This window comes from Streptomyces sp. NPDC048211 (assembly GCF_043202315.1).
In the GTDB taxonomy this organism is placed as follows: domain Bacteria; phylum Actinomycetota; class Actinomycetes; order Streptomycetales; family Streptomycetaceae; genus Streptomyces.
Genome location: NZ_JBIDAD010000018.1, coordinates 1 through 56,399, shown reverse-complemented (window position 1 = coordinate 56,399; position 56,399 = coordinate 1). Strand labels below are relative to the sequence as shown.

The 56,399-nt window shown below is 72.7% G+C and carries 52 protein-coding genes, 1 pseudogene and 1 riboswitch (1 of these 54 running past the window's edge); of the genes and pseudogenes, 30 read left to right on the top strand and 23 right to left on the bottom strand.

What is annotated here, in order from left to right:
* Positions 1 to 1,321, top strand: partial view of a S8 family serine peptidase gene (locus ACGFZA_RS38250; protein ID WP_385280692.1) — the 3' portion only. The gene continues 215 nt to the left of window position 1, outside the view; the window shows 1,321 of its 1,536 coding nt (coding positions 216-1,536); its start codon lies off the left edge, out of view; the stop codon is at positions 1,319 to 1,321.
* Between the two features lie 176 nt (positions 1,322 to 1,497).
* On the top strand, positions 1,498 to 2,919 hold the full coding sequence (locus ACGFZA_RS38245; RefSeq protein WP_393685310.1) for a CoA transferase: 1,422 nt from the start codon (positions 1,498 to 1,500) through the stop codon (positions 2,917 to 2,919).
* On the opposite strand, the gene ACGFZA_RS38240 is transcribed toward ACGFZA_RS38245, so the two are convergent.
* The 8 genes from ACGFZA_RS38240 to ACGFZA_RS38205 form a co-directional block, all read right to left on the bottom strand.
* Positions 2,909 to 3,952, bottom strand: a complete 1,044-nt coding sequence (locus tag ACGFZA_RS38240) for a zinc-dependent alcohol dehydrogenase family protein (protein ID WP_393685308.1) — start codon at positions 3,950 to 3,952, stop codon at positions 2,909 to 2,911. The genes ACGFZA_RS38245 and ACGFZA_RS38240 overlap by 11 nt on opposite strands.
* A 21-nt stretch (positions 3,953 to 3,973) precedes the next feature.
* Positions 3,974 to 4,651 carry a lysoplasmalogenase gene (locus ACGFZA_RS38235; protein WP_393685306.1) on the bottom strand — a complete coding sequence of 226 codons (678 nt, stop codon included), beginning with the start codon at positions 4,649 to 4,651 and terminating at the stop codon, positions 3,974 to 3,976.
* Positions 4,648 to 5,529, bottom strand: a complete 882-nt coding sequence (locus ACGFZA_RS38230; RefSeq protein WP_393685304.1) for a sterol desaturase family protein — start codon at positions 5,527 to 5,529, stop codon at positions 4,648 to 4,650. Before ACGFZA_RS38230 ends, ACGFZA_RS38235 begins: the two co-directional genes overlap by 4 nt.
* A gap of 121 nt (positions 5,530 to 5,650) precedes the next feature.
* Positions 5,651 to 6,364 carry a VIT family protein gene (locus tag ACGFZA_RS38225; protein ID WP_385280703.1) on the bottom strand — a complete coding sequence of 238 codons (714 nt, stop codon included), beginning with the start codon at positions 6,362 to 6,364 and terminating at the stop codon, positions 5,651 to 5,653.
* A 50-nt stretch (positions 6,365 to 6,414) separates the two neighbouring features.
* Entirely contained in the window at positions 6,415 to 7,641 is a 1,227-nt protein-coding gene (locus tag ACGFZA_RS38220) for an amidohydrolase family protein (protein ID WP_393685302.1), read from the bottom strand.
* On the bottom strand, positions 7,638 to 8,915 hold the full coding sequence (locus ACGFZA_RS38215; RefSeq protein ID WP_385280709.1) for an amidohydrolase family protein: 1,278 nt from the start codon (positions 8,913 to 8,915) through the stop codon (positions 7,638 to 7,640). Before ACGFZA_RS38215 ends, ACGFZA_RS38220 begins: the two co-directional genes overlap by 4 nt.
* Before the next feature lie 16 nt (positions 8,916 to 8,931).
* The gene (locus ACGFZA_RS38210; protein ID WP_385280712.1) at positions 8,932 to 9,816 is read right to left on the bottom strand and encodes an SDR family NAD(P)-dependent oxidoreductase; all 885 of its coding nucleotides are present in this window, start codon (positions 9,814 to 9,816) and stop codon (positions 8,932 to 8,934) included.
* A complete protein-coding gene (locus tag ACGFZA_RS38205) occupies positions 9,813 to 10,613 on the bottom strand; it encodes an acetoacetate decarboxylase family protein (RefSeq protein ID WP_385280715.1) in 801 nt (266 codons plus the stop codon). The genes ACGFZA_RS38210 and ACGFZA_RS38205 overlap by 4 nt, the downstream gene beginning before the upstream one ends.
* A gap of 112 nt (positions 10,614 to 10,725) precedes the next feature.
* On the opposite strand from ACGFZA_RS38205, the gene ACGFZA_RS38200 reads away from it, so the two are divergent.
* The 6 genes from ACGFZA_RS38200 (at position 10,726) to ACGFZA_RS38175 (ending at position 16,263) form a co-directional block, all read left to right on the top strand.
* A complete protein-coding gene (locus ACGFZA_RS38200) occupies positions 10,726 to 11,382 on the top strand; it encodes a TetR/AcrR family transcriptional regulator (RefSeq protein WP_393685299.1) in 657 nt (218 codons plus the stop codon).
* A 40-nt stretch (positions 11,383 to 11,422) separates the two neighbouring features.
* A complete protein-coding gene (locus ACGFZA_RS38195) occupies positions 11,423 to 12,427 on the top strand; it encodes a DEDDh family exonuclease (RefSeq protein ID WP_393685297.1) in 1,005 nt (334 codons plus the stop codon).
* A gap of 64 nt (positions 12,428 to 12,491) precedes the next feature.
* A complete protein-coding gene (locus ACGFZA_RS38190) occupies positions 12,492 to 12,725 on the top strand; it encodes a hypothetical protein (protein WP_073735263.1) in 234 nt (77 codons plus the stop codon).
* Positions 12,726 to 12,793: 68 nt separating this feature from the next.
* A complete protein-coding gene (locus ACGFZA_RS38185) occupies positions 12,794 to 13,597 on the top strand; it encodes an SURF1 family protein (RefSeq protein WP_393685337.1) in 804 nt (267 codons plus the stop codon).
* A 94-nt stretch (positions 13,598 to 13,691) separates the two neighbouring features.
* Positions 13,692 to 15,503, top strand: coding sequence for a glycoside hydrolase family 15 protein (locus tag ACGFZA_RS38180; protein WP_385280724.1), 1,812 nt, complete (start codon positions 13,692 to 13,694; stop codon positions 15,501 to 15,503).
* Between the two features lie 4 nt (positions 15,504 to 15,507).
* A complete protein-coding gene (locus tag ACGFZA_RS38175; protein ID WP_393685294.1) occupies positions 15,508 to 16,263 on the top strand; it encodes an SDR family oxidoreductase in 756 nt (251 codons plus the stop codon).
* A 66-nt stretch (positions 16,264 to 16,329) separates the two neighbouring features.
* Here the strand turns inward: ACGFZA_RS38175 and amaP are convergent, their stop codons facing one another.
* From amaP to ACGFZA_RS38150, 5 genes are read right to left on the bottom strand one after another with little or no spacing between them, the layout of a single operon-like run.
* Positions 16,330 to 16,917: an alkaline shock response membrane anchor protein AmaP gene (gene amaP / locus ACGFZA_RS38170; protein WP_393685292.1), complete on the bottom strand. Its 588-nt coding sequence runs from the start codon at positions 16,915 to 16,917 to the stop codon at positions 16,330 to 16,332.
* A complete protein-coding gene (locus tag ACGFZA_RS38165) occupies positions 16,914 to 17,585 on the bottom strand; it encodes a DUF6286 domain-containing protein (RefSeq protein WP_385280732.1) in 672 nt (223 codons plus the stop codon). The genes amaP and ACGFZA_RS38165 overlap by 4 nt, the downstream gene beginning before the upstream one ends.
* A complete protein-coding gene (locus ACGFZA_RS38160; protein WP_385280735.1) occupies positions 17,582 to 17,944 on the bottom strand; it encodes an Asp23/Gls24 family envelope stress response protein in 363 nt (120 codons plus the stop codon). The genes ACGFZA_RS38165 and ACGFZA_RS38160 overlap by 4 nt, the downstream gene beginning before the upstream one ends.
* Positions 17,941 to 18,132 (bottom strand): hypothetical protein, encoded by a 192-nt coding sequence (locus ACGFZA_RS38155; protein ID WP_136330255.1) that lies wholly within the window; start codon positions 18,130 to 18,132, stop codon positions 17,941 to 17,943. The genes ACGFZA_RS38160 and ACGFZA_RS38155 overlap by 4 nt, the downstream gene beginning before the upstream one ends.
* A gap of 30 nt (positions 18,133 to 18,162) precedes the next feature.
* On the bottom strand, positions 18,163 to 18,657 hold the full coding sequence (locus ACGFZA_RS38150; RefSeq protein WP_385280737.1) for an Asp23/Gls24 family envelope stress response protein: 495 nt from the start codon (positions 18,655 to 18,657) through the stop codon (positions 18,163 to 18,165).
* Between the two features lie 92 nt (positions 18,658 to 18,749).
* Here ACGFZA_RS38150 and ACGFZA_RS38145 point away from each other — a divergent pair, with 92 nt between their 5' ends.
* The gene (locus ACGFZA_RS38145; RefSeq protein WP_393685288.1) at positions 18,750 to 19,475 is read left to right on the top strand and encodes a hypothetical protein; all 726 of its coding nucleotides are present in this window, start codon (positions 18,750 to 18,752) and stop codon (positions 19,473 to 19,475) included.
* Positions 19,476 to 19,535: 60 nt separating this feature from the next.
* Here the strand turns inward: ACGFZA_RS38145 and ACGFZA_RS38140 are convergent, their stop codons facing one another.
* The 3 genes from ACGFZA_RS38140 to ACGFZA_RS38130 form a co-directional block, all read right to left on the bottom strand.
* Positions 19,536 to 20,327 (bottom strand): enoyl-CoA hydratase/isomerase family protein, encoded by a 792-nt coding sequence (locus tag ACGFZA_RS38140; RefSeq protein ID WP_385280742.1) that lies wholly within the window; start codon positions 20,325 to 20,327, stop codon positions 19,536 to 19,538.
* A gap of 157 nt (positions 20,328 to 20,484) precedes the next feature.
* Entirely contained in the window at positions 20,485 to 20,706 is a 222-nt protein-coding gene (locus tag ACGFZA_RS38135; protein WP_007263382.1) for a helix-turn-helix domain-containing protein, read from the bottom strand.
* A 399-nt stretch (positions 20,707 to 21,105) separates the two neighbouring features.
* Positions 21,106 to 22,704 carry an ABC-F family ATP-binding cassette domain-containing protein gene (locus tag ACGFZA_RS38130; protein WP_385280745.1) on the bottom strand — a complete coding sequence of 533 codons (1,599 nt, stop codon included), beginning with the start codon at positions 22,702 to 22,704 and terminating at the stop codon, positions 21,106 to 21,108.
* Positions 22,705 to 22,984: 280 nt separating this feature from the next.
* On the opposite strand from ACGFZA_RS38130, the gene ACGFZA_RS38125 reads away from it, so the two are divergent.
* Both ACGFZA_RS38125 and ACGFZA_RS38120 read left to right on the top strand, forming a co-directional pair.
* Positions 22,985 to 23,875, top strand: a complete 891-nt coding sequence (locus ACGFZA_RS38125) for a neutral zinc metallopeptidase (protein ID WP_393685285.1) — start codon at positions 22,985 to 22,987, stop codon at positions 23,873 to 23,875.
* Positions 23,876 to 23,998: 123 nt separating this feature from the next.
* Complete coding sequence (locus ACGFZA_RS38120; RefSeq protein ID WP_393685283.1) at positions 23,999 to 24,412, top strand: VOC family protein; 414 nt, start codon at positions 23,999 to 24,001, stop codon at positions 24,410 to 24,412.
* A gap of 171 nt (positions 24,413 to 24,583) precedes the next feature.
* Here ACGFZA_RS38120 and ACGFZA_RS38115 read toward each other — a convergent pair whose 3' ends face one another.
* The 3 genes from ACGFZA_RS38115 to ACGFZA_RS38105 all read right to left on the bottom strand — a co-directional run bounded on the left by ACGFZA_RS38115 (position 24,584) and on the right by ACGFZA_RS38105 (position 28,127).
* The gene (locus ACGFZA_RS38115; protein ID WP_385280926.1) at positions 24,584 to 25,894 is read right to left on the bottom strand and encodes a hypothetical protein; all 1,311 of its coding nucleotides are present in this window, start codon (positions 25,892 to 25,894) and stop codon (positions 24,584 to 24,586) included.
* Between the two features lie 185 nt (positions 25,895 to 26,079).
* Positions 26,080 to 27,207, bottom strand: a complete 1,128-nt coding sequence (locus ACGFZA_RS38110; protein ID WP_385280754.1) for an alpha/beta hydrolase — start codon at positions 27,205 to 27,207, stop codon at positions 26,080 to 26,082.
* Positions 27,208 to 27,464: 257 nt separating this feature from the next.
* Positions 27,465 to 28,127 carry a class II aldolase/adducin family protein gene (locus ACGFZA_RS38105; RefSeq protein ID WP_393685281.1) on the bottom strand — a complete coding sequence of 221 codons (663 nt, stop codon included), beginning with the start codon at positions 28,125 to 28,127 and terminating at the stop codon, positions 27,465 to 27,467.
* 236 nt (positions 28,128 to 28,363) lie between these two features.
* Between ACGFZA_RS38105 and ACGFZA_RS38100 the strand changes: the two genes are divergently transcribed.
* From ACGFZA_RS38100 to cobI, 9 genes are all read left to right on the top strand, one after another.
* Complete coding sequence (locus ACGFZA_RS38100; RefSeq protein ID WP_385280760.1) at positions 28,364 to 29,626, top strand: anion permease; 1,263 nt, start codon at positions 28,364 to 28,366, stop codon at positions 29,624 to 29,626.
* A gap of 24 nt (positions 29,627 to 29,650) precedes the next feature.
* Positions 29,651 to 29,884, top strand: a complete 234-nt coding sequence (locus ACGFZA_RS38095; protein WP_385280763.1) for a hypothetical protein — start codon at positions 29,651 to 29,653, stop codon at positions 29,882 to 29,884.
* Between the two features lie 161 nt (positions 29,885 to 30,045).
* A riboswitch (cobalamin riboswitch) is annotated at positions 30,046 to 30,178 on the top strand.
* A 134-nt stretch (positions 30,179 to 30,312) separates the two neighbouring features.
* Positions 30,313 to 31,305: a cobalamin biosynthesis protein gene (locus tag ACGFZA_RS38090; RefSeq protein WP_385280765.1), complete on the top strand. Its 993-nt coding sequence runs from the start codon at positions 30,313 to 30,315 to the stop codon at positions 31,303 to 31,305.
* Positions 31,302 to 32,843 carry a cobyric acid synthase gene (locus ACGFZA_RS38085; RefSeq protein WP_385280768.1) on the top strand — a complete coding sequence of 514 codons (1,542 nt, stop codon included), beginning with the start codon at positions 31,302 to 31,304 and terminating at the stop codon, positions 32,841 to 32,843. The genes ACGFZA_RS38090 and ACGFZA_RS38085 overlap by 4 nt, the downstream gene beginning before the upstream one ends.
* Positions 32,840 to 36,514: a cobaltochelatase subunit CobN gene (gene cobN, locus ACGFZA_RS38080; RefSeq protein WP_393685277.1), complete on the top strand. Its 3,675-nt coding sequence runs from the start codon at positions 32,840 to 32,842 to the stop codon at positions 36,512 to 36,514. The genes ACGFZA_RS38085 and cobN overlap by 4 nt, the downstream gene beginning before the upstream one ends.
* A gap of 127 nt (positions 36,515 to 36,641) precedes the next feature.
* Entirely contained in the window at positions 36,642 to 38,660 is a 2,019-nt protein-coding gene (locus tag ACGFZA_RS38075) for a putative cobaltochelatase (RefSeq protein WP_393685275.1), read from the top strand.
* Complete coding sequence (gene cobO, locus ACGFZA_RS38070; protein ID WP_385280777.1) at positions 38,660 to 39,259, top strand: cob(I)yrinic acid a,c-diamide adenosyltransferase; 600 nt, start codon at positions 38,660 to 38,662, stop codon at positions 39,257 to 39,259. The genes ACGFZA_RS38075 and cobO overlap by 1 nt, the downstream gene beginning before the upstream one ends.
* A complete protein-coding gene (locus ACGFZA_RS38065; protein WP_385280780.1) occupies positions 39,253 to 40,698 on the top strand; it encodes a cobyrinate a,c-diamide synthase in 1,446 nt (481 codons plus the stop codon). The genes cobO and ACGFZA_RS38065 overlap by 7 nt, the downstream gene beginning before the upstream one ends.
* Positions 40,695 to 41,423: a precorrin-2 C(20)-methyltransferase gene (cobI, locus tag ACGFZA_RS38060; RefSeq protein WP_385280783.1), complete on the top strand. Its 729-nt coding sequence runs from the start codon at positions 40,695 to 40,697 to the stop codon at positions 41,421 to 41,423. The genes ACGFZA_RS38065 and cobI overlap by 4 nt, the downstream gene beginning before the upstream one ends.
* A 5-nt stretch (positions 41,424 to 41,428) precedes the next feature.
* Here cobI and ACGFZA_RS38055 read toward each other — a convergent pair whose 3' ends face one another.
* Positions 41,429 to 42,151, bottom strand: a complete 723-nt coding sequence (locus tag ACGFZA_RS38055) for a ZIP family metal transporter (RefSeq protein WP_385280786.1) — start codon at positions 42,149 to 42,151, stop codon at positions 41,429 to 41,431.
* Positions 42,152 to 42,243: 92 nt separating this feature from the next.
* Here ACGFZA_RS38055 and cobM point away from each other — a divergent pair, with 92 nt between their 5' ends.
* From cobM to cobC, 5 genes and pseudogenes are all read left to right on the top strand, one after another.
* The gene (gene cobM / locus ACGFZA_RS38050; RefSeq protein ID WP_385280789.1) at positions 42,244 to 43,083 is read left to right on the top strand and encodes a precorrin-4 C(11)-methyltransferase; all 840 of its coding nucleotides are present in this window, start codon (positions 42,244 to 42,246) and stop codon (positions 43,081 to 43,083) included.
* On the top strand, positions 43,080 to 44,336 hold the full coding sequence (cbiE, locus tag ACGFZA_RS38045) for a precorrin-6y C5,15-methyltransferase (decarboxylating) subunit CbiE (protein ID WP_385280792.1): 1,257 nt from the start codon (positions 43,080 to 43,082) through the stop codon (positions 44,334 to 44,336). The genes cobM and cbiE overlap by 4 nt, the downstream gene beginning before the upstream one ends.
* Entirely contained in the window at positions 44,333 to 46,057 is a 1,725-nt protein-coding gene (cobJ, locus tag ACGFZA_RS38040) for a precorrin-3B C(17)-methyltransferase (protein ID WP_393685270.1), read from the top strand. Before cbiE ends, cobJ begins: the two co-directional genes overlap by 4 nt.
* Positions 46,058 to 46,107: 50 nt before the next feature.
* On the top strand, positions 46,108 to 47,019 hold the full coding sequence (locus ACGFZA_RS38035; protein ID WP_385280797.1) for a sirohydrochlorin chelatase: 912 nt from the start codon (positions 46,108 to 46,110) through the stop codon (positions 47,017 to 47,019).
* Positions 46,988 to 48,097, top strand: a pseudogene (gene cobC / locus ACGFZA_RS38030) (Rv2231c family pyridoxal phosphate-dependent protein CobC); the annotation flags it as partial. The gene ACGFZA_RS38035 and the pseudogene cobC, both read left to right, overlap by 32 nt.
* Here the strand turns inward: cobC and ACGFZA_RS38025 are convergent.
* The 3 genes from ACGFZA_RS38025 to ACGFZA_RS38015 form a co-directional block, all read right to left on the bottom strand.
* Positions 48,087 to 48,485, bottom strand: a complete 399-nt coding sequence (locus ACGFZA_RS38025; protein ID WP_393685267.1) for a group 1 truncated hemoglobin — start codon at positions 48,483 to 48,485, stop codon at positions 48,087 to 48,089. The pseudogene cobC and the gene ACGFZA_RS38025 sit on opposite strands and share 11 nt — an antisense overlap.
* Before the next feature lie 225 nt (positions 48,486 to 48,710).
* A complete protein-coding gene (locus ACGFZA_RS38020) occupies positions 48,711 to 49,889 on the bottom strand; it encodes an SCO1860 family LAETG-anchored protein (RefSeq protein ID WP_393685265.1) in 1,179 nt (392 codons plus the stop codon).
* A gap of 339 nt (positions 49,890 to 50,228) precedes the next feature.
* On the bottom strand, positions 50,229 to 51,329 hold the full coding sequence (locus ACGFZA_RS38015) for an amidohydrolase family protein (protein ID WP_385280806.1): 1,101 nt from the start codon (positions 51,327 to 51,329) through the stop codon (positions 50,229 to 50,231).
* A gap of 202 nt (positions 51,330 to 51,531) precedes the next feature.
* Here ACGFZA_RS38015 and ACGFZA_RS38010 point away from each other — a divergent pair, with 202 nt between their 5' ends.
* The 5 genes from ACGFZA_RS38010 (at position 51,532) to thpD (ending at position 56,265) form a co-directional block, all read left to right on the top strand.
* Positions 51,532 to 52,638, top strand: coding sequence for a pyridoxal-phosphate-dependent aminotransferase family protein (locus ACGFZA_RS38010; protein ID WP_393685263.1), 1,107 nt, complete (start codon positions 51,532 to 51,534; stop codon positions 52,636 to 52,638).
* 319 nt (positions 52,639 to 52,957) lie between these two features.
* Positions 52,958 to 53,488: a diaminobutyrate acetyltransferase gene (gene ectA, locus ACGFZA_RS38005; protein ID WP_385280812.1), complete on the top strand. Its 531-nt coding sequence runs from the start codon at positions 52,958 to 52,960 to the stop codon at positions 53,486 to 53,488.
* A gap of 84 nt (positions 53,489 to 53,572) precedes the next feature.
* Positions 53,573 to 54,835, top strand: coding sequence for a diaminobutyrate--2-oxoglutarate transaminase (gene ectB, locus ACGFZA_RS38000; protein WP_393685261.1), 1,263 nt, complete (start codon positions 53,573 to 53,575; stop codon positions 54,833 to 54,835).
* A gap of 131 nt (positions 54,836 to 54,966) precedes the next feature.
* Complete coding sequence (locus ACGFZA_RS37995) at positions 54,967 to 55,365, top strand: ectoine synthase (RefSeq protein WP_385280814.1); 399 nt, start codon at positions 54,967 to 54,969, stop codon at positions 55,363 to 55,365.
* Positions 55,366 to 55,371: 6 nt separating this feature from the next.
* Positions 55,372 to 56,265, top strand: a complete 894-nt coding sequence (gene thpD / locus ACGFZA_RS37990) for an ectoine hydroxylase (protein WP_385280817.1) — start codon at positions 55,372 to 55,374, stop codon at positions 56,263 to 56,265.
* Positions 56,266 to 56,399: the final 134 nt, after the last annotated feature.

Genomic DNA, 56,399 nt, shown 5'->3' with positions numbered 1-56,399 from the left:
CGAGCAGGCGGGCGGCACAGTGGTGATCGCCTACGACCGGATCGGGGTCATCGTCGCCCACTCGCAGAACCCGCAGTTCGCGCAGTCGATGCGCCGCGTCAGGGGCGTCGATTCGGCGGGCGCCACCCGCACGAACCCGATCGTGCCGCAGGCCACCAAGGACATCGGCGTCGAGCAGCCGCTGACGGCGCAGCAGGAGCGGACCGCGGCCGCGCAGGCGACGGAGGGCCAGGACCCGCTGGAGCCGCTGCAGTGGGACCTGCCCGCGATCAAGGCGGACAAGGCGCACGAGAAGTCGCTGGGCAGTTCGAAGGTCACGGTCGCGGTCATCGACACGGGTGTCGACGACACCCACCCGGACCTCGCGCCGAACTTCGACCGCGGCGGCTCGGCGAACTGTGTCTCCGGCGCGCCGGACACCACGGACGGCTCCTGGCGTCCGAAGACCGGTGAGAGCGATCACGGCACGCATGTCGCGGGCACCATCGCCGCCGCGAAGAACGGCATCGGGGTCACCGGTGTCGCGCCGGGCGTGAAGGTCTCCGGCATCAAGGTGGGCAACCCGGACGGCTTCTTCTACACCGAGGCGGTCGTCTGCGGCTTCATGTGGGCGGCGGACCACGGTGCCGACGTCACGAACAACAGCTATTACACCGACCCGTGGATGTACAACTGCAAGAACGACCCGGACCAGGGCGCGCTGGTCGAGGCCGTCGCGCGGGCGACCCGGTACGCCGAAAGCAAGGGCACGGTCAACGTCGCCGCGGCCGGCAACTCGGCCGAGGACCTGGCGGCCGACACGATCGAGGACGCGTCCAGCCCGAACGACACCACGCCGGTCCCCCGGACCATCGACCCGAAGGTGTGCCTCGACATCCCGACGATGCTGCCGGGTGTCGTGACGGTCTCGGCGACGGGCGCGAAGGGGCTGAAGGCCTCGTACTCGAACTACGGCAACGGCGTCATCGACGTGGCCGCGCCGGGCGGGGACTCGACGGTCTACCAGACGCCCGAGCCGCCGGCGACGAGCGGTCTGATCCTGTCCACGCTGCCCGGCGGGAAGTACGGCTACAAGGCCGGTACGTCGATGGCCTCGCCGCACGTCGCGGGCGTGGTGGCCCTGATCAAGTCGAAGCACCCGTACGCGTCGGCGGCCGCGGTCAAGGCCCTGCTGACGCTGGAGGCCGACGCCACGGCGTGCGGTGACCCGTACGACATCGACGGCGACGGTACGGTCGACGCGGTCTGCGAGGGCGGCAAGAACCGCAACGGCTTCTACGGGGCCGGAGTGGTGGACGCCCTGGACGCGGTGCGCTGGTAGGGAACGGCGCGAGGGGCCGGCACGGGCACGTTCCGTGCCGGCCCCGTCCGGCCGGCCGCGGTCTCCCTCCGGCACCGGGTCCGGCCTTCGGCCCGGTCCGCCACCTGGGTCCGCGGGACCGGCCTCTCCCCGCCCCACCCTGTTCCGTACCTGGCACTCAGCGCCATAGTGCGGGGATGACACACACCCCCGCCTCCGCCACCGAGCAGGCCTGGGCCGCTCTCGGCGGTGACCCCGCACTTCTCGCCCGGATCGAGGCCGCGGGCCCGGCCGGGCTGCTCCCCGCCCGGCTGCCCGTGAGGGAGCTGGCGCGCGCCGCGGTCGCGGTCTGCTCCCTGGCCGCCGCCGAACTGTCGGCCCGCCGCACCGGCGGGCCCGTGCCCCGCGTCCGGATCGACGACGGCGCGGTGGCCACCGCGTTCCACAGCGAGCGCCATCTGCGGATCGACGGCCGCGCCCCCGCCAACTTCGCCCCGTTGTCCCGGTTCTGGCGCACGGCCGACGGCTGGGTCCGTACGCACGCCAACTACCCGCACCACCGGGGCCGGTTGCTGGGCACGCTGGGACTGCCGGCGGACACCGCCGACGACCGGGCCGTGGAGGCCCTGACCGCTTCCTTCGCCGGGCGCCGTGCGGCCGAGATCGAGCAGACGGTGTACTCGGCGGGCGGGCTGGCGGTCGCCGCCGGGACGCCCGGGGAATGGGCGGCCGACCCCCGCCGCCTCGCCCTGACCGGCGTGCCGCTGGTGGAGCGTGCGCGGATCGACGCCGCCCCCGCGCGGCGGACGGCCGCGCTCGCCGGCGCGCCGCTGCGGCCCGCTGCCGGGCTGCGGGTCCTGGATCTCACCCGGGTCCTCGCGGGTCCCGTCGCCACCCGTACGCTCGCGCTGCTCGGCGCCGACGTCCTGCGGATCGACGCCCCTCAGCTCCCGGAGAGCCCCGACGCGCACAGCGACACGGGGTTCGGGAAGCGGTCGGTGAGCCTCGACCTGGCGAGCCGGACCGGACGGGCCTCCTTCGACGGACTGCTGGCCGGGGCGGACGTGGTCGTCACCGGTTACCGGCCCGGCGCGCTGGAGCGTTTCGGGCTGGCCCCGGAGTCCCTGGCCGCACGCAGGCCGGGCCTGGTGATCGCCCGGGTGTCGGCCTGGGGGCACGGTCCGTGGGCGGGGCGGCGGGGCTTCGACAGCCTGGTGCAGGTCGCCACCGGCATCGCGGCGGCCGAGGCGGACCCGCAGGCGCAGGACGGCCCGCCGGGCGCGCTGCCCGCCCAGGCACTCGACCACGGAACTGGCTATCTGCTGGCCGGGGCCGTGCTGCGGGCGCTGACCGAGCAGCACGACGAGGGCGGCTCACGGCTGCTCGCCCTGTCGCTGGCCCGCACCGCCGCCTGGCTGACCGACGAGATCCCGCCCTCGGCCGACCGGGGGACGCGGGACGGCACGTACGCCCCGAAGAAGTGGCTCACCGAGACCGACAGCCCCCTGGGGCGGCTGCGCTACGCACGGCCGCCGGTCGCCTTCGACGGCGCGCCCGCCGACTGGTCGCGTCCGCCCGGCCTCCTGGGAGCGGACGCGGCCGCCTGGCTCACGGCTTGATGAGGACCTTCAGCGCCGTGCGCTCGTCCATCGCCCGGTAACCGGCCGGAACCTCGTCGAGGCCGATGGCCAGGTCGAAGACGGGCGACGGGTCGAGGGTGCCGGACAGGATGTCGGGGAGCAGTTCCGGGATGTAGGTGCGCACGGGGGCGACCCCGCCGCGCAGGGCGATGTTCCGGTCGAACATGACGCCGAGGTCCAGTCCGGTGCCGCTGCCGTGCGGTACGCCGACGTAGCCGATCGAGCCGCCGTCGCGGGTGATGTCGACGGCGGTGCGCATCGACTGCTCGGTGCCGACGGCCTCGATCACGGCGTGGGCGCCCTCGCCGCCGAGCAGTTCCCGGACCGCCTCGACGGCCGCCTCGCCGCGCTCGGCGACGACGTCGGTGGCACCGAAGACGCGGGCGATGTCGGTCCGGGCCCGGTGGCGGCCCAGCGCGATGATGCGCTCGGCCCCGAGCCGCTTGGCGGCCATGACGCCGCACAGCCCGACGGCGCCGTCACCGACGACGGCGACCGTGGAGCCCGGCTTCACCCCGGCGCCGACGGCCGCGTGGTGGCCGGTGCCGAGGACGTCGGAGAGGGCCAGCAGCGCGGTGAGCAGGTGGTCGTCGGAGGCCGCGGCGGCGGGGAGCTTGACCAGCGTGCCGTCGGCGAACGGGACGCGCACGGCCTCGCCCTGCCCGCCGTCGGAGCCGACCGAGCCCCAGAAGCCGCCCTGCGGGCAGGAGGTCGTCAGCCCCTCGGCGCAGTAGGCGCAGCTGCCGTCGGACCAGACGAAGGGGGCGACGACGAGGTCACCGACGGAGAAGCCGTTGACGTCGGAGCCGGCCTCCTCGATGATCCCCAGGAACTCGTGGCCGATGCGCTGGCCGGGCTGCCGGGCGGACTCGCCGCGGTAGGCCCACAGGTCGCTGCCGCAGATACAGGCCCGCAGGACCCGCAGCACCACGTCGGTGGGCTGCTGGATCACCGGGTCCGGGACCTCCTGCACGCGGATGTCGTGGGGGGCGTGGATGACGGTGGCGCGCATGGGTGGGGGTCCTTGCTGATCTCAGATGCTGATACTCCGCTCACGGTACGCCCCGTTGGCCGTGCGGGCCCCGAGCGCCCCCAGGGTCAGCAGGAACTGCGCCGCCACGTAGGTGAGCATGACCCAGAAGCCGGGGGCGGGCAGCTGCGGCCAGTCGGCGATGCCGGTGGCGATCAGCGCGTCGGAGAGCAGGAAGAGCGCGCCTCCGGCGGCGGCGTACCGGCCGAGGACGCCGGACCGGTAGGCCATGGCGGTCAGCAGCAGGCTGTAGCCGGCCATCGGGACCCGTAGCCCGGCCGGCAACCCGTCCCAGATCAGGACGACAAAGAGGGTGAGGACCACGGCGTACCCGATGCCGGGCAGCAGGGCCCCTCGGGCACGACCGAAGAGCCGCAGGTAGCAGACGTGTCCCGCGGCGAAGCCGCCCATGCCGATGAGGAAGGCGAGATCGGCGTCGGCCAGCAGGAACACGTCCCCGGCCCAGCCGCAGAGCAGCGCGGCGATCAGCAGCCGGGGCCCGCGCCGGGCGGCGGCGTACCCGGCCAGCAGCGGCATCAGCAGCGGCTTGGCGACGAGGTGGAGCGGACCGGCGTCGGCGAGGACCCCGACGAGATCGACGGCGCAGGCGACGAGGAAGGCGATGAGCAGGAGACGTGCGCAGCGCTCCCGCCGGCCGTCCGGGAGCGGGTCGGCGCTCATCCGGTGCGCTCCCGCACGGGGGCGGCGGGCGCGGCGTTGGCCGCCCCGGCCGGCTGCCAGCCGGGCCCGCGGAAGACGCGCCCGGCCCGCTCGCCCCAGCTGCCCGCCGCGCGCACGTCACGGGCGATGGCGGCGTACTCGTGGGTGGCGACCCGCAGCGGGTTGAACGTGTCGATGTTCTTGGTGAGCCCGAACACGGGCCGCTCCGTCTCCGCGGCGAAGGACCCGAACCACCGGTCCCACACGATCAGGATGCCGCCGAAGTTCCGGTCGAGGTAGCCGCCCTGGGAGGCGTGGTGCACCCGGTGGTGGGACGGCGTGTTGAGGACGTACTCGAACGGCCGGGGCAGCTTGTCGATCCGCTCGGTGTGCACCCAGAACTGGTAGACGAGGTTGGCCGACGAGCAGAAGGCGAGCGCCGCCGGGTGGACGCCGAGGGCGACGAGCGGGAGGTAGAAGGGCCAGGAAGTCAGCGAGGTCCAGGGCTGGCGCAGCGCGGTGGAGAGGTTGAACTTCCGGCTGGAGTGGTGCACCACGTGGCAGGCCCAGAGGATCCGGATGACGTGGTGGCCGCGGTGCGACCAGTAGTAGAAGAAGTCCTGCGCGAGCAGCATCAGCAGGACGGTCCACCACAGCACGGGCACCCGCAGCGGAGTCAGTTCGTACACCGCGGTGTAGACCGCCACGATGGGCAGTTTCCACAGCAGGTCGAAGACCAGGCTGCCCAGCCCCATGGTGATGCTGGTGGCGGCGTCCTTCGCCTCGTAACCGGCGGCGTCCTCGTCGGGGTGGAAGTGGTGGAGCGCCATTTCCAGGACGGTGAGCAGGACGAAGGCCGGTATGGACCAGAGCACTACATCGGGCAGGTTCGTCGGCATGCCTGCACCGTAGAGCGGCAGGTCGTCCGGGGACTAGACGTTGTTACCAACAAGTATGCGAGACGTGTTGTCAGCAGCCGTTGGCACTTTCTGCCAAGGGCGGGCGCCCGGAGCGCCGCCCTCACACCCCCACCGCCCCCAGCAACTCCCCCGCCACGTAGGTCACCGCCATCGCCACCGCGCCGCCGCCCATGTTCCGCAGCACCGCCGGGGCCACCGCCGCATCGCCCAGCCGGGCGCTCCACCAGCCCGTGAGGGCCAGGGCCGCGAGGACCGACAGCACGGTCACCAGGAGGCGGGCCGATGAGGGCGGCAGCACGATCGCCAGGAGCGGGAGCAGCGCGCCCACCGTGAACGCGAGGAAGCTGGCGCCCGCCGCGTGCCAGGGGTTCGTCAGGTCGTCCGGGTCGATGCCCAGCTCGACCTCGGCGTGGGCGCGCAGCGCGTCGCGTTCGGTGAGCTGCACTGCGGCCTCGCGGGCCACCTCCCGGCTGAGCCCCTTGCCCTCCAGCAGGCCGGTGAGCTCGACGAGTTCCGCCTCCGGTGCCTCCCGGAGCTCGCGCTTCTCCGTCGCCAGCGCGGCCTTCTCCGAGTCGCGCTGGGTGGAGACGGACACGTACTCGCCGGCCGCCATCGACATGGACCCGGCGAGCAGCCCCGCCAGGCCCGCGGTCAGGAGCGTGCCGCGGTCCCCGGTGGCCCCGGCGACACCGACGACGAGTCCGGCGGTGGAGACCACGCCGTCGTTGGCCCCGAGGACCGCGGCGCGCAGCCAGTTGAGCCGCGCGCCGAGTCCGTTGCCGTGCGGTTCGTCGTGTGCCGGGGTGTCCGTCATCCGGGGATGGTCTCACCTTCGGGTTCCGTCGCGGCGGAAGACCCCCGGCGTCACCAGACGCGGACCGATCCGCCCGGCGCGAAGGCGGGGCTGGTGGCGTCCTGCGGTACCTCCTTCAGGGGTTCGGCGATCTCGGCCACCGTGGGGCCCACCTCCGCCGCGATACGGTCCAGCGCCGCCAGGTCGAATCCGTAGACGCGGGCCGCGTTGCCGCCGGTCATCGCCGCGATCTCGGCCGGCGGCAGTCCGGCGTACGCGATCCGCAGGCCCTCCCGGGAGTAGGGGGCGGTGCCCTCGTCGTGCGGGTAGTCGCTGCCCCACATGATCTTGTCGAGGCCGATCCGGTCGCGCAGCGGCACCTCGTGGGGGCGCATGAAGCTGGCGCCGACGAAGCAGTTGTCGCGCCAGACCTCGCTGGGGCGTGCGCCCATCGACGCCGACAGACCCGCACCGAACTTGGACTCGGCGGTGGCCGCCCGGGTCGCCGCCGCGACGAGCCGGCCGTGGTAGTAGTCGAGCATCTCCACGATGCCGGGGATCCAGCCGGAGCCCTGTTCGGTGAGGACCAGCTTCAGCTCGGGGTGGCGGCGGAAGGCCCCGCCGAAGATCAGGTGCCACAGCGCCCGGTGCGAGAACCAGGTGGTCTCCACCATGAAGACGGCGCGGGCCGCCGGTTCGTCGCCGAGCGGCGGGGAGGCGGAGCCGCCGTGGTGGTTGACCGGTACGTCCAGCTCCGCGCAGACCGCCCACAACGGGTCGTACACCGCGGAGTACAGCTCCGGGACGCCGCTGCCCGGTGGGGTGCCGGGCAGCAGGATGCCGCCGGTCAGGCCCGCCTCCTTGGTGCGCCGGACCTCGCGCACCGCCTCGGCCGGGTCGTTGAGGAGGATCTGGGCGACGCCGGCCCGCCGGCCGGGGGCGGCGGCGCAGAAGTCGGCGAGCCAGCGGTTGTGGGCGCGCAGCCCCGCCCAGCGCTGTGCGTACTCCTGGCGGGAGGGCGCGGGGGCCATCAGCGAGGCGGAGGGGAAGAAGGGCGGGATGGTGTTGGGGAAGACGACTTCCGCGACGATGCCGTCCGCCTCCAGGTCGGCGAGGCGGCGGTCCGAGTTCCAGTTGCGGTCGGCGGTGTCGGCGACCAGGTCCTCGTACGGGTTGACGTAGGTCGCCGCCCAGGCGTCGAAGTCGTCGTGGTGCTCCGCCTCTAGGTACGGCTTGTAGTCGAGGAGGTCGGCGCCGGCGTGGCAGTCGGCGGAGATGACGGTGTAGCGGTCCGTCATGATGCCCCCAGGACCGGGAAGTCGTGGTCGGTGAGCCAGTGCCGGCCGACCTCGCGCGAACGGGCCCAGGACGCCTCGACCGCTGCCTGGTCGGGGCTCTGGCCCAGGTCGGCGGGGGTGGGGCCGATGCGCGCGGCCAGCGGGGCGAGCTTGTCGGTGTCGAAGCCGAAGACCTCCGCCGCGGCGAGGCCCAGCATCACGCGGGTCTCGGCGACGGGGATGTCGTGGAAGGTGTTGCGCAGCCAGTTCGCGGTGTCGGGCCAGGTGCCCTCGGGGTGCGGGAAGTCGCTGCCCCACAGGATGTTGCCGACGCCGATCTCGTACCGCTGGGCGAGCTCGCGGCGTTTGGTGTTGGTGGCGCAGACGAACACCTGCCGGTCGAGGTACTCGTGCGGCGGGCGCTTCAGTTCGGCGAACGGGGAGAGCTTCTTGCCGCCGTGGGCGCCGAGGTAGAGCCGGTCCATGAACCACAGGAGGTTCGGCAGCCACCAGCAGCCGGACTCCGCGACGCCGAACCTCAGTCCGGGGTGGCGTTCGAAGGCGCCCGACCAGAGGAGGAACCACAGGGGCCTGGACGGCCACCAGGTGACCTCGGAGACGTAGATGCCGAGATGGTCGCCGTACTCGTGGCGCGGCGCCGCGCCGGAGTGGGTGACGATCGGCATCGCGGTCTCGGCGGCCGCCGCCCACACGGGGTCGTAGCGGCGGTCGTGGTACGGAGCCTTGTCCACCCACATCGAGGGGATCATCAGGGCGCCGAGGCCGGACTCCTTGGCCCGGTGGATCTCGGCGACGACCCGGTCCACCTCACCGGTGACGGGCAGCAGGGCCACGCCGCAGTGGCGTTCGGGGTGCCGGGAGACGAAGTCGGCGAGCCAGCGGTTGTGGGCCTGCGCGCCGGCCATGCCCAGCTCGGGGTCCTGGTCGCCGGAGAGGCCGAGGCCGACCCCGAAGGGGGCTGCGGTGCGGCTGTCCACGGCGTCCGCGTCGGGGAAGACGACCTCGGCCGCCACCCCGTCGCCGTCGAGCTCCTTGAGCCGCTGGGCGCTGTCCCAGCCGCCCCTGAGGCCCTCCTCGTTGTCGTGGAACCACTTGTCGGCGAAGGCCTCGTTGCGTACGCCGAGGCGGGTCATCTCCTCGCGGCGGCGGTCGCGGCCGGCCAGGAAGTCGTCGAACTCGCGGTGGTAGCGGCTGTCGAGATAGGGCCGGTACTCCTCGGTGGGCAGTCCGGCGTGGCAGTCGGAGGAGATGATCAGGTACGGGTCGTCAGTCATCGCTAGGGCCGGCTCCTCAGTCGAGAACGAAACTCTCCAGGTACGACGGGTTGGCCCGGTCCAGCATCGACTGCGACCTGGCGCGGATCTGCCGGTCGCTGTGCTCGCTGTCGGGCAGCATCCAGAAGCGGTCGGCGCGGATCCCGTCCACGACGGTCGCGGCGACGTCCTCCACGGGGGTGAACTCCACCTCGTGGCCCGCCGACCTCATCGCGGCCTCCCACTGGTCGAGGCTGCGGTACGGGGTGCGGCGCGGACGCTCCTTGGCGTACCGCTCGGGCCTGTTGCGGTGCGACTCCCACAGTCCGGTGCGCAGCATGTGCGGGCCGGGGAAGAGGACCGAGGCACCGACCGCCGCGCCCTCCGCCCTCAGGTGGGCGTACAGCGACTCGGTCATCGTGACGACGGCGGACTTGGTGACCGCGTACACGGACGCGGTGGGCAGGGGGGCGATCCCGCCGTCGCCGGACGAGGTGTTGACGACGTGACCGGGGGCACCGTCCGCCAGCATGCGCGGCAGGAAGGCCTGGATGCCGTGGAAGACGCCCCACACGTTGACGGCGAAGGCCCATTTCCAGTCGTTGGGGTCGTGCTCCCACATCCGGCCCTCGGCGCCGGAGCCGACCCCGGCGTTGTTGCACAGCACGTGCACGGCGCCGAAGGTGTCGTACGCGGCCTCGGCCAGCGCCTGGACGGATGCGCGCTCGCTGACGTCGACGGGCCGGGCCAGCACCTGTGCGCCCTCCGCGCGCAGCTCACCGGCCGCCTTGTCGAGTGCGCCCTCCTCCACGTCGGCGAGCACGACCTTCAGTCCCTCGGCCGCGAACCTCCGGGCCATCGCGAGGCCGATGCCGCTCGCGGCGCCGGTGACGACGGCGGTCTGTCCCTCCTGAAGCCTCATCGGACACTCCCCTGCGGCGGGCCGTCATGGATCTGCTGCGGGTCGTCGTAGCGCTGGTGGATGTACGGCAGCAGCGCGTCGGCGCTCACGCGCTCGACGGCCCGGCCCTGCTGGTCGCTGGTCTTCTCGCCGATGGTGAGGCCGACGACGCGGAGCACGGGGAGGTCGGCGACCGGGTCGTACATGGACTCGCGCAGGACCACGTCGCCGGTGATCCGCTCCAGCCGGCGGACCTTCTCGTGGCGGGTGCAGTGGATCAGTACGGGATCGGCGTCGAAGCCCTCACCGTCCACGGCGGGCAGGAACTTGAAGTAGAAGTCGAGCTTGGTGGCCGGTGCGGGCAGCGGAAGCGGTTCGGCGACCGCACCGCGGATCTCGACGAAGGCGATGCCGTGACGGGCGAGCGAGGCCCGTACGACGAGCCCCTCGCGCTCCACGCTCACCTCGCCGAGCTTCTTCGGCTCGCCGAACACCTCACGGCCGCCGGTCAGGGCCCGCTCGTGGGTCATCGGCATGACCAGCGGGTACCAGCCCTCGTGCCCGTCGTGAACGGCGGCGACGGCGACGGAGCCCGCGCCCAGGGGGTAGCCGGGGAGGTCGACCTTGCTGATGCTCGCCCGGACGAGCGGGCGTCCGGAGGGTTTCAGGGGCGGCGGGAGGACGGCCGCCACGGCGTCGGGGTCGCTCTCCCAGACGGCGCTCACGCCGGTGGACCAGATGTCGGGGAGCCGGGAGCGGGCCTCGCGGGCCGCCGATATCTCGGCCTCGGTGCGCGCGCCGTACCGTACACGTGCCATGCGGTGCCACCCTTCTCGGTTGTCCGTGCCGGGTTCTGTAACACAGTTACACCGGAGCTCGCGAAGGGTAAATAGCCGTGCGTGTAACGGAGTTCCGGAGACTGGAGGAGTCGTGGCGCGATCGTCGCTGACCCGCGAGGAGGTCCTCGCGGCCGCTGCGGGACTCGTGCGGCAGCACGGACCGCAGACCCTCACCATGCGCAAGCTGGCCGCCGAGCTGGGCACCGCCGTCACGTCGATCTACTGGCACGTCGGCAACCGCGAGTCGCTGCTGGACGCCCTCGTCGAGCGCACGGTCCAGGAGATGGGCACCCTGCGTCCGGCCGGGCGCACTCCGGCCGCCCGGATCGTCTCCGTGGCCCGGGGGCTGCGCCGCGAACTGCGCGCCCGTCCGCATCTGATCGCGATGGTCCACGAACGGGGGCTGACGGAACAGATGTTCCTGCCGGCCCAGCAGGCGCTCGTCCACGAGGTCCACTCCGCGGGGCTGCGCGGCGCGCGGGCGGCGGACGCGGTGCGGGCGGTGCAGTTCCACACCGTCGGCTTCCTGCTCGTCGAGCGCAACCGGGAGCGGTCGCCCGTCCAGTCGCCGGCTGAGGGGGACCTGTGGTCCGTCTCCACCGCGGACGACGATCCGGTTCTGGCCCGGACACTGGCCCGGCCCGCCGACCCGGACCGGATGTTCGCCGTCTCCGTACAGGCCCTGGTGGACGGGCTGCTGGCCGTCCGCGGGAGCCGGGCCGACTCATCAGGGAGGGCCCGGGGGTGACGGCCGAATAGGGGACTGTCGGTGGCGGCCCGTATTCTCTGTGACCATGCTCGACGACCGCCAGACCGCAGCACCGTGGCCGACCGCCTACCCGCAGGGGTACGCGGTCGTCGACGTGGAGACCACCGGACTCGCACGGGACGACCGGATCATCTCCGCCGCCGTCTACCGCCTGGACGCGCAGGGCAACGTGGAGGACCACTGGTACACCCTCGTCAACCCGGAGCGTGATCCCGGCCCCGTCTGGATCCACGGGCTGACGAGCGATGTCCTGAAAGGCGCCCCGCTCTTCCCGGAGGTGGCCGCCCAGCTCTCCGAACGGCTCGCCGACCGCGTCCTCGTCGCCCACAACGCAGCCTTCGACTGGTCGATGCTCGCCCGAGAGTACGCGCGGGCCTCGGTGATCGCCCCCGTCCAGCAGCGGCTGTGCACCATCGCGCTCGCCAAGGAGCTGCGGCTGCCGCTGCCCAACCACAAGCTGGAGTCGCTTGCCGCGCACTTCGGCGTGGTGCAGCAGCGCGCGCACCACGCGCTGGACGACGCCCGGGTGCTGGCCGAGGCGTTCCGCCCCAGCCTGCACGCTGCGGCGCGGGACGGAATGCGGCTGCCGCTGCTGGAGTGCCGGCCGCTGACGGAGTGGTCGGACTCCCCCGTCACCCCGCGGATCGGCTACCAGCCCTCGTACGGCACGCAGAGCAGCTGGCGCCCCTCGCGCAAGCGTCCGGCCTGCCCGTATCCGAATCCGGGGCGGTACGAGAAGGACAAACCTCTCATGCAGGGCATGCGGGTGGCGTTCTCCGGAGACACCTCGATCGACCGCGAGCTCCTGGAGGACCGGGCGGTGGAGGCGGGACTGCACGTGGCGACGAGCGTCTCCCGGCTGACGAGCCTGCTCGTGACCAACGACCCGGACGCGGCGACGTCGAAGACGGTGAAGGCGAAGTCGTTCGGCACTCCGATCCTGGAGGAGAGCGCGTTCACCCATCTCCTGCGGGACGTGGCACCGGCCGGGAAGGTGCCGGCGCCGACGCCGTCATCGGAGTGAACCGGGGGCGACTCGCCCGCCCGCCGCTCGCCCGCCGCCGCCCCGGCATCCCACCCTGTGGCGCATGGCACGTTGCGAGGTATGCGGAAACGACTACGGGATGTCCTTCGAAGTGCACGCGCAGGGCGCGATTCATGTCTTCGACTGCTTCTCCTGCGCCATTCACCGCATGGCGCCCATCTGTGAGCACTGCCGGGTCCAGGTCATCGGCCAGGGTGTCGAGGTCGACGGGCACTGGTTCTGCGGGGGTCACTGCGCCCGCGCGGAGGGGAAGGTGGGCATCATCGACAAAGTCTGAGCACCGGGCGCCCCCCTGCCCCCACCCCCTCCGCGATGCACCTCATGACGCAGTTGTACCGTCATGGGGTGTACCGCTTCCTGTTGACCCGGCAGTGGCTGATTCTCGCCCTCATCGCCCTCGTCATGATCCCGACGATGGTCGAGCTGGGCTTCTGGCAGCTGCACCGGCATGAGCACAAGGTCGCGCAGAACGCCCTGATCTCGCACAACCTCAAGGCGAAGCCCGTGCCGGTCGCCGGGCTCACCTCCCCGGGTCACGTCGTTCCGCGCGCGGACTACTGGCGTGCGGTGACGGCCACCGGGACGTACGACGAGAAGCACGAGGTCGTCGTCCGGCGCAGGACCGCCACCGACGGCAGCATCGGCGTCCATGTGCTGATCCCGTTCGACCTCAAGGGCGGCGGCACGGTCATGATCAACCGCGGCTGGGTCCCGTCCGCCGCCGACCAGCACGCCTTCCCCGACGTGCCGGCCGTGCCCAAGGGCGAGGTGACCGTCACCGGGCGGCTCAAGGCCGACGAGACGACGAGCGCCAGCGGCATCAAGGACATCTCGGACCTGCCGGACCGGCAGGTGATGCTGATCAACAGTGCCCAGCAGGCGAAGCTCCTGTCCCGGCCGGTGCTCGGCGGCTACATCGAGCAGACCGGGCCGGAGCCGAAGGGCGACAGCCCCGAGCTGATCGAGGCTCCCGACGACAGCTCCATCGGCCCGCACATGGCGTACGCCGTGCAGTGGTGGCTGTTCGCCGCCGGTGTCCCGGTCGGCTACGTGGTGCTGGCCCGCCGGGAGAAGCGCGACCGGGTGGCGGCGGCGGCCGAGGCCGTCGCGCAGGCCGACGCGGCGGAGCCCGAGCCGGCGAAGGCCTGACGGCGCGTCCGGACCGGCGCCCGCCGGGGTGACTCCCGCCTCTCCTGACACCGTGGCTGCTTAGCGGGGGCCAGGTTCGGGAACACGCCACAACGTGACCCCACGCATCGAGGACTACGCCCTCATCGGCGATCTCCAGACAGCCGCCCTGGTCGGCAGGAACGGTTCTGTCGACTGGCTCTGCCTGCCCCGCTTCGACTCGGGCGCCTGCTTCGCCGCGCTGCTCGGCGACGAGGAGAACGGCCACTGGCGCATCGCCCCGAAGGGCGCGGACACCTGTACGCGCCGCGCCTACCGCGGTGACTCCCTCGTCCTGGAGACGTTCTGGGAGACCCGCACCGGCACCGTCAAGGTCATCGACTTCATGCCGCAGCGCGACCACGAGCCCGATGTGATGCGGATCGTCGAGGGTGTCAGCGGCACGGTCGACATGGCCTCGGTGATCCGGCTGCGCTTCGACTTCGGCTCCGTCGTGCCGTGGATGCGCCGCTCGCAGGGCCAACGGGTGGCGGTCGCGGGGCCCGACTCCGCCTGGCTGCGCAGCGAACCGCCCGTCAAGACCTGGGGCCAGCAGTTCTCCACGTGCTCCTCGTTCAGCGTCTCCGCGGGCGAACAGGTGGCCTTCGTCCTGACCTGGCATCCCTCGCACTCGCCCCGCCCCGATCTCGTCGACCCGTACGAGGCGCTGGAGAACACCCTCTCCGACTGGGCCGAGTGGTCCGCCCGGTGCACGTACGAGGGGCCCTACCGGGAAGCCGTGATCCGTTCACTGATCACCCTCAAGGCGCTCACCTTCGGTCCGACCGGCGGCATCGTGGCGGCCCCCACCACCTCGCTCCCGGAGGACATCGGCGGCGTACGGAACTGGGACTACCGCTTCTGCTGGCTGCGGGACTCCACACTCACCCTCGGCGCGCTGACCTCGGCCGGCTATCTGGAGGAAGCCGCCGCGTGGCGGAACTGGCTGCTGCGCGCGGTCGCCGGGGATCCCGCCGATCTGCAGATCATGTACGGGCTGGCGGGCGAGCGCCGGCTGCCCGAGGCGGAGCTTCCGTGGCTGCGCGGCTACGAGAACTCCGCCCCCGTCCGGATCGGCAACGCCGCCGTGCGCCAGCGTCAGCTCGACGTGTACGGCGAGGTCATCGACTCGCTCCGGCTGGCCCGGTCCGCCGGTCTGGACGACGCGCCGCACGCCTGGAGCCTCCAGCTCAGCCTGCTCGGATTCCTGGAGTCCACCTGGCGCGAACCGGACGAGGGGCTCTGGGAGATCCGCGGCCGGCGCCGCCACTTCGTGCACTCCAAGGTGATGGCCTGGGTGGCGGCCGACCGCGCGGTGCGCAGTCTGGAGGAGGACCCCTCGCTGTCCGGCGACGCGGACCGCTGGCGGGCGATGCGGGACGCCGTGCACCGGGAGGTGTGCGAGAAGGGGTACGACCCGGTGCGCAACACCTTCACCCAGTCCTACGGGTCGCGGGAGCTGGACGCCGCGACGCTGCTGATCGCCCGGACCGGGTTCCTGCCGCCGGACGACCCGCGCGTCATCGGGACGGTGGACGCCGTACGGGACGAACTGGGCAGCGACGGACTGGTGCGCCGCTACAGCACGGACAACACGGCCGTCGACGGACTCCCGGGCGGCGAGGGAGCGTTCCTCGCCTGCTCGTTCTGGCTGGCGGACGCGTTGCTGATGACCGGACGTACCGAGGAGGCCACCGAACTCTTCGAGCGGCTGCTGGCACTCCGCAACGACGTGGGGCTGCTCGCCGAGGAGTACGACACCGCGGCCGGGCGCCAGCTCGGCAACTTCCCGCAGGCCTTCAGCCACATCGGGCTCGTCGGAACGGCGGTGGCACTGGCCGCAGCGCGGACCGCCGAGGACGGGGCGCGGGAGCAGGAGGCAGGATAGGACCATGGATCTTGGACTGAAGGACCGTGTGTACATCGTCACCGGAGCGACCCGGGGGCTGGGCAACGCCACGGCACGCGCCCTGGTCGCCGACGGCGCGAAAGTGGTCATCACCGGCCGCGACGAGAAGACCGTCCGCGAGGCCGCAGACGAACTGGGCCCGGACGCCGTCGGGCTGGCCGCCGACAACGCCGACCCGGGCATGGCGCAGCGGCTCGTGGAGTCCGCGAAGGAGGGGTTCGGCCGGCTCGACGGCATCCTCATCAGCGTCGGCGGCCCCGCACCGGGCTCCGCCGCGGACAACACGGACGCGCAGTGGCAGTCGGCCTTCGAATCGGTGTTCCTGGGCGCGGTGCGGCTGGCCCGGACAGCGGCCGCGGCGCTCCGCGAAGGCGGGGTCATCGGCTTCGTGCTCTCCGGCTCCGTCCACGAACCGATCTCCGGACTGACCATCTCCAACGGGCTGCGCCCCGGTCTGGCCGGCTTCGCCAAGTCGCTGGCCGACGAGCTCGGTCCGCGGGGCATCCGCGTGGTGGGCGTGCTGCCGTCCCGGATCGACACGGACCGGGTCCGTGAACTGGACGCGCTGTCCGGCAACGCGGAAGCCTCGCGCACGGCCAACGAGGCGTCCATCCCGCTGCGCCGGTACGGCACTCCGCAGGAGTTCGGCCGGACGGCGGCCTTCCTGCTCTCGCCCGCCGCCTCGTACCTGACGGGCATCATGGTGCCGGTCGACGGCGGGGCCCGGCGCGGCTTCTGACGGCGCGGTACGCGTCGGGGCCGGACGATGCCCGCCGTCCGGCCCCGACGCGTCGCCCTCCGCCCCTCAGCTCACCCGCTCCGCCCGGTGCTTGACCGCCTTCAGCCGCACCTCAGCCGGCAGCTCCGCCAGCCCCGCCGAGTCCCTGGCGTGGGCCAGCGCCTCGTCGGTGAGCCGGCCCAGTGCCTCATCGGGTGCGGCGTGCGGCTCCATCAGCAGCCGGATCCGGGCCTGCGGCGTGCTGCGCCGGCCGGTCAGCACGACCTGGGCGCGGGCCACCCCGTCCAGGGCGCCCGCCTCCTGTGCGAGCACGCCCTCCAGGGCGCGGCCGCGCAGCAGCGCGCCCTCGCCGTCGCCACTGTCCACGAGCACTTCGGAGAGGCGGGCGCGGCGGAACTGGGCCAGCAGCCACCACAGCGCGAGCACCACCAGGACCGCGAGGACCGCGATCACCACCGGCCACCACCATCCCTCGGAGCGCCAGCGGTCCCGGTCGGCCTCGCTGAGCAGGACGTCGCGCTTGCCGTACCAGGGCCACCAGGACGGCACGGAGAGCCCGAGCGCCGCGGCCAGTACCCCGCCGCCCACGCAGACCAGCACCAGTCCGGCGAGGCCGAGCAGTACCCGGTTGACGGTCCCGATCACGCCGCTCACCCCTTCTTCGCCGGACGGCGGACATGGACGGACAGGCTCGGCTGCCTGGCCAGCCCGAGTTCCTTGATGCCGGTGGAGAGCACGGTGTCCAGATCGGCGCGTACGTCGTCGAGTTCACGGAAGTGCGAGACGGCCCGCACCCCCACCTTGCTCCGGCCCATCCGGACCCGGACCGACTGCACACCGGACACCTCCACGGCCCGGTCGCGCAGGACCATGGCCGCCGCGGTCCGGTCGAGGGCGGCCCGTACGCCCGGGCGGTCGCGGCGCATCGGCAGCAGATCACGCAGTCCGGGCGTGAGCGCGAGGACGATCAGCCACAGTCCCAGCGCCACCGCCACCGAGGCGCCCGTCAGCACCCAGACGTCGTCCAGCCGGCGCTCGGCCAGTTCGTCGGCCAGCGAGCGGCGCCACCGCATCGCCGGGTGGTCGGCACGGACCGCCGCGACGTCGTAGAGAAGAAGTCCCGCGCCGCCCAGGACCACCAGGGCGGTGATACCCGCGGGAATGCGGCGGGCGGACCAGAAGCGGCCCGCTCCGCCCTCGCTCCGTTCCCTGGCCGGGACCGGGTCGTACGCCGCGGACGACGCCGACTGATCCAGTTCGAGCACGGACCCGTGTTCCACCACGGGTTCCGCGCTGCTCTCCGGGTTCTGGGGCTCGGTCATCGGATCCTCCCCTGCGCCGCGAGGCTCGCTCCTGAGGGGTGCAGGCGCTCGACCTGTACGGCCACTTCGGGCACCTCCATCCCCGCCAACGCCTCTACCCGCATCGCGACCCTGCGACGCACCGCGCCGCACTGGCGCCCGATGTCGCTGGGATATCCGAGCTCCAGACTCACCCGTACGCGGGCGGTGTCACGGTGCACCGTGACCGTCGCCCGCGGCGAGGCGGCGTCCTTCGCGGGCTCGTCGACCGCCTCCTTCGCCGCCTGCGCGGCGATCTTCGCGACGACCCGGTCGGCGATCCGGGTCTCCCCGCGCTCCGCGGCGGCGACCCGGCCGCCCGCCCCCGACAACGCCGTCACCGCCGTCGGTCGCCGCGATCGCGACTCCGGAAGAAGTCGCCGGGCTCCAGGTCACCGTCGAGGAAGCGACCGGCGATGAACCCGATCGCCCCCAGGGCGGCCACCAGCAGGAAGGCACCGAACCCGCCGAAGTACCCGGCGAACCCGAGCGCCATGCCGGCCACCATGCCGACCACAGCCATGCTCATCTGCGCTCCTCAACTGCCTTTGACGGAGGACTACTGGACACGTGGCTCGGACTGGTCCTCGTCGTCGTCCTCGTCGGGCAGCTTCACATCGCTCACCGCGATGTTGACCTCGATGACTTCGAGGCCCGTCATCCGCTCGACCGCCGCGACGACGTTCTCCCTCACATCGCGGGCGACCTCGCTGATCGACACGCCGTAGTCGACGACGATCTCCAGGTCGAGGGCCGTCTGGGACTCGCCGACCTCGGCCTTCACACCGCGCGTCACCGACTTGGAACCGCCGGGGACGCGGTCGCGCACCGCGCCGAAGGTCCGCGAGAGTCCGCTGCCCATCGCGTGCACGCCGACCACGTCGCGCGCCGCCATTCCGGCGATCTTCTCGACCACACCGTCGGCGATCGTCGTGCGGCCGCGGGTGGCGGGGTCTCCCCCGCCGCGCTTGGTCAGCGCATTGCTCCTGCTGTCGCCGCCCGTCGAGTCCTTGTCGGGGTTCTCGGGCCGGTTCCGCTGTGGGGTCTCGGTCATCGCCGTTCTTCCCTTCGGGGCAGATTGGACTTCCTTGCCCACATTAAGTGCGCTTGCCCGGTCTCGCGCCGTGGATGCGGCAGGGTGGAGCAATGACGACGGCTGACGGCTCGCACAGGGCCCAAGGATGGACGGCCGCGGTCCGGCAGCGGCTCGGCCTGGGCCGGCTGCTCCCGCTGGGCGGCCCGGCCGACGGGGCCTGGATCTCGGAACGGGCCGCGGTCGGCGTGCTGCGCCGGGCGGTGGGCGGTCCGGGGCCGGTCGTGCTGGAGCTGCGGATCGCCGCGGCCGATGCCGACGCGGCTCCCGCCCCGCAGGTGCCGCCGCCGCCGAGCGCCCTGCCTGCGGGGCCGCTGCGTATCGAGGCCACCGTGGCCGCGACGGCGCACCAGCCGCTTCCGGCCGCTGCCGCGGCGCTGCGCTCGGCCCTGTTGACGGCTGCCGCGCGGCGGCTCGGGCTGACGGTCGACGAGGTGGACGTCCGGGTGGCGGAGTTGCTGGACGCCGAGCCGGAACGGGCCGAGCCGCCCCCGGTGGAGGTGCGCCCGGCGGAGCCCGAGGGTGCGGCAGGCCGTGCCGCCGCTGGAGTGACGGGGGTCGCGGCGCTGACGCGGGTGCTGGGCGCACCCGTGCACACGGGTGCGGACCATGTACGGGTCGAACTGGCGACGGACGGAAGCCACCGGGCGCTGGACGTGGCCCTCGCGGTGCGGGCGGCGGTGACGGACGCGGTGGACGGACATCCCCCGGTCGCGGTGCTGGTCACCGCGGTGACCGCGGAACCGGAGCCACGGATCCCGGTCCCCCCGGCCGGCTGACACGGCACGGGCCCCGGGCGGTGTGCCCGGGGCCCGGTGCCGCGTCGGTTGCGGGGTGTGTCAGTCGGCCGTGCCCGAGAGGTCACGCAGCCGACGGCCCTGCGCGGCGCGCTCGGCGGCGCGCTGCTCCTCGTACGTACGGGAGACGGCGCCGCTCAGCAGGGCCTTGGTCTCGATGACGGCGTCGCGCGGGGCCGCGATCAGGGCGCCGGCCAGATCACGGGCGGCTCCTTCGAGCTCCGCTGCGGGCACCACGAGGTTGGCCAGGCCGGTGCGCTCGGCCTCGTCGGCGTGCACGAAGCGGCCGGTGGCGCAGATTTCGAGCGCGCGTGCGTACCCCACCAGGTGCACCAGGGGGTGCGTGCCGGTGAGGTCGGGGACCAGCCCGAGGCTGGTCTCGCGCATGGCGAACTGCACGTCCTCGGCGACGATCCGCAGATCACAGGCGAGGGCGAGCTGGAAGCCGGCGCCGATGGCGTGTCCCTGGACGGCCGCGATCGACACGATGTCGTTGCGACGCCACCAGGTGAACGCCTCCTGGTACTCGGCGATGACCGCGTCGAGCTCGGCCTCCGGGCCACGCCCCATGTCGAGGAACGACGGCTCACCGTCGAAGCCCTCGGGGGTGAACGCCTGACGGTCGAGACCGGCGGAGAAGGACACACCTTCGCCGCGCAGCACGACGACCCGCACACTGCCGGGCAGAGCCCGTCCGGCCTCGGTCAACGCCCGCCACAGAGCGGGGGACTGAGCGTTGCGCTTGGCCGGATTGGTGAGGGTCACCGTGGCAACCGCGTCGTCGACGGTGAGTCGTACGCCGTCCTTGTCGAGCACAGTGTCGAGCGAGGTCATGGAGCGCCTCCGGATCGGGTGCAGTCAGCACATGAAGCTAAGTGACTGAACAGTAACCACCCGATCGACCGCACGATCGACCGGGTGACCACCGCCGAACCGGTGAACTCCGGGACGGGCTCGTATGGTGCGAGCCGCCCCGGTCCGCGGACGGCCGTCAGGCCGCAGCGGCCTTCTTGCCTCGTGTCGCGCCGCCGCGTCCCCGCAGCGTCACTCCGGACTCACTGAGCATCCGGTGGACGAATCCATAGGAGCGGCCTGTTTCCTCGGCCAACGCCCGGATGCTCGCACCGGAGTCGTACTTCTTCTTCAGGTCTGCCGCGAGCTTGTCGCGCGCGGCGCCGGTCACCCGGCTGCCCTTCTTCAGAGTCTCGGCCACCCGTGCCTCCTCGTGGGAAGTGCGCTCTGGACTCTCATGATCACCCCTCGGGGCCGTCCTGGCCACCCATTCGGCAAGGTCCGTGCAAGCGGATCGACGCCCCGTGCAGGCGACGACACGATCGGAATCAGACATTCCGCAGGGTCGCCGGGGCAGCGGGGGAGCAACGCCGGAGGAACGGCCAGGTCAGGGCCGCACGGGAATCGGGGCCCCTCATGCGTGCACCCGGCAGGTATCTGCCGGGTGCCGCGCCGAGGTACGAGACGCCCTCACACAGATGATGGATCACGCGTAGGCCGAATGATCCAGTGCGAGTGGATCAGCGGGCCGCGACGGCCGGAATGCGCTCGCCGCGCACGGCCGACGGCCGGGCACGAGCCCGGCACGCACCGGACCGGGTCAGGCCAGCGAGACCAGGTCCCGGTAGTCCGCACCCCACAGGTCCTCGACGCCGTCCGGCAGCAGGATGATCCGCTCGGGCTGGAGCGCCTCGACCGCGCCCTCGTCGTGCGTGACGAGGACGACCGCGCCCTTGTACGTACGCAGCGCGCCGAGGATCTCCTCGCGGCTGGCCGGGTCGAGGTTGTTGGTGGGCTCGTCGAGCAGGAGCACGTTGGCCGAGGAGACGACCAGCGTCGCCAGGGCGAGCCGGGTCTTCTCGCCACCGGAGAGCACACCGGCGGGCTTGTCCACGTCGTCCCCGGAGAAGAGGAACGAACCGAGCGTCTTACGGACCGCGACCAGGTCGAGGTCGGGCGCGGCGGAGCGCATGTTCTCCAGGACGGTGCGGTTCGGGTCGAGGGTCTCGTGCTCCTGGGCGTAGTAGCCGAGCTTGAGCCCGTGGCCCTCGATGACGTCGCCGGTGTCGGGCTTCTCCGCGCCGCCGAGGAGACGCAGCAGTGTGGTCTTGCCCGCACCGTTGAGGCCGAGGATGACGACCCGGGAGCCCTTGTCGATGGCCAGGTCGACATCGGTGAAGATCTCCAGCGACCCGTACGACTTGGAGAGGCCCTCGGCCATCAGCGGCGTCTTGCCGCACGGCGAGGGGTCCGGGAAGCGCAGCTTGGCGACCTTGTCGGAGACCCGCACGGCCTCCAGCCCGGAGAGCAGCCGGTCGGCGCGCTTGGCCATGTTCTGCGCGGCCACGGTCTTGGTGGCCTTGGCGCGCATCTTGTCGGCCTGGGCGTTGAGCGTCGCGGCCTTCTTCTCGGCGTTCTGCCGCTCGCGCTTGCGGCGCTTCTCGTCGGCCTCGCGCTGCTGCTGGTAGAGCTTCCAGCCCATGTTGTAGACGTCGATCTGCGAACGGTTGGCGTCGAGGTAGAAGACCTTGTTGACGACGGTCTCGACCAGCTCGACATCGTGGGAGATCACGATGAAACCGCCGCGGTAGCTCTTGAGGTAGTCGCGCAGCCAGACGATCGAGTCCGCGTCGAGGTGGTTGGTGGGCTCGTCGAGGAGCAGGGTGTCTGCGTCCGAGAAGAGGATCCGGGCCAGCTCGACACGGCGTCGCTGACCGCCGGAGAGCGTGTGGAGCGGCTGGGCGAGCACCCGGTCGGGGAGGCTGAGGGCCGCGGCGATGGTGGCCGCCTCGGCCTCGGCCGCGTAGCCGCCCTTGGTGAGGAACTCCGTCTCCAGGCGCTCGTACTTCTTCATCGCCTTCTCGCGGGTGGCGCCCTTGCCGTTCGCCATCCGCTCCTCGTTCTCCCGCATCTTGCGCAGGATCTCGTCGAGGCCGCGGGCGGACAGGATGCGGTCCCGGGCGAGCACGTCGAGGTCGCCGGTGCGCGGGTCCTGCGGGAGATAGCCGACTTCGCCGGAGCGGGTGATCGTGCCGGCGGCGGGGGTGCCCTCGCCCGCGAGGCACTTGGTGAGGGTCGTCTTGCCCGCCCCGTTGCGGCCGACGAGGCCGATGCGGTCGCCCTTGGCGATGCGGAAGGAGGCGGATTCGATGAGCATGCGGGCGCCGGCGCGCAGCTCGATGCCGGAAGCGGTGATCACGGGGAAAAACTCCAGAGCGGTATGGACGGCGGAGGAACGACTAGCGATTCACGACTCGACGCCGTTACTCACGCACACGCACAAGGAGAATTGCCATGAGAACCAGTCTACTGGCGGTGTCCAACCACTTTTCCGCCTGCTCCCGGCGCAGTTGCCGAAAGCTCGCCCAGCGCGCCCGGCCCACTCCCCCACGTGACCAAAAACGGGCATTGCGGTGTGAATTATCTGATACTCGGCGCATGGCTGTGCGGCAGCCGCGAGCGGAGCAGAGGGTGGTGCCATGCAGTTCGACGATGACGCCGATCTGGACACGTCCGAGGTCCGGGACACGCGCGGCAGCCGCATCCCGGGCGGCAGGGCCACCGTGGGCGGCGGGATCGCGGGCGTCATCGCGCTGATCCTGGGGCTGCTCTTCGGGGTCGGCCCCGATCAGCTCGGGCTCTCCTCCGGCGACTCGGGCACGACCGCGACCGCCTCCTCGGCGGCGCAGGTCGAGCAGAACTGCCGGACCGGCCGGGACGCCAACACCAAGGACGACTGCCGGATCGTCGCGGTGGTCAACAGCGTGCAGGACTACTGGCGCCAGGAGTTCCAGCGGCGCGACGCCACGTACGGGGGCGCACGCACCGTCCTGTTCACCGACCGGGTCGGCACGGCCTGCGGATCGGCGACCTCGGCCGTGGGGCCGTTCTACTGCCCCGGCGACCGGCAGGTCTATCTGGACCTGGGCTTCTTCGACGAACTGCGGACCAAGTTCGGGTCGAGCGGCGGCCCGTTCGCCGAGGCGTACGTCGTCGCGCACGAGTACGGACACCACGTGCAGAACCAGATGGGAACGCTGGCCCGCGCGCAGGACGGACGGACCGGCGAGAACAGCAACGCGGTGAAGGTGGAGCTGCAGGCGGACTGCTACGCCGGGGTCTGGGCGAACCACGCGACGACGACGCCCGACGAGTCGACCGGCCGGCCGCTGATCACCGAGCTCACCCGGGCGGACATCCGGGACGGGCTGGACGCGGCCGCCTCGGTCGGGGACGACCGGATCCAGGAGAAGTTCCAGGGCCGGGTCACCCCCGAGTCCTGGACGCACGGCTCGGCCGCGCAGCGCCAGCAGTGGTTCACCACCGGCTTCCGCACCGGCGACATGGCCGCCTGCGACACCTTCCGCTGACCTGTGCGAGCGGCCCGTGCCCGGCGTTGCGCAGGGCGTCGCCCGCACCCGGTGGAAGACTGAGACACAGATCACACATGAGCCGCACGGGGCCCGGTGCGGCGCGAGAAGGGACTGAGCACGATGACAGACGCAACGGCGGGTGTTCCGACGGTCTATCCGACGATTCTGTACGACGACGCGAAGGCCGCGATCAAGACGCTGACCCAGGGCCTCGGCTTCACCGAGGAAGCGGTGTACGAGGGCGAGGACGGCACGGTGATGCACGCCGAGCTGTCCTGCGGGAACGGCAGGGTGATGCTGGGCTCCAAGGGCCGCGAGGGCGTCTTCGCCCGGGCGATGCGGGGAGCGGGGCCGGCCGGCGTCTACGTGGTGGTCGACGAGGTCGACGCCCATCACGCACGGGCCGTGGAGCACGGGGTGGAGATCCTCATGCCGCCGACCGACCAGGACTACGGCTCCCGGGACTACATGGCGCGCGACGCGGAGGGCAATGTGTGGAGCTTCGGGACCTACGCCCCGGGCACGGCGGGCTGAGCGACGGGTACGGCGGGCTGGGCGGTCACGGGCACGAGCACGGCAACGGTGCGCCCGGGCGACCCCGGGGCGCGATGCCACGCCGGCACCCGGCACCCGGCACGACGGTGCGGCCGGTTCCGGCGCCCCTGTGGACCGGACAGGGGTCGCCGGACAGCGGGCGGTGCCGGTTCAGGCCCCGCCGGTGTGCACCTGGAACGCCGCCTTGCGGACCGCTTTGGCGAGCGCGGGGTCGGGGTGCGCGGCGGCCAGGGCCACCAGGACCTGGACGGTGCGCGGGTGGCCGACGGCCCGTACCTCGTCCAGCAGCGCCGGGACGGTGCCCTGCACGGCCGCGTCGAGGTGGCGGACCAGCAGTCCCGTCTCGCCGTGGTCGGCGACGGCCGCCGCCGTGTCGACCCAGAGCCAGGTGGCCTCTTCGCGGCTGAGGACCTCCTGGGCGTCCTCGGGGTCGGCCCCGTCGTACTCGGCGAGCCAGAGCAGCGCGTAGGGGCGCAGTGACGGGTCGGTGACGACGGAGCGCACCACGGGCTCGGCCGGCGCGCCGACGACGCGGAGCGCCTCGAAGGCGAGTCCGCGCAGCAGGGCGTCCTCGCCGCGGGCCACACCGAGGAGTTCGGCGACGGCGCTGCCGACGGGGCGGGCGGCGAGCCAGGCGCGGTATTCGGCACGGGCCGGTCCGGGGGTGAGCCGGGCGCACCCGAGCAGCATGTCGGCGGCGGACTGCTCGATGTTCCCGGCGGGGCTCTGGGCGGCGACGCAGATCTGTTCCAGCTTGACCCAGACCGCCCAGTTTCCGAGCGGAGTCAGGGTGGCGGTCCCGGGACCGAGGGTGAGCGCGCCGACGGCGGCCAGCCCCTCCAGGGCCCAGTCCAGCAGGAGGGCGACCAGTGCGGCGGGGTGGGCGGTGGGCGCCGGTGCTGCGGGGGCGGGCAGCGGCTGGGGCCCGTACGGCACCTCGCAGCGCTCCTCGTGCAGTTCCGCCACGCGCTGGCCGAGCAGGTCGAGGAGTGCGGGCACGGTGACCGGGCCCGCCGAGAGCTGAAGGAGGGAGAGCACCTGGGGCACGGCCTCGACGGCCTCGGCGACCGCGGTGGACTCGATGTCCTGCGGTGCGGGGTGGACGAGCGACCAGGCGTCGAACAGCGCCACCCAGCCGCGGAGCACGGCGGAGTCGTCGCGGTCCCAGGCGCGCAGCCGCCAGCCGGGCCGAGCGGTGTCGCCGTGCAGTTCCACGAGTCCGGCGAGCCTGGCCCGGTCCCAGCCGGAGCGCACCTGGGCCGGGGACAACTCCAGCGCCGCCGCGGCCCGTTCGAGGGCCTGGGCGGCCAGGGGAGGCGTGCCGGAGCTCGCACCGTCGGCCGCCCAGCGGGCGATCCGTACGGCGTCGGCGAGAGCGGTCCTGGCCTGTCGGGCCAGTTCCGCCCGGGGCGGGGTGCCCTCGGGCGGGCGGGGCGCCGGCCTGGTGCGCCGGGTGGTCACGGCCTTGCGAGCGGTGGCGAGGGGTCGCGGGCGGACAAGTCGCAGCCTGGAGTCGCGCGGGGTACGGGACGTCACGGGGAGCAGTCTTGCCTCTGACAGCCCGAAAGCCCAAACGGAACCCGGATCACCGGTGGCTGGGCGCGACCGCACCGGCCGGGACCAACCGGCCGAAGCGGCACATCAGCTCACATCAGGGGCGTGAGGAAGCGTCGCAGGGTCTCTTCGTAGCGGACCGGATCCGCATTCCACATCGCCGCATGCGGAGCCTGGGGCACAGCGTGCAGCGCGACCAGGTCGGGCCGGCGCGCGGCGAGCTCCCGGGACGGCTGCCAGGGAGCCAGGGTGTCGTCGGGCCCGTGGAAGATCAGCGTCGGTACGTGCAGGGTCGCCGGGAGCGAGGTGTCCAGGAGCCGGGCGCCGTGCAGCCCGGTCTGTCCCTGGGCGGCGCGGACGGCGAGGGGCAGCAGGGCGGCCGGAACGCCGCGGGCGGCGGCCAGGGCGCGCAGGGTGGTGGCCCAGTCCAGCACCGGTGAGTCGAGGACGAGACCGCAGATGCGGTCCCGCAGCGCGGAGTTGGCGCAGGCGTGCAGGGCCATCGAGGCGCCGGTGGACCAGCCGTGCAGGACGACCTTCTCGGCGCCGTAGCGCACGGCGAAGCGGATGGCGGCGTCCAGGTCGCGCCATTCGGACTCGCCGAGGTGCGCCAGTCCGTCCGGGGAACGCGGGGCACCGGCGTCGCCGCGGTAGGCGAGGTCGAGGACGGGCAGCTGCTGCCCGTGCAGGAAGCCCGTCACGTTCAGGGGGTGTTCCCGGGTGGTGCCGAGGCCGTGCGCGGTGATCACCCAGGTGTCGCGGGGGCCCGGCACGAACCAGGCGGGCAGGCCGCCGAGTTCGCCGGGGATCTCCACCTCGCGGAAGTCGAGGCCGAGGGCGGTGGCGGGGTCGCCGGTGTGGACCTCCGGCGTGATGCGGACCCTGGCGCCGGGGCTCAGGATGCCGCGGTTCACGCGTTCCAGCCGGCGTACGACGGTGTCGGGGGACTGGTGGGCCTCGTCGATCACCGGCCCCACGACGGCGTGGACGTCGTCGCCCACCAGCCCGTAGGTACCGGGGCGCAACGACGTGAAGGACCGGGTCAGGGTGACCTGACCGGCCGCGGTCGCGTGCACGGTGAGTCGGCGGTCGGCGGGGAGGGGGCGGCCGGACGGCGTCTTGAGGGCGACGCCGCCGGCGTAGCGGCCGGCCGCGACCGCTGCCGCGCCGACGCCGAGGACCGTGGTGACGGCAGCTGCCGTTGCTGTAGCGGGGCGCACGGCTTCAGTGTCCGGGGCGATGCCGCACGCTGCCAGCGGACGGGGGCCGTCCGGTGGGCGGGGGCTGTCCGGGGGCGGGGGCTGTCCGGGGGCGGGAGCCGTCCGAGGAGCCGAGGCCCTGCGGGCGGGAACCCCAGGTGCGCGAGGGCCTCCGATCCGCGAGGACCTCAGGCGCGCGGGGAGCCTCAGGCCGCGCGAGGGCCTCCGGTGCGCGCCGGCCTCCCCCGGCCGGTCCGGTCCGGAACCCCGTAGGTGATTCAGCCCGGCTGCTGCCCGTACCCCTTCAGCGCTTCCTTGACCTCGTTCAGCTGCTCCGGGGTGAGCAGGGCCGGGGTGCGGCCGGGTACGGAGCCGGCGGCGAGCCAGACGCGGCACAGCCATTCGAGCTGGGCGGTGCGGTCGTAGGCCTCGTCCAGGGTGGCGCCGTAGGTGACCGTGCCGTGGTTGCCCAGCAGACAGCCGGTGCGGTCGCGCAGCGCCGCGAGCATGTTCTCGGCCAGTTCGTCGGTGCCGTACCGGGCGTAGGCGGCGACCCGGACGGGGCCGCCCAGCATCGCGGCGGCGTAGTGGACCGACGGCACCTCGGTGACGAGCGTGGAGACGGCCGTGGCGTGCACCGCGTGGGTGTGCACGACGGCAGCCGCGTCGGTGTTCCGGTACACCGCGAGGTGGAGGGGGAGTTCGCTGGTGGGGGCCAGCTCGCCGAGGATCTGGTTCCTCTCCGGATCGACGCCCACCAGGTCCTCCGGCCGGAGCCGGTCGTACGGCACTCCGCTCGGGGTGACCAGCACCGTCCCGCCGACGCGCGCCGAGACGTTGCCCGACGTCCCCACGACGAGCCCCTCGGAGGCCGTCCTGCGGGCGGTGGCGACGACCGCATCCCAGGTCCGTTCGATCGAATCCCGCCACTCGTTGCTCATACGAAGATCCTTTCAACGGATGAGCGGCCCACTGCCACCCCTCCCTCGACAGCCCGTCCGGACTCCGGATTCCGGGCCCACACCGGCCCGTGCCGGAATCCCGCCGTCGCGCGGCGGACGAAAAGGGCGGCGGCACTCCGGATGGGGTCACCGCAACGCCCTGCTCAGTTCATCTTCCGTTCACCCAGGTTGCCTACGGTCCACGTGCCACTGACGTCGAACGATTGCCTGGGTAAATGGAACACATCACGCTGCTGCTCGCGATTGTGATCGTGACAGCTCTAGTGTTCGATTTCACGAACGGTTTCCACGACACCGCCAACGCGATGGCCACGACCATCTCGACCGGCGCACTCAAACCCAAGACAGCGGTGGCCATGTCCGCCGTTCTCAACCTCGTAGGCGCGTTCCTGTCGGTGGAGGTCGCCAAGACGATCTCCGGCGGGATCATCAACGAAGACGGGCTCAGAACCGAGGTCATCTTCGCGGCGCTCGTCGGCGCCATCCTGTGGAATCTGCTGACCTGGCTGGTCGGGCTGCCGTCCAGCTCGTCCCACGCACTGTTCGGCGGCCTGATCGGCGCCGCGGTGATGTCCGCCGGCTGGTCGTCGGTCGACGGCGGCACCGTCGTCACCAAGGTGCTGCTCCCCGCGGTCGCCGCACCGGTCGTCGCCGGTCTGGCGGCGCTGCTGGCCACCAAGCTGACGTACCGCATCGGCGGAAAGGTCACGGGCGGCGCCCAGGAGAAGGCCACCGCCAAGGGGTACCGCGCCGGCCAGATCGCCTCGGCCGGGCTCGTATCGCTCGCCCACGGCACCAACGACGCGCAGAAGACCATGGGCATCATCACGCTCGCCCTGGTCACCGGCGGCGTCCTCGCCCCCGGCTCCAACCCGCCGGTGTGGGTCATCGTGTGCGCCGGCCTCGCCATCGCGCTCGGCACCTACCTGGGCGGCTGGCGCATCATCCGCACCATGGGCAGCGGCCTGACCGAGCTGAAGCCGCCGCAGGGCTTCGCCGCCCAGACCAGTGCGGCCACGGTCATCCTGGCCTCCTCTCACCTCGGCTTCTCCCTCTCCACCACCCAGTCCTGCTCCGGCGCCGTCATGGGCGCGGGCCTCGGCCGCAAGGGCGGCGTGGTCCGCTGGTCCACCGCCACCCGGATGTTCGTCGCCTGGGGTCTGACCCTGCCGGCCGCCGGTCTGGTCGGTGCGGGCGCTGAGTTCCTCACCAAGCAGGGCACCTGGGGTGTCGTGGTCGTAGCGGCGCTGCTGATCGCCGGCTCCGGTGCGATCTGGATGCTGTCGCGGCGCAAGCCCGTCGGACACGACGACGTCGCCCCGGCCGGTGCGGACGCCGAGCCCGCGGGTGTCGTCACCACGGCCATCGCGGCCGTCAGCCCGCCGCCCACCGCGGCTGCCCAGCCCCATGACCTCATGGCCACCATCCCGGCCCCCGCCGGGCCGGTCACCGACCCGGCCCGACCCGCCACGGTCTAGAGCCTCCGGTAAGGACAGATCTCCATGAACATCGACTGGGCAGCCCTCGGCACCGTCTTCGGCGTCTCGCTCGTCGCCACCGTCGCGCTGGTGGGCCTCTTCACCCTCGGCATCGCCGGCCTCTCCAAGCAGCCGGAACCGGCCGCACAGGGCGGATCGACGGGCGGATCGCTCGTACTGGCCCGCACCGGCGCGTACGTCTGCTTCGCGCTGTGCGCCGCCGCCGTGGCCTACGGCATCTATCTGATCGTCGCCTGAGACCACACCCTCCCCTTCCCGCTCACCCGCATCGGGCCGGACGCACCTCGTGTGCGCCCGGCCCGATGTGCGTCTGCGCACACTGCACCGCCGCAGGTCAACGGCAAGTTGACGGGCGTTCGCAGAGCGTGGTGGACTGCCGGAGCCATTACGGCGACAGCAGAGGAAGCCGGTGCGAATCCGGCGCGGTCCCGCCACTGTCACCGGGGAGCAGTCCCCCACCACTGGAAGTCACGGTCCACGCAAGCGGACTGGAAGGCCGGGGGAACTGCGGATCCGGAAGCCAGGAGACTCTCGTCGCCGTCACGTCGAACCAGGGCGCGGACCCTGAGTGAGGACATATCGCCATGCCCGGCTGCCGTGCGTTCCCTCCTGTGCGACTCAGAACAGGCCCCAAGGTCCTTCGAGGCGCAACGGCCGGCTGAACCGTGCGTGCCGATCGCATCTTCGCGTACGGCGCCACAGCCGGTCTGATCGGCGATCTGCTGCTCGGTGACCCCCGCAGGGGGCACCCGGTCGCCGTCTTCGGGCGGGCCGCGGCAGGCGTCGAACGCCGTCTGTGGCGCGACCATCGCGGGTGGGGCGCCCTGCACACCCTGGTCTGCGCCGGAGGCGCCGCCGGGGGTGCCGCGCTGGCCTCCCGCGCCCTGCGCCACCACCCCGCCGCGTCCGTCGCCCTGACCGCCGCCGCCACCTGGTCCGTCGTCGGCGGTACGTCGCTGGGGCGCGAGGCCCGGGCCATCGGTGGCGCGCTCGCCGCCGGGGACATCGAGCTGGCCCGTGAGCGCCTGCCGCACCTGTGCGGCCGCGACCCGCACTCCCTGGACGGGCCGCAGATCGCCCGCGCCGTCGTGGAGTCCGTCGCCGAGAACACCTCGGACGCCGTCGTCGGCGCCCTGGTGTGGGGCGCGCTGGGCGGGGTGCCCGGACTCGTCGGCTTCCGGGCCGCCAACACGCTCGACGCGATGGTCGGTCACAAGTCGCCCCGCTACCGGCGCTACGGCTGGGCATCGGCCCGCCTCGACGACGTCGCGGGCTGGCCGGGCGCCCGGCTGACGGCCCTGCTCGCCGTGACCGCCGGGGGACGGCCACGCGGAGCGGCCCGTGCCTGGCGGGCCGACGCCGCCGGGCACCCGAGCCCCAACGCGGGGCCGGTGGAAGCCTCGTTCGCGGGCGCGCTCGGCGTACGGCTCGGCGGGACGCTCGCCTACGGCGGCCGGGTCGAGCACCGTCCCGTGCTCAACGGGGAGACGGGCCGCGCGGTGGAGCCCGAGGACATCGAACGGGCCGTACGGCTGTCGCGTCGCGTGAGCGCGCTGGCCCTCGGCGTGAGCGTGGCCGCCCGGCTGGGCGCGGGGCTCGCCGCCCGGCGCCTCACCCGGACCCCGGAAACGCGCATCCCAGGACGGAGACGGACATGAGCGGCGGACTGCTGGTCGCCGGAACCACATCGGACGCGGGCAAGAGCGTCGTCACGGCCGGCATCTGCCGCTGGCTGGTGCGCCGGGGCGTGAAGGTGGCGCCGTTCAAGGCACAGAACATGTCGCTCAACTCCTTCGTCACCCGCGAGGGCGCCGAGATCGGCCGCGCCCAGGCCATGCAGGCCCAGGCCGCCCGGGTGGAGCCGACCGCGCTGATGAACCCGGTGCTGCTCAAACCGGGCAGCGACCGCTCCAGCCAGGTCGTCCTGATGGGGCGTCCGGTCGGCGAGATGAGCGCACGCGGCTACCACGGCGGCCGGCAGGAATCGCTTCTGTCGACCGTCGTGGACTGCCTGGAGCAGCTTCGGGGCACGTATGACGCAGTGATCTGCGAGGGGGCGGGCAGTCCGGCCGAGATCAATCTGCGGCGCACGGACATCGTGAACATGGGCATCGCACGGGCGGCACGCTTCCCGGTGGTGGTCGTCGGCGACATCGACCGCGGAGGGGTCTTCGCCTCGTTCTTCGGTACGACGGCGCTGCTCTCGGCCGAGGACCAGTCGCTGATCGCGGGCTATCTGGTCAACAAGTTCCGCGGCGACGTCTCGCTGCTGGAGCCGGGCCTGGACATGCTGCGCGATCTCACGGGACGGCCCACCTACGGGGTACTGCCGTTCGCCCACGGCCTCGGCATCGACGAGGAGGACGGACTGCGGGTCTCGCTGCGGGGCGCCGTACGGGAGTCGGTGCTCGCGCCGCCGCACGGCGAGGACATCCTGCGCGTCGCCGTGTGCGCCGTGCCGCTGATGTCCAACTTCACCGACGTGGACGCGCTGGCGGCCGAACCGGGCGTCGTCGTGCGGTTCGTGGACCGCGCCGAGGAACTCCACGACGCCGACCTCGTCATCGTGCCCGGCACCCGCGGCACCGTGAAGGCGCTGGCCTGGCTGCGCGAGCGCGGGCTCGCCGACGCCCTGCTGCGACGCGCCGCCGAGGGCCGCCCGGTGCTGGGCATCTGCGGCGGCTACCAGATCCTCGGCGAACACATCGAGGACGACGTGGAGTCGCGCGCCGGGCGGGTGGACGGGCTCGGACTGCTGCCCGTAACCATCCGGTTCGACCGCGAGAAGACCCTCGCCCGGCCAACCGGTGAGGCGCTCGGCGCCCCCGTCGAGGGGTACGAGATCCACCACGGCGTCGCGGACGTGCGCGGCGGCGAGCCCTTCCTCACGGACGGGCAGGGGCAGCGCCTGGACGGCTGCCGCTCCGGTTCCGTGTGGGGCACCCACTGGCACGGCTCGCTGGAGAGCGACGCCTTCCGCCGCCGCTTCCTGACGGAGATCGCGCAGGCGGCCGGCCGGCGCTTCGTCCCGGCCCCCGACACCTGTTTCGCCGGCCTGCGCGAGGAACAGCTCGACCGCCTCGGCGACCTCATCGAAGAACACGCGGACACCGATGCGCTGTGGCGACTCATCGAGTCGGGCGCACCGGCAGGACTTCCCTTCATCGCCCCCGGAGCACCTGGAGCACGCGCATGAACGCCCCGCTGACCGCCCCGCTGAGCACCGTGTTGCTGTTGTCGACCGCCGACACCGACCTCCTCGCCGCCCGCGCCTCGGGCGCCCCCTTCCGGATCGGCAACCCGACCCGTATCGACGTCCACGAGGAACTCCCCGCGCTGATCGAGGGCTCCTCCGTCGCCGTGGTCCGTCTGCTGGGCGGCAAGCGTGCCTGGGAGGACGGGCTGGCCGCCCTGAAGGCGGCCGGCATCCCGACCGTGCTGCTCGGCGGTGAGACCGTGCCGGACGCGGAGCTGATGGCCGAGTCGTCCGTACCGGCCGGGGTCGTCGCCGAGGCGCTGCGCTACCTGGTGGAGGGCGGCCCGGGAAACCTCGTCGAGCTGGCCCGCTTCCTCTCCGACACCGTCCTGCTCACGGGGCACGGCTTCGCCGAACCGCAGAAGATGCCCGAGTGGGGCCTGCACGGCAGCCGTAGTTTCACCGAGGGCCGCCCGACCGTCGGCGTGCTCTTCTACCGGGCTCATCACCTCTCCGGCAACACCTCGTTCGTCGACGTGCTGTGCGACGCCGTCGAGGCGCGCGGCGCCAACGCCCTTCCCGTGTACTGCGGTTCGCTGCGCGGTGCGGACGCCGGACTGTACGAGCTGCTCGGCCGGGCCGACGCCCTGGTCGCCACGGTGCTCGCGTCCGGCGGCACCCGCGCGTCGGACGCCTCCGCCGGGGGCGACGACGAGGCCTGGGACATCGGCGCGCTCGCCGACCTGAACGTGCCTGTGCTGCAAGGGCTCTGCCTGACCTCCTCGCGCGCCGCGTGGGACGCCTCGGACGCCGCGCTCTCCCCCATGGACGCGGCGATGCAGGTCGCCATCCCGGAGTTCGACGGCCGCCTCATCACCGTGCCGTTCTCCTTCAAGGAGCAGGGCCCGGACGAGGTGCCGGTGTACCGCGCCGACCCCGAGCGGGCGGCCCGCGTCGCCGGGATCGCCGTGCGTCACGCCGTCCTCAAGCACAAGACGAACGCCGAGAAGAAGCTCGCCCTGGTCTTCACCGCCTACCCCACCAAGCACTCCCGCGTCGGCAACGCGGTCGGCCTGGACACGCCCGCCTCCGCCGTCCGCGTCCTGGACGCCCTGCGCGATGCCGGATACGGCGTCGAAGGGCACCCGGACAACGGTGACGAGCTCATCCACCGCCTCATCAACGCCGGTGGCCACGACGTGGAGTGGCTGACCGAGGAGCAGCTCGCCGCGGCTCCGGCGCGGGTGCCGCTGGCGGACTACCGGGAGTGGTTCGCGAAGCTGGAACCGGAGCTGCGCGACTCGATGCTGGAGCACTGGGGCGAGCCGCCGGGCTCGCTGTACGTGGACGGGGACGACATCGTCCTCGCCTCGCTCCGGTTCGGGAACGTGGTGGTGCTGATCCAGCCGCCGCGCGGATTCGGCGAGAACCCGATCGCGATCTACCACGACCCGGACATGCCGCCCTCGCACCACTACCTGGCCACGTACCGCTGGCTGGAGAACACGTTCGGCGCGGACGCCGTCGTCCACATGGGCAAGCACGGCACGATGGAGTGGCTGCCCGGCAAGGGCCTCGGCCTGTCCGCCGGCTGCGGCCCGGACGCGGTGCTCGGCGAACTCCCCCTGATCTACCCGTTCATCGTCAACGACCCGGGCGAGGGCACCCAGGCCAAGCGCCGGGGCCACGCCACGGTCGTGGACCACCTGGTGCCGCCGATGGCGCGCGCCGACACCTACGGCGACCTGGCCAAGCTGGAGCAGCTGCTCGACGAGTACGCGCTGGTCAGCGACCTGGACCCGACGAAGGCGCCCTCGGTGCGGGCGCAGATCTGGACCCTGGTCAAGGCCGCCGAGCTGCACCACGACCTGCATGTCGACGAGCAGCCGGGCGACGACGACTTCGACTCGTTCGTCATGCACATCGACGGCTACCTCTGCGAGATCAAGGACGTCCAGATCCGCGACGGGCTGCACATCCTGGGCGGCGGCCCGGTCGACGAGGCCCGGGTCAACCTGGTCCTCGCGGTGCTGCGCGCCTCGCAGGTGTGGGGCGGTACGGCCAACGCGCTGCCGGGTCTGCGGGCGGCGATCGCCGAGCACTTCGGGCTCAGCGAGAAGGAGCTGCTGGGCGAGCCGGGCGCGGCCGTGAAGGTGCCGGACGGGCTGAGCGCGCTGGTGGAAGGGCCGGCACGGACCGGCGCGGACGCGATCGACCTGCTGGAGCAGTTGTGCCGCCGGCTCGCGGAGGGCATGGAGGCGCGCGGCTGGGACGTGACCGCCGCGGCCGGTCTCGTACGCGAGGTGCTGGGCATCGAACTCCCGGACGCCGTCGCCGTCCTGGGCTTCGCCTGCGAGGAGGTCGTGCCCCGGCTGGCCCGGACGACCGACGAGATCGACCACATCCTGAAGGCTCTGGACGGCGGCTTCGTCCCGGCGGGCCCCTCGGGTTCGCCCACGCGCGGACTCGTCAACGTGCTGCCGACGGGCCGCAACTTCTACTCCGTGGACCCGAAGGCGATTCCGTCCCGGCTGTCGTGGGAGGTCGGCCAGTCGCTCGCGGACTCGCTGATCGCCCGGTACCTGGCTGACACGGGCGACTACCCGAAGTCGGTCGGCCTGACGGTGTGGGGCACCTCCGCGATGCGCACCCAGGGCGACGACATCGCGGAGATCCTGGCGCTGCTCGGCTGCCGGCCGGTGTGGGACGACGCCTCGCGCCGGGTGACGGGCTTCGAGGTGGTGCCGGTGAGCGAACTGGGCCGGCCGCGCATCGATGTGACGGTCCGGATCTCGGGCTTCTTCCGGGACGCGTTCCCGCACGTGGTGGGCCTGATCGACGACGCGGTCCGCGCGGTGGCCGAGCTGGACGAGCCGGCCGACGCCAACTACGTACGGGCGCACGCCGACGAGGACACCGCCGAGCACGGCGACCGCCGCCGGGCCACGGCCCGCATCTTCGGCTCGAAGCCGGGGGCGTACGGGGCGGGGCTGCTGCCGCTGATCGACGCGCGCAACTGGCGGTCGGACGCGGACCTGGCCGAGGTGTACGCGGTCTGGGGCGGTTACGCCTACGGACGCGGCCTTGAGGGGCGGGCCGCGCGCGGGGACATGGAGACGGCGTTCCGGCGGATCGCGGTGGCGGCGAAGAACGTCGACACGCGGGAACACGACCTGGTCGACGCCGACGACTACTTCCAGTACCACGGCGGCATGGTCGCCATGGTGCGGCATCTGACGGGCGAGTCGCCCGAGGCGTACGTGGGCGATTCGGCGACGCCGGACCAGGTGAAGACGCGGACGCTGGGCGAGGAGACCCACCGGGTCTTCCGGGCGCGGGTGGTGAACCCGCGCTGGATGGCGGCCATGCGGCGCCACGGGTACAAGGGCGCCTTCGAGATGGCGGCGACCGTGGACTACCTGTTCGGGTACGACGCGACGGCGGGGGTGGTCGACGACTGGATGTACGAGAAGTTGTCGGCGGAGTACGTGTTCGACGAGACCAACCGGGACTTCATGAGGAAGTCCAACCCGTGGGCGCTGCGCGGGATTTCGGAGCGGTTGCTGGAGGCGGCCGAGCGGGGGCTGTGGGCGGAGCCGGACGCGGAGACGCTGGAGCGGTTGCGGGCCACGTATCTGGAGCTCGAAGGGGAACTGGAGGGGGACGAGTGAGGCGGGTGCGCGTGGTGTGCGCGGCGCCTGCGGCGGGCCTGTCCCCTACCCGCCCCGCTCCTCAATCGCCGGAGGGGCCGGCACGCGCCCCTGAGGGACATGGATTCGCCCTCGTCAAGGAGGCCTTGTGAGTACGCCTTACCCCTTCACCGCCATCGTCGGGCAGGACGATCTCCGGCTCGGACTGCTGCTCAACGCGGTGAGCCCCGCCGTGGGTGGCGTCCTCGTGCGCGGCGAGAAGGGCACCGCCAAGTCCACCGCGGTCCGCGCGCTGGCCGCGCTCATGCCCGAGGTGGCCGTCGTCCCCGGCTGCCGGTTCTCCTGCGCTCCCGGCTCCCCCGATCCGGCGTGTCCCGACGGTCCCCACGAGCCCGGGTCCGGCGTGTCGCGGGCGGCGCGGACCGTGGAGCTGCCTGTCGGCGCGTCCGAGGACCGGCTCGTCGGGGCGCTCGACATCGAGCGGGCGCTCGCCGAGGGCGTGAAGGCCTTCGAGCCGGGGCTCCTCGCGGACGCGCATCGCGGCATCCTGTACGTCGACGAGGTCAACCTGCTCCACGACCACCTGGTCGACCTGCTGCTCGACGCCGCCGCCATGGGTGCCTCGTACGTCGAGCGCGAAGGCGTCTCCGTACGGCATGCCGCGCGCTTCCTGCTCGTCGGGACGATGAACCCCGAAGAAGGGGAGCTGCGCCCGCAGTTGCTCGACCGCTTCGGGCTGACCGTCGAGGTCGCCGCCTCCCGGGAGACCGATCTGCGGGTGGAGGTGGTGCGGCGACGGCTCGCGTACGACGACGATCCGGCCGCGTTCGCCGCCCGGTGGGCCGACGAGGAGGGCGCGTTGCGGGCCCGGATCGTGGCCGCCCGGGCTCTGCTGCCACGCGTGCGGCTCGGTGACGGTGCCCTGCGGCAGATCGCCGCCACCTGTGCCGCCTTCGAGGTCGACGGGATGCGGGCCGACATCGTGATGGCCCGGACCGCCACCGCGCTGGCCGCCTGGGCCGGGCGCGAGGACGTGCTGGCCGAGGACGTACGGCAGGCAGCCCTGCTCGCGCTCCCCCACCGGCGCCGGCGCAATCCCTTCGACGCGCCGGGGCTCGACGAGGAAAAGCTCGACGACACACTGGAGCAGAACAGCGCCGAGGACGACGATCCGGACCCGGACGGCCCGGGTGGCGGCGGCCGGCCGCCGGAGGGCGACGGGCCGGACACGCCGCCGCAGGGCGAGGGCGGCGCCGACGACACGCCCGCGCAGTCCGTGCCCGAGCAGGGCGGGGAACCGGACCGGGGGCAGTCCACCGGGGGCGGCGAGCAGCAGCCCGTGCGGGCCGGTGAGCCGTTCCGTACGAAGATGCTGAGCGTGCCGGGTCTCGGGGAGGGCGCGGCGGGACGGCGGTCCCGGGCGCGTACCGAGCACGGGCGCACGACCGGTGCCCGGCGTCCTCAGGGCGCGCTGACCAAGCTGCATCTGGCCGCGACCGTGCAGGCCGCAGCCCCGCACCAGCGGGCGCGGGGCCGGTCGGGGCGCGGGCTGGTGGTGCGGCGGGACGATCTGCGGCAGGCGACGCGGGAAGGGCGCGAGGGGAACCTCGTGCTGTTCGTCGTGGACGCGTCCGGGTCGATGGCCGCCCGGCAGCGGATGACCGCCGTGAAGGGTGCGGTGCTGTCGCTGCTGATGGATGCCTACCAGCGGCGGGACAAGGTCGGGCTGATCACCTTCCGGGGCAAGGACGCCGAGGTGGCGCTGCCGCCGACGTCGTCGGTGGACGCCGCCGCCGCGCGGCTGGAGATGCTGCCGACCGGCGGGCGTACGCCGGTGGCCGCCGGGCTGTTGAAGGCGCATGACGTGCTGCGGGTGGAGCGGCTGCGCGATCCGTCGCGGCGGCCGTTGCTGGTCGTGGTGACCGATGGGCGGGCGACCGGCGGGCCGGAGCCGGTGGCGCTGGCCGCGCGGGCTGCCCGGCTGCACGAGGCGGAGGGCATCGCCTCCGTCGTCGTGGACTGCGAGTCGGGGCCCGTACGGCTCGGGCTCGCGGCGAGTCTCGCGGGTGACCTGGGCGGCACCGCCGTCACCCTCGACGAGCTGCGCGCCGATTCGATCGCCGGACTGGTCAAGGACGTTCAGGGCTACAGCAGGAGGGTCGCGTAATGCCGCAGGGACAGCCGGTCAGTGTGCCGGACGACGGGCTCACCACCCGGCAGCGCCGCAACCGGCCGCTGCTGGTGGTGCACACCGGCATCGGCAAGGGAAAGTCGACGGCCGCCTTCGGGCTGGCGCTGCGTGCCTGGAATCAGGGGTGGCCGATCGGGGTCTTCCAGTTCGTGAAGTCGGCGAAGTGGAAGGTCGGCGAGGAGAACGCGCTGAAGGTCCTCGGCGCGAGCGGTGAGGGCGGGTCCGTCGCCTGGCACAAGATGGGCGAGGGCTGGTCCTGGGTCCAGCGCGACCAGCAGCTCGACAACGAGGCGGCGGCGCGCGAGGGCTGGGAGCAGGTCAAGCGCGATCTGGCGGCCGAGACGTACCGGCTGTACGTGCTCGACGAGTTCGCCTACCCGATGCACTGGGGATGGGTCGACACCGAAGAGGTCGTCGAGGTGCTGCGCCGGCGGCCCGGGAACCAGCACGTGGTGATCACCGGTCGCAACGCACCCGCCGCGCTGGTGGACGCGGCGGACCTGGTGACCGACATGTCGAAGGTCAAGCACCCGATGGACGCCGGGCAGAAGGGCCAGAGGGGCATCGAGTGGTGAACGTTCCGCGCCTGGTCGTCGCCGCGCCGTCGTCCGGCAGCGGCAAGACCACCGTGGCGACGGGCCTGATGGCCGCCTTCGCCGGGCGGGGGCTCGCCGTGTCCGGGCACAAGGTGGGGCCCGACTACATCGATCCGGGCTACCACACGCTCGCCACCGGGCGGCCGGGGCGCAATCTCGACGCGTACATGTGCGGGCCGGAGCTGATCGCTCCGCTGTTCGCGCACGGTGCGGACGGGTGTGACCTGGCGGTCGTCGAGGGCGTGATGGGGCTGTACGACGGCGCGTCGGGGCAGGGTGAGCTCGCGTCCACCGCCCAGGTGGCGAAGCTGCTGCGGGCGCCCGTGGTGCTGGTCGTGGACGCGTCGTCGCAGTCGCGGTCCGTGGCGGCCCTGGTGCACGGTTTCGCCTCGTGGGACACGCAGGTGCGGATCGGCGGGGTGATCCTGAACAAGGTGGGCTCCGACCGGCACGAGGCGTTGCTGCGGGAGGCCCTGGACGAGTCCGGGGTACCGGTGCTGGGGGTGTTGCGGCGGGCCGCGCAGGTGGCGGTGCCGTCACGGCATCTGGGGCTGGTGCCGGTGGCCGAACGGCGGGGCGATGCGGTGGCCGCTGTCGCGGCGATGGGGGATCGGGTGCGGGCCGGGTGCGACCTGGAGGCGCTGCTTGCCTTGGCGCGGTCTGCGCCTCCCGTGCCGGGTGCGGGTGCGTGGAGCGCGGCCGAGGCTGTGGGCGCCTGCGGCGGGCCTGTTCCCCTCCCCGCCCCTTCCCGGCAGCGACATGATGCGGCTCCGCCGCGGGGGGGCTCCGCCCCGGACCCCGCTCCTCGAACGCCGGAGGGGCTGAGCGTTGCTGTCGCCTCCGGTCCCGCGTTCACCTTCTCCTACGCCGAGCACAGCGAGCTCCTCGCCGCCGCCGGGGCCACCGTCGTGCCGTTCGATCCGTTGCGGGACGAGGCATTGCCCGACGGGACCCGGGGGGTCGTCATCGGGGGCGGGTTTCCCGAGGTGTACGCGCCCGACCTGTCGGCCAACGAGCCGTTGCGCAAGGCCGTCGCGGAGCTGGCCGCCTCCGGCGCTCCGGTGGCCGCCGAGTGTGCGGGGCTGCTGTATCTGGCCCGGTCGCTGGACGGGCTGCCAATGTGCGGGGTCCTGGACGCCGAGGCGCGGATGTCGGAGCGCCTCACGCTCGGCTACCGGGACGCCGTGGCGCTCTCCGACAGCGTGCTGGCGGTGGCCGGGACCCGGACGCGCGGGCACGAGTTCCACCGCACCGTGCTGGAACCCGGTGCCGGGGACGAGCCGGCCTGGGGCATGCACCAGCCGGAGCGGCGCGTCGAGGGGTTCGTGCACCGGGGCGTGCACGCGAGTTATCTGCATACGCACTGGGCCTCGGCGCCCGGTACGGCCCGCCGATTCGTGGAGAGGTGCGAAGGATGAACACGCTGGTGGGGGTCGGGGTCGGCCCGGGTGATCCGGAGCTGGTGACCGTCAAGGGCGTCAACGCGCTGCGGGACGCCGCGGTCGTCGTGGTGCCCGTGATGGACACGGGTGAGCGGGGGCGTGCCGAGGCGACGGTGCTGCACTACGTCGGTGCGGAGAAGGTCGTCCGTGTCGTGTTCGCGCTGAACGAGCGGACGGACCGGGCGCGCCGGGAGGCGGCGTGGGACGCGGCGGGCGCGCGGGTCGCGGAGCTGCTGCGTACGCACGGTTCGGTGGCGTTCGCGACGATCGGCGACCCCAATGTGTATTCGACGTTCACCTACCTCGCGCACACGATCGGTGAACTGCTGCCGGGCACGGACGTGGTGACGGTGCCGGGGATCACGGCGATGCAGGATCTGGCCGCGCGCAGTGGCGCGGTGCTGACCGAGGGCACCGAGCCGTTGACGCTGGTGCCGGTGACCGCCGGGGCGGCCGTGCTGAGGGAGGCGCTGAAGGGGCCCGGGACGGTCGTCGCGTACAAGTTCGGGCGGCTGGCCGAGGAGGTCGCCACGGCGTTGCGCGAGACGGGGCGGACCGAGGACGCGGTGTGGGGTTCGGCGCTCGGGCTGCCGGAGGAGTCGATCCGGCCGGCGGCGGAGCTGGCCGACGGGCCGTTGCCGTACCTCTCCACGCTGATCGCGCCCGCGCCGCGCGACGGCGGGCGGGGCGGCAAGTTGTGAGGCGGTCACTGCGCCAGGCCCACCACCAGCCAGATGAAGCCCACTCCGGCCACCGTGCACAGCAGGGTGGAACGGGCGGGGTGTTCGTGGTGCGCCTCGGGCAGGATCTCGGCTGCGGCGAGGTAGAGCAGGGCGCCGCCGAAGAAGCCGAGATAGCAGCCGAGAAGTTGCTCCGGAAGGGTGAACACGAGCGTCGTCGCCGCGCCGACGACGGGCGCCGCCGCGTCCGCGTACAGCATCGTCAGGGCCTTGCGGCGGGCGTTCCCGTACAGGCTGGTGATCGTGTACGTGTTGAAGCCGTCCGCGAAGTCGTGGGTGATGACGGCGAGGGCGACGGCCGCTCCCATGCCGCCGCCGACCTGGAAGGCCGCGCCGAGCGCCACGCCGTCCATCAGGCTGTGCAGGACCATGGCGGCGGCCGCCGTCAGTCCGACCTGGGGCACGCGTTCCTCGCTCGCGCCGTGTGCCGCCTGGCGTACCGCGAGCAGGCGCTCCACCAGGTGGGCGAAGAGGAAGCCGCCCACGAACAGCAGCAGGGCCGCCGGTACGCCGAAGACGAGGCCGCCCGCGGCTTCGATGGCCTCCGGCAGCAGGTCGAGGCCGACGACTCCGAGCATCAGTCCGCCCGCGAATCCGAGCACCAGGTGACGGCGGTCGGTGACGCGCTGGGCGACCCAGCCGCCGGCCAGGGTCATCAGGAACGCGCCGAGCGCGACGAACACCGCCATGGGCTCTTGCTAGCCGATTGACCCCGGTGCGCGCATCTCAGAGCGCCCGCCCCCGTACTCCGCTCCTCCCCTGTCCCGAAAGGACCCGTCCCATGTCCGAAGCAGTCGACGCAGCCGCCGCGCCCACCCGTGGCACCGTGACGTTCGTCGGTGCCGGCCCCGGCGCCGCCGACCTGCTGACCTTCCGGGCGGCGCGGGCGATCGCGGACGCCGACATCGTCATCTGGGCGGCGAGCCTGGTGCAGGCGGAGGTCCTCGGCCATGCCCGGGAGGGTGCCGAGATCCTGGACTCCGCCCAGATGTCCCTCGAAGAGGTCGTCGCCGTGTACCGGCGGGCGGCGGACGAGGGGCTGAGGGTGGCCCGGATCCACTCCGGTGACCCGGCGCTGTGGGGCGGCACGCAGGAGCAGGTCGACCGGTGCGGCGAACTGGGCGTCGCGGTGGAGATCGTGCCGGGTGTGTCGTCGTTCTCGGCGGTCGCGGCCCTCGTGCAGCGCGAGCTGACGATCCCGGAGGTGGCGCAGTCGGTGATCCTGACCCGGCTGGGCGGCGGCAAGACGCCGATGCCTCCCGGTGAGGAGGTGCGGGAGTTCGCCCGGCACGGCACGACGATGGCGCTGTTCCTGTCGGCGGCCCGGTCCGGTCAGCTGACGCAGGAGCTGCTGGAGGGCGGGTACCCGACCTCGACGCCCGTGGTGATCGCGTACCAGGCGACGTGGCCGGAGGAGCTGATCCTGCACTGCACGATCGAGACGCTGGAGGCGACGGTCAAGGAGCACAAGCTCTGGAAGCACACGCTGTTCCTGGTCGGCCCGGCCCTGTCGGCGTCGGGGACGCGGTCGCACCTCTACCACCCCGGGCACTTCCACGGGTACCGCAAGGCCGACAAGGCGGCGCGGGCCGAGTTGCGCGCCCAGCGGTCCGGCTCGTGATCCGGGTCTTCGGTACGGGGACGGGGGCGCCGCTCGGCCCCGATGCCGGGACCGCCCTGGCGCGGGCCACGCTGGTGGTGGGGGCCCGGCGTCATCTGGACGCTGCCGCGCTGCCGGCGGGCGCCGGGCGGGTGGTGCTGGGGCCGCTGGCTCCGGCTCTCGACCGGATCGGGAAGCACCTGGCCGAGGACGGGGCCCGCGTGGTCGTGCTGGCCTCCGGTGATCCGGGGTTCTTCGGGATCGTGCGGGCCCTGGCGGAGCGGTTCGGGCCCGAGGCGCTCGATGTCCGGCCGGGTGCGCCGTCGATCGCGGTGGCGTTCGCCCGGCTGGGCATTCCGTGGGACGACGCGGTCGTCGTCAGCGCGCACGGACGTGATCCGCGGACCGCGGTGAACGTGTGCTTCGCGCACCCCAAGGTCGCGGTGCTGACCGGGCCCGGTGCCGGGCCCGCGGAGCTGGCCGCGGGGCTGCTGTACCGCAGCGAGGAACGGACCCTGGTCGTCGCGACGGCGCTCGGCGACCCGGAGCACGAGCGCGTCGAGCGGCTGACGCCCCGGGAGGCGGCGGCGCGTCCGTGGCCGGATCCGGTGAGTGTGGTGCTGTGCCTGGACGAGTCGAGGCCGCTGTCGCCGGCCCGGACAGTGGCCGGTCCGGCCTCGGGTCCGGCCGGATGGGCGCTGGACGAGGCGGAGTTCGAGCATCGCGACTCGATGATCACCAAGTTCGAGGTGCGGGCGCTGGCGCTGGCCCGGCTCGGGCCGCGCACCGGTGATCTGGTGTGGGACATCGGTGCCGGTTCGGGATCGGTGGCGGTGGAGTGCGCCCGGCTCGGCGCGGCCGCCGTGGCCGTCGAGAAGACGGCGGACGGGGTCGAGCGGATCCGGGCGAACGCCGCCGCGCACGGGGTGTACGTACGGGCGGTGCACGGTTCCGCCCCCATCGTGCTCTCCGATCTCGCGGAACCCGACGCGGTGTTCGTCGGGGGCGGCGGGCGTGAACTGCCCGCGATCGTGGCGGCCTGCGCCCGGCGGGCGCGGCGTGCGGTGGTGGTCGCGGTGGCGGCCCTGGACCGCGTGCCGCAGGTGCGGTCGGCGCTGGCCGGCGCCGGTTTCGTGCCCGAGGGGGTGCTGCTGCAGTCCTCGCGGCTGGCGCCGCTGCCCGGTGACGTGACCCGGCTCGCCGCGGCCAATCCGGTCTTTCTGCTGTGGGGCGTCCGCTCCGCGGCCGGTGCAAGTGAAGGAGCAACCCAGTGATCGGCCTGATCTCCGCGACGGCGGCGGGCGCCGTCGCCCGTGACCGGCTGGCCGCGGCCTGGCCCGGCCGTGCCGTGGTCTACGACGGTCCGGTGGGCGAGGCCGTGCGGCGGGCGTTCGGCGAGTGCGAGCAGTTGGTGTGCTTCCTCGCGACGGGGGCCGTGGTGCGGCTGGTCGCGCCGCTGCTCACGGACAAGGCGGCCGACCCGGGTGTCGTCTGTGTCGACGAGGCGGGGCGCCATGCCGTGGCGCTGCTCGGCGGGCACGGCGGCGGGGCGAACGCCCTGGCGGTGGCGGTCGGTGAGGTCCTGGGGGCGGCGCCCGTGGTGACGACGGCGACGGACGCGGTGGGCGTGCCCGGTCTGGACATGCTGGGGCTTCCCGTGGAGGGGGATGTCGCGGGGGTGTCGCGGGCGATGCTCGACGGTGCCCCGGTGGCGTTGCGGGCCGACGCCGTAAGGCCGTTGCCCGCCCTGCCGCCGAACGTGCGCCCCGGCGCCGACGGATCCGCGGTGCTGCACCTCACCGACCGGGTCGTGGAACTCGGTCCGGGAGAGGCCGTGTTGCGGCCCGCATCGCTCGCCGTAGGGGTCGGCGCGTCCAAGGACGCGCCCGCGGACGAGGTGTCCGGGCTGATCCGGGACGCTCTGGCGGAGGCCGGTCTCTCGCCGTTGAGCGTCGCGGAGCTGGTGACCGTGGACGCCAAGGCCCAGGAGCCCGGGATCGTGGCCGCCGCCGCACGGCTCGGTGTGCCGCTGCGTACGTACCCGGCCGAGGAGCTGGCCCGGATCGAGGTCCCGCATCCGTCCGACGCGCCGCTCGCCGCCGTCGGAACGCCCTCGGTGGCGGAGGCCGCGGCGCTGGCCGGCGGCGGTGAACTCCTCGTACCGAAGCGGAAGTCGCAGCCCGCGGGCCGGGCCGCGATGGCCACCTGTGCGGTGGTGCGCCGGGCCCCGCGCGGGCGCCTCGCCGTCGTGGGGCTCGGGCCCGGGGCGCGTGACCTGCTGACGCCACGCGCCCGGGACGAGCTGCGGCGGGCGTCGGTGCTGGTCGGGCTCGACCAGTACGTCGACCAGATCAGGGACCTGCTGCGGCCCGGCACCACGGTGCTGGAGTCGGGGCTGGGCGCCGAGGAGGAGCGGGCCCGTACCGCGGTCGCCGAGGCGCGCAGGGGACATGCCGTGGCGCTGATCGGCAGCGGTGACGCGGGCGTGTACGCGATGGCGTCCCCCGCGCTGGCCGAGGCGGGCGCCGACATCGACGTGGTGGGCGTTCCGGGGGTGACGGCCGCACTGGCGGCGGCCGCGATCCTGGGCGCCCCGCTGGGCCACGACCACGTCTCGATCAGCCTCTCCGACCTGCACACGCCGTGGGAGGTCATCGAGCGCCGGGTGCGTGCGGCGGCCGAGGCCGACATCATCGTGACGTTCTACAACCCGCGCAGCCGGGGCCGCGACTGGCAGCTCCCGAAGGCGCTGTCGATCCTGGCCGGACACCGGGAGCCTGCCACACCGGTCGGGGTCGTACGCAACGCCTCGCGACCCGACGAGTCGAGCCGGGTGACGTCGCTGGCTGCGCTGGACCCGGCCTCCGTCGACATGATGACCGTCGTCACCGTCGGCAACACGGCGACCCGTGAGATCGCGGGCCGCATGGTCACCCCGCGCGGCTACCGCTGGCAGTCGGCCACGGCCGCGCCCGCGGCGGAGGCGGCCCGGTGAACCGGCCCGCAGCCCCGCACCCCATCCCCCATGAACACCGAGGAGCATCCGTGAACACCCCGACCGACCGGCCCGCACTGCTCATCGCCGGCCACGGCACCCGGGACGAGGGCGGGGCCGCCGCCTTCCGTGACTTCGTGGCCGAGCTGGGCGCCCGCAATCCGCAGCTGTCCGTCGCGGGCGGTTTCATCGAGCTGTCGCCGCCGCCGCTGGGCGACGCCGTGACGGAGCTCGTCGAGCAGGGCGTCAAGCACTTCGCCGCTGTTCCGCTGATGCTCGTGTCGGCCGGACACGCCAAGGGGGACATCCCGGCGGCGCTGACCCGTGAGAAGGAGCGCCACCCGGGCATCTCCTACACCTACGGGCGTCCGCTGGGCCCGCACCCGGCGCTGCTGAAGGTGCTGGAGCGGCGGGTCGACGAGGTGCTGGGCGACACCGACCGGTCCGAGGTGACCATCCTGCTGGTGGGGCGCGGTTCCACCGACCCGGACGCCAACGCCGAGGTGTACAAGGCCGCGCGGCTGTTCTGGGAGGGCCGGGGGTACGCGGGTGTGGAGACGGCTTTCGTCTCGCTCGCCGCCCCCGATGTGCCGTCCGGTCTCGACCGTTGCGTGAAGCTGGGTGCGGGGCGCATAGTCGTTCTGCCGTACTTCCTCTTCACGGGCATCCTGCCGGACCGCGTGCGTCACCAGACCGAGGAGTGGGCCGCCGCCCACCCGGAGCCGGACGTCCGGTCGGCCGGAGTGATCGGTGCCGCGGAAGAACTGCTCGATCTGGTCATGGAGCGCTATCGGGAGGCCGTCAAGGGCGATCTGCGGATGAACTGCGACTCTTGCGTGTACCGGATCGCACTGCCGGGCTTCGAGGACAAGGTGGGACTGCCGCAGCAGCCGCACTTCCACCCTGACGACGACGGCCATCACCACCACCCCCACCATGGCGGTCATGCACACTCCCACTGAACGCCCCGACGCGACAGGCGCCGGCGCGCACGATCTGCGGCACCACGGTGACGCGGAGGTACGGGGACGGAACCGGGATCTGACCGATCTCGCCGTCAACGTACGGGCCGGCACCCCTCCGGCCTGGCTGAAGGAGCGGATCGCCGCGTCCCTCGGCGAGCTCGCCGCGTACCCGGACGGGCGCGCGGCGCGTGCGGTGGTCTCCGCGCGGCACGGACTGCCGCCGGAGCGGCTTCTGTTGACGGCGGGTGCGGCGGAGGCGTTCGTACTGATCGCGCGGGCGCTGCCGGCCCGGCTGCCGGTCGTGGTGCATCCGCAGTTCACCGAGCCGGAGGCGGCGCTGCGCGCGGCCGGGCACGAGGTGACACGCGTGCTGCTGCGGGCCGACGAGGGCTTCCGGCTGGATCCGGCGGCCGTGCCGGACGAGGCCGATCTGGTGGTGGTCGGCAATCCGACCAACCCGACGTCCGTGCTGCATCCCGCGGCCGTGCTGGAGCAACTGGCGCGTCCCGGGCGGACGCTGGTGGTCGACGAGGCGTTCATGGACGCGGTGCCGGGCGAACGGGAGGCGCTGTGCGGCCGCACGGACGTCCCGGGGCTCGTGGTCCTGCGCAGCCTCACCAAGACCTGGGGGCTCGCCGGTCTGCGAATCGGTTACGTGGCGGCCGCGCCGGAGACCATCCGCGCGCTGGAGGAGGCACAGCCGCTCTGGCCGGTGTCGTCCCCGGCGCTGGCGGCCGCCGAGGCGTGTGTGGAGCCGCGGGCACTGGCGGAGGCGGCTGCGGCGGCCGACCGGATCGCGGTGGACCGCTGCCATCTGGTGGCGGGTCTAAGGGAGTTCACCGAGATCCGGGTGGTGGAGCCGGCGCAGGGGCCGTTCGTTCTGGTCCGGTTGGAGCGGGCCGCGGAGATACGTGAGCGGCTGCGGATGCTGGGCTTCGCGGCCAGGCGTGGCGACACGTTTCCGGGGCTCGGCGACGAGTGGCTGCGGCTGGCCGTGCGGGACCGCACGACGACCAACCGTTTCCTCCAGGCGTTCGACCAGGCGCTCCAGGCGCTGTCCGCGGTCAGCCGCTGACGATGTCCGGCTTGAGCGGGGCGAGTTTCGCGGCGATCAGGCCGATGGTGGCGGCGTCGGCTCCCCTCTCGGCCAGTGCCGCGGCGAGATGGTCCACGACGCGGTCGAAGTGGGGTCCGGTGATGCCGAGTTCCTGGTGGGCGTGGCCCATGGCCCGGCCGGTGTAGGGGCTCGTGGCACCGAGGGCGCTGCCGACGAAGACGCGCTGGTGCGCCTTGAGCCGGGTCACGTCCTTTCCCGCGAAGTAGGGCGTCAGCTCGGGGTCGGCCAGGACCCGTGCGTAGAAGAGGTCCACCACGGCGGCGACGGCCCGGCCGCCACCGATCTGCTCGAAGAGGGTCTCCGGTGCCGGCTCGCCCGGGGCCGCCGGGTCTGTGGTCTGGTCCATGGCAGCTGAACATAGCGCCGATCCCCGCCGCGCGGGAACAGTCGTCCGAATGCGGCGGCGCGGCCGCACAAGTGGGGAGCGGCGCTCCGCCTGCGGAACGCCGCTCCCCTCCCCTCCTACGGCCCCCCGGCCGCCCCCTCGGGCCCATGGCCTCTCGTTCGGATCATGCCGGGCTCGGGGAGTCCGGCATGATCCGGCCGAGGGTCCCGGCCGCGCGCCCGGGTGTCAGTCCTGCGCGCGCCGCCGGGCCACGACCATGGCTCCGGCGCCGACCGCCAGCAGGAGGGCGGCGCCTCCGGCGACGTACGGCGTGGTGGAGCTGCTGCCCGTCTCGGCGAGGTCGACGTCGGTGGCGGTCTGCGGTGCTTCACCGGTGCCGGTCTGGGGCTTCACGTCACCGCCGATGTCACCGGCCGTGGACCCCGCCGTGGAGCCCGCCGTGGACCCTGCCGTGGAGCCCGCGGTGCCGGATCCGCCGTCGGTCGAACCTCCGTCGGTGGAGCCTCCGTCGGTCGCGCCGCCGTCCGAGGAGCCACCGTCCGAGGAGCCACCGCCGGTCGATCCGCCGCTGTCACCGCCCCCGTTCTCGCTGCCGCCGTTGTGCCCGCCGCCGTTCTCCCCGCCGCCGTTGTGCCCGCCACCGTTGTGCCCGCCGCCGTTCTCGCCGCCGCCGCTGTGCCCGCCACCCGTCCTCGGCGTCTCGCAGGTGGCCTCGGCGAGTGTGACCTCGCCCTTGACGTCGGCGACGTTCAGGTTGAGCGGGTTGACCGAGACCTTCAGCTGGAGCGCCACCGCTGCCGCGGTGCGCGAGGTGGTGCTCGTCTTCGACAGGTCGAGTGTCACCTCGCCGACGTCCTTCACCGCGACCCGTGTGCTGCCTCCGGCCGTGAGGGTGACGCGCTTGCCGAGGACCTTCACATGCCCCAGCACGTTCGATTCGGCCACCGGCTTGCGGCCGGCCTCGCAGACCGCCTTGGACGTGACCTGCTCGACCTCGACCAGTGAGAGCAGCGGCAGACCGGGCAGGTGCAGCCGCGCCTTCACCACATTGCTGTAGCCCTCGGCGCGGTGCTTGCCGACGGTCGCCTTCGCCGTGGCCACGTCGGCGCGCAGCACCCTGACCGGCTGCCCGCCGTCCACCCCGTCGAGCTTCACGGAGAGCGCGGTCTTCTCGGCGCTCCGCGGCGCCTTCACCTCGTTGAGTGTGGCCTCGAGGGGCACGTCGATCGTCTTGTTGAGGAGCGAGACGTCGAGTGCGGTACGGAGCACGACCGCGCTCGCCTTCCCGTCGCCGGAGGTCGTGGTGGTGGTCGCGGTGCTGGCGTGCGCCGGGACGGTGACCAGCAGGGCGACGGGAGCGGCGGCGACCGCCAGGGCGGCGAGGCGGAAGGTGTTGCTGTTCAAGATGGTGGAACCCCCACAAGAGACATGGAGCCGCCGGCGCACATCCAATGGGGGACATCGCGGGCACCGGCGGCCTCGACTCCGTGAATCTTTACGCACAGAGGGTGAACTGACAGACACCTGACGTGAGTTCACCCCAAAGGGGGGTTTCCGTGTCTGTATTCGATTATTCCGGCACGTGCGTTCCTGGAGTTCACCCGTTTCACGCGTGCGGGCGACGCGGAGGCCTCTCGTACCGGAGTGTGCGGAAGGGATTCAACGAGTGGCACCGCTCCCGGTAACTGCCGGTCAACACGGCGCACTCCGGGCCCGAACGAGCCCGGACCCGGGGCGCCCGGCTCAGCCGATCACGCGCCCGTTCAGCACGATCCGGCGCGGGGCCGCCAGCACCCGTACGTCCGCCCGCGGATCCTCGTCGTACACCACCAGGTCGGCCGGCGCGCCCTCCTCCAGCCCCGGCCTGCCGAGCCACGCCCTGGCTCCCCACGTCGTCGCGGACAGCGCCTCCAGGGCCGGGATGCCCGCCTTGACGAGCTCACCGACCTCGTCGGCCACCAGACCGTGGGCGAGCACTCCGCCGGCGTCCGTGCCGACGAACACCGGCACCCCCGCGTCGTACGCGGCGCGCACCGTGTCGTACCGGCGCTCGTGCAGCCGGCGCATATGGGCGGACCAGCGGGGGTACTTGGCTTCGCCGCCCTGCGCGAGCGAGGGGAAGGTGGCGATGTTGACCAGAGTGGGAACGATCGCCACCCCCCGCTCGGCGAAGAGCGGGATGGTCTCCTCGGTCAGTCCCGTCGCGTGCTCGATGCAGTCGATCCCGGCCTCGACGAGATCGCGCAGCGAGTCCTCGGCGAAGCAGTGCGCGGTGACCCGGGCACCGAGCCGGTGCGCCTCCGCGATCGCCGCCCCGGCCTCCGCGCGCGGCCAGCAGGCGGTCAGGTCGCCCACCTCGCGGTCGATCCAGTCGCCGACGAGCTTCACCCAGCCGTCCCCGCGGCGCGCCTCCCGCGCGACGTACGCCACTAGTTCGCCGGGCTCGATCTCGTGGGCGTAGTTACGGGTGTAGCGCCGGGTCCTGGCGATGTGGCGGCCGGCCCTGATGATCTTCGGCAGGTCCTCGCGGTCGTCGATCCAGCGGGTGTCGGCGGGCGAGCCCGCGTCCCGCAGGAGCAGCGCGCCGGCCTCCCGGTCGTCGAGGGCCTGCTTCTCGGTGGTGGCCGCGTCGACGGCTCCGTGGTGGTCCAGCCCGACGTGGCAGTGGGCGTCGACCAGCCCCGGCAGGGCCCAGCCGGTGACGACGACCGCGTCCCGTACACCGGCGGGCCGCTCGTACGAGATCCGCCCGTCGACCGCCCAGATCTCGTCCCTGACGTCCTCGGGGCCGACGAGCACCCGCCCCTTCACCTGCAGCACCCGCGGCGCCTCGTGATCGCTCATGGACAGCACTGTACGAGGCACCGGACCACGCACCGCGCCCGTCCGAGCCGACCCGGCGGACAGGCCGGGACCGATCCGGCGGGCACCTCAGGAGCGATCGGGCGGACGGGTCCGGGCCGTCCGCGGCGGGCTCGGTACCCTCGGGGCAGGCCTGCTCGCAGGCCGGGCCGTACACCGTTCCGATCCCGAAGAGAGCACCACCGTGACGCACCCCTTCCTCGACCTGACCCCGCTCACCGCCGCGCACTTCGCGGCGATCGAGCGGCGGGTGGCCGGTCTCCTCGCCACCGAGCAGGACGTCGTCATCATGCAGGGCGAGGCACTCCTCCCCCTCGAAGGCTGCATCAGGGGCGGCGCCCGGCCCGGTTCGACGGCGCTGAACATCGTCACGGGGCCGTACGGGCAGACGTTCGGCAACTGGCTGCGCGACTGCGGTGCCGAGGTCATCGACCTCGCGGTGCCGTTCCACACGGCCGTCACCGCCACCCAGGTGGCCGAGGCCCTTGCCGCGCACCCCGAGATCGACTTCGTGTCGCTGGTGCACGCGGAGGCCGCCACCGGCAACACCAACCCGGTCGCGGAGATCGGCGAGGTCGTCCGTGCGCACGGGGCCCTGTTCATGCTGGACGCCGTGGCGTCGGTGGGCGCCGAGCCGCTGCTGCCGGACGCTTGGGGTGTGGACCTGTGTGTGATCGGGGCGCAGAAGGCGATGGGCGGTCCGGCCGGCGTGTCCGCGGTGTCGGTGAGCGCACGCGCCTGGGAGCGGATCGCCGCCAACCCGCAGGCTCCGCGCCGCTCCTACCTCTCCCTGCTGGACTGGAAGGAGCGCTGGATCGACGGCGGCCGCACGGCGCTGCTGCACGCCCCGGCCCAGCTGGAGATGCTGGCCCTGGAGGCCTGCGTGGAGCGGATCGAGGCGGAGGGGCTGGACGCGCTGATGGCCCGTCACGCGGCGGCGGCCGCAGCCACCCGGGCCGGTGCGGTGGCTCTGGGCGGCGGCCTGGAACCGTATGTGCACGAGGCCGCGGACGCGGCCCCGGTGGCGACCACGCTGCGCACGCCCGAGGGCGTGGACGCCTCGGAACTGGTCGCGCGGGCGCTGGCGGCCGAGCCCTCGCTGCCGCTCATCGCGGGCGGCGGGGCGCTGTCCAAGGAGATGATCCGGGTCAATCACTACGGTGTGGACGCGACGCGGGGCGCGGTGCTCTCCTCACTCGCGGCTCTGGGGGCGGCGCTGGCCGACGCGGGCCGGCAGGTCGATCTGGAAGCTGCCCGGAAGGCCGTTTCGGAAACCTGGCCCAGCGCATAAATTCCGACGCAAAACATAAATGCGGGGAGCTGCCTTATTCGGAGCAGCTCCCCGCATTCTTCTGCCCGCTTTCCTCCGGGCTAAACGCCTCAGTTTCCCGAGCGGCCGATCTACACGATTCGGTTGCGTGGCATAAGAGTTACGACCATGTGACCGACTCCACACCGAGGGTGTTATGCCGGATATATGACCGTCAAATCGGTAGAAAACGGAGCGGATTCGCGCAGGGGCGCACACTCGCGCGATAACACAAGGATTCGCTTCACCCAACCCCTTGCGTCGATGCAATTTAGAAATTTGCTGGGTAAATTCAATTCGCATGACCGCCGCACCAGCAGAGATTGCACGTGCCCGAAGCGAATTCATCACCATCGACACCCCCCGAGTGGAGGACGGAGCCGCGATCTGGCGCATTGCCCGCGACTCCGAGGTCCTGGACCTCAACTCCTCGTACAGCTACCTGCTGTGGTGCCGTGACTTCGCGGCGACCTCCGTGGTCGCCCGCGACGAGACCGGCTCCCCGGTCGCCTTCGTGACGGGGTACATCAGGCCGGACCGCCCGGAGACGCTCGTCGTCTGGCAGGTGGCCGTCGACCACGGCCACCGGGGCACCGGACTGGCAGCGAAGCTGCTGGACGCCCTGACCGCCCGCGTCGCCGCCGAGCAGGGACTCGCCTCGGTCGAGACGACCATCACCCCGGACAACAAGGCATCGGACCGCCTGTTCACCTCCTACGCGCGGCGCCACGACGTGGCACTGGAACGCGAGGTGCTCTTCGACGGCGGCCTGTTCCCCGAGGACACCCATCTGCCGGAAGTGCTGTACAGCATCGGCCCGTTCCACGCCTGAGCCGGCACGCCTTCCGGCGGGTGCCGCCCGTCGTAGCCGCCTTCACCGCCGCCCGTCACACCCCCCTCACGCAGGAGACCCGCTGTGACCATCACCCCGCCCGCCCTCAGTGTCTTCGAGACCCTCGAGTCCGAGGTACGCAGCTACTGCCGCGGCTGGCCCGCCGTCTTCGACCGCGCGCAGGGCGCCCGGCTGACCGACGAGGACGGCCACTCGTACCTCGACTTCTTCGCCGGAGCCGGTTCGCTCAACTACGGCCACAACAACCCGGTGCTGAAACGCGCGCTGATCGACTACATCGAGCGCGACGGCATCACGCACGGCCTCGACATGGCGACCACCGCCAAGCGCGCCTTCCTGGAGACCTTCCAGAACGTCATCCTGCGGCCCCGCGACCTGCCGTACAAGGTGATGTTCCCCGGCCCGACGGGCACCAACGCCGTGGAGTCGGCGCTGAAGCTGGCCCGTAAGGTCAAGGGCCGCGAGTCGGTCGTCTCGTTCACCAACGCCTTCCACGGCATGTCCCTCGGCTCCCTCGCCGTCACCGGCAACGCCTTCAAGCGGGCCGGAGCCGGCATCCCGCTGGTGCACGGCACTCCGATGCCGTTCGACAACTACTTCGACGGCCAGGTCCCCGACTTCCTCTGGTTCGAGCGGCTCCTGGAGGACCAGGGATCCGGGCTCAACAAGCCCGCCGCCGTGATCGTGGAGACCGTCCAGGGCGAGGGCGGCATCAACGTCGCCCGTGCCGAGTGGCTGCGCGCGCTCCAGGAGCTGTGCCACCGCCAGGACATGCTGCTGATCGTGGACGACATCCAGATGGGCTGCGGCCGCACCGGCGGCTTCTTCTCCTTCGAGGAGGCCGGCATCACGCCGGACATCGTGACGCTGTCGAAGTCCATCAGCGGCTACGGGATGCCCATGTCGCTCTGCCTGTTCAAGCCCGAGCTGGACATCTGGGAGCCGGGCGAGCACAACGGCACCTTCCGGGGCAACAACCCGGCGTTCGTCACCGCCGCCGCCGCGCTCGACGCCTACTGGGCGGACGGCCAGATGGAGAAGCAGACGCTGGCCCGCGGCGAGCAGGTCGAGCAGGCCCTGCTGGCGATCTGCGGCGAGCACGAGACCGCCCGGTTCCGCGGCCGCGGACTGGTGTGGGGCATGGAGTTCGACGAACCGGCGCGTGCGTCGGCCGTGTGCGCCCGCGCGTTCGAACTGGGACTGCTCCTGGAGACCTCCGGCCCGCAGAGCGAGGTGGTCAAGCTGCTGCCCCCGCTGACCATCACCCCCGATGAGCTGGACGAGGGCCTGCGCACGCTGGCCCGCTGCGTCCGAGAGACCGCCTGAGAGGCGGTCGGGTGACTTCGGGCCGCACCGCGTCCGCTGTCCGGCCCGAAGTCGCCCGACCGCCTCTGACCCGGGGCCGCCCCGGGCGGGCCCGATGAGAGACACCGTAGAGAGAAAGGCACCGACCCACCGTGATCGTCCGATCGTTCAGTGACATCGAGAACACCGACCGGCATGTGAAGGCCGCCTCCGGAACCTGGGAGAGCAAGCGCATCCTGCTCGCCAAGGAGAAGGTGGGCTTCTCGCTCCACGAGACCACGATGTACGCGGGTACCGAGACGTCGATGTGGTACGCCAACCACATCGAGGCGGTCCTGTGCGTCGAGGGCGAGGCCGAGCTCACCAATGACGAGACCGGCGAGAAGCACTGGATCACTCCCGGCACGATGTACCTGCTCAACGGCCATGAGCACCACACCATGCGGCCCAAGACGGACTTCCGCTGCGTCTGTGTCTTCAACCCGCCCGTCACCGGACGGGAGGAGCACGACGAGAACGGTGTCTACCCGCTGCTGACCGAGGAGGTCTGAACCGCCATGACCACTGATGTACGCGCCGACCTGTACCCGTCGCGCGGCGCCGCCGAGATGACCACTCCCCGCCAGGACCCGGTCATCTGGTCGGCGCCGGGCGCACCGGGTCCGGTCGCCGCCAAGGAGCTCCAGGGCTTCGAACGCGACGGATTCCTCACCGTCGACCAGCTGATCACCCCGGACGAGGTGGCCGGCTACCACTCCGAGCTGGAGCGGCTGATCGCCGATCCGGCGGTGCGGGCCGACGACCGCTCGATCATCGAGCCGAAGTCGGACTCCGTACGGTCGGTCTTCGAGGTCCACCGGCTCAGCGAGGTCTTCGCCCGGCTCGTCGGCGACGAGCGCGTGGTGGGCCGGGCCCGTCAGATCCTCGGCTCGGACGTGTACGTCCACCAGTCGCGGATCAACGTGAAGCCGGGCTTCGGGGCCTCGGGGTTCTACTGGCACTCGGACTTCGAGACCTGGCACGCCGAGGACGGTCTGCCGAACATGCGCACCGTGTCGGTCTCGATCGCGCTGACCGAGAACTACGACACCAACGGCGGGCTGATGATCATGCCCGGCTCGCACAAGTCGTTCCTCGGCTGTGCGGGCGAGACGCCGAAGGACAACTACAAGAAGTCCCTCCAGATGCAGGACGCCGGCACCCCGTCCGACGAGGCGCTGACGAAGATGGCCGACCGGCACGGCATCAAGCTCTTCACGGGCAAGGCCGGTTCGGCGACCTGGTTCGACTGCAACGCGATGCACGGGTCGGGTGACAACATCACCCCGTACGCGCGCAGCAACGTCTTCATCGTGTTCAACAGCGTGGAGAACACGGCCCAGGAGCCGTTCGCGGCGCCGGTGCGGCGCCCGGAGTTCATCGGGGCGCGCGACTTCACGCCGGTGAGGTAGAAGCAGGACGTACGACGACCGGCCGGGGGGGGGCGCCGGGCGCCGCCCCCCCCCCCCCGGGCCCCCCCCCCCCCCCCCCAACCCCCCCCCCCCCCCGGGGGGGAGGGGGGGCACTGACCCCCAGAAATCAAACA

Excerpts from the sequence above, each read along its gene's own strand:
- ACGFZA_RS38245 (WP_393685310.1), top strand. The coding sequence starts at position 1,498 with ATGACACACACCCCCGCCTCCGCCACCGAGCAGGCCTGGGCCGCTCTC.
- ACGFZA_RS38240 (WP_393685308.1), bottom strand. The coding sequence starts at position 3,952 with ATGCGCGCCACCGTCATCCACGCCCCCCACGACATCCGCGTGCAGGAG.
- ACGFZA_RS38235 (WP_393685306.1), bottom strand. The coding sequence starts at position 4,651 with ATGAGCGCCGACCCGCTCCCGGACGGCCGGCGGGAGCGCTGCGCACGT.
- ACGFZA_RS38230 (WP_393685304.1), bottom strand. The coding sequence starts at position 5,529 with ATGCCGACGAACCTGCCCGATGTAGTGCTCTGGTCCATACCGGCCTTC.
- ACGFZA_RS38225 (WP_385280703.1), bottom strand. The coding sequence starts at position 6,364 with ATGACGGACACCCCGGCACACGACGAACCGCACGGCAACGGACTCGGC.
- ACGFZA_RS38220 (WP_393685302.1), bottom strand. The coding sequence starts at position 7,641 with ATGACGGACCGCTACACCGTCATCTCCGCCGACTGCCACGCCGGCGCC.
- ACGFZA_RS38215 (WP_385280709.1), bottom strand. The coding sequence starts at position 8,915 with ATGACTGACGACCCGTACCTGATCATCTCCTCCGACTGCCACGCCGGA.
- ACGFZA_RS38210 (WP_385280712.1), bottom strand. The coding sequence starts at position 9,816 with ATGAGGCTTCAGGAGGGACAGACCGCCGTCGTCACCGGCGCCGCGAGC.
- ACGFZA_RS38205 (WP_385280715.1), bottom strand. The coding sequence starts at position 10,613 with ATGGCACGTGTACGGTACGGCGCGCGCACCGAGGCCGAGATATCGGCG.
- ACGFZA_RS38190 (WP_073735263.1), top strand. The coding sequence starts at position 12,492 with ATGGCACGTTGCGAGGTATGCGGAAACGACTACGGGATGTCCTTCGAA.
- ACGFZA_RS38175 (WP_393685294.1), top strand. The coding sequence starts at position 15,508 with ATGGATCTTGGACTGAAGGACCGTGTGTACATCGTCACCGGAGCGACC.
- ACGFZA_RS38165 (WP_385280732.1), bottom strand. The coding sequence starts at position 17,585 with ATGACCGAGCCCCAGAACCCGGAGAGCAGCGCGGAACCCGTGGTGGAA.
- ACGFZA_RS38155 (WP_136330255.1), bottom strand. The coding sequence starts at position 18,132 with ATGAGCATGGCTGTGGTCGGCATGGTGGCCGGCATGGCGCTCGGGTTC.
- ACGFZA_RS38150 (WP_385280737.1), bottom strand. The coding sequence starts at position 18,657 with ATGACCGAGACCCCACAGCGGAACCGGCCCGAGAACCCCGACAAGGAC.
- ACGFZA_RS38145 (WP_393685288.1), top strand. The coding sequence starts at position 18,750 with ATGACGACGGCTGACGGCTCGCACAGGGCCCAAGGATGGACGGCCGCG.
- ACGFZA_RS38140 (WP_385280742.1), bottom strand. The coding sequence starts at position 20,327 with ATGACCTCGCTCGACACTGTGCTCGACAAGGACGGCGTACGACTCACC.
- ACGFZA_RS38125 (WP_393685285.1), top strand. The coding sequence starts at position 22,985 with ATGCAGTTCGACGATGACGCCGATCTGGACACGTCCGAGGTCCGGGAC.
- ACGFZA_RS38120 (WP_393685283.1), top strand. The coding sequence starts at position 23,999 with ATGACAGACGCAACGGCGGGTGTTCCGACGGTCTATCCGACGATTCTG.
- ACGFZA_RS38105 (WP_393685281.1), bottom strand. The coding sequence starts at position 28,127 with ATGAGCAACGAGTGGCGGGATTCGATCGAACGGACCTGGGATGCGGTC.
- ACGFZA_RS38100 (WP_385280760.1), top strand. The coding sequence starts at position 28,364 with ATGGAACACATCACGCTGCTGCTCGCGATTGTGATCGTGACAGCTCTA.
- ACGFZA_RS38095 (WP_385280763.1), top strand. The coding sequence starts at position 29,651 with ATGAACATCGACTGGGCAGCCCTCGGCACCGTCTTCGGCGTCTCGCTC.
- ACGFZA_RS38085 (WP_385280768.1), top strand. The coding sequence starts at position 31,302 with ATGAGCGGCGGACTGCTGGTCGCCGGAACCACATCGGACGCGGGCAAG.
- cobN (WP_393685277.1), top strand. The coding sequence starts at position 32,840 with ATGAACGCCCCGCTGACCGCCCCGCTGAGCACCGTGTTGCTGTTGTCG.
- cobO (WP_385280777.1), top strand. The coding sequence starts at position 38,660 with ATGCCGCAGGGACAGCCGGTCAGTGTGCCGGACGACGGGCTCACCACC.
- cobI (WP_385280783.1), top strand. The coding sequence starts at position 40,695 with ATGAACACGCTGGTGGGGGTCGGGGTCGGCCCGGGTGATCCGGAGCTG.
- ACGFZA_RS38055 (WP_385280786.1), bottom strand. The coding sequence starts at position 42,151 with ATGGCGGTGTTCGTCGCGCTCGGCGCGTTCCTGATGACCCTGGCCGGC.
- cobM (WP_385280789.1), top strand. The coding sequence starts at position 42,244 with ATGTCCGAAGCAGTCGACGCAGCCGCCGCGCCCACCCGTGGCACCGTG.
- ACGFZA_RS38025 (WP_393685267.1), bottom strand. The coding sequence starts at position 48,485 with ATGGACCAGACCACAGACCCGGCGGCCCCGGGCGAGCCGGCACCGGAG.
- ACGFZA_RS38015 (WP_385280806.1), bottom strand. The coding sequence starts at position 51,329 with ATGAGCGATCACGAGGCGCCGCGGGTGCTGCAGGTGAAGGGGCGGGTG.
- ectA (WP_385280812.1), top strand. The coding sequence starts at position 52,958 with ATGACCGCCGCACCAGCAGAGATTGCACGTGCCCGAAGCGAATTCATC.
- thpD (WP_385280817.1), top strand. The coding sequence starts at position 55,372 with ATGACCACTGATGTACGCGCCGACCTGTACCCGTCGCGCGGCGCCGCC.